The organism is Halobellus ordinarius (genome assembly GCF_031823395.1).
Classification (GTDB): Archaea; Halobacteriota; Halobacteria; order Halobacteriales; family Haloferacaceae; genus Haloquadratum; species Haloquadratum ordinarius.
Window position 1 is genome coordinate 329,963 of sequence record NZ_JAVQKJ010000005.1, and the last position, 57,359, is coordinate 387,321.

Sequence of the window (57,359 nt, forward strand, 5' to 3'; positions counted from 1 at the left end):
GCAGACCTACCGGCGGTGCTCTTTCGGCTTGGCGGCGACGTGGTCGCGTTCCTCATCGGCAGCGCCTTCGACATTCTCACGAGCCTGATTTCGGGGACGGTCCCACAAACCCCGGGGCCGATCTCGGGGCTGATTGCGACGCTCGTCGTGGTCGTGCTCTTGGTGGCTGTGGTCCGCATCGGCGGCCCGCTCCTGCTGGCCGGCCTCGAAGCAATCCCGGTCGTCGGCGGCCCGATCAGCACCATCCTCGGGAGGTTCCTATGACACTGAAAGACTGGATCAAACACCCGATCACCGTACTCACGGGATCGCTGGGCGTGATCGGTATCGGCATCGAGCCGGCACTGGTCAAAGGCCTGCTCGCGGCGCTGTGGGCGACGGCACCGACGCTGTTCACTGCCTCGTCGATCACGGCGTTCTCGCTGATTCCGAACCTGCCGACACTCCAGCCGCTGCGGCCGGTCGCGGTCACAGTCGCACTCGTCACGGGCGGAATCTACCTCGCTAAGCTCGGCGATCGCGCACTTGAGGAATTTCAAAAACGACTATGAGACGACACACTATCGACACGAACACGATTCGGACGTATAGACAGCGAACCACGGCGACGAGAGGGGGTCCGTGATGCCGTCGAAGTGGCTGCTGATCATCGGCGGTGTCGTGGCGCTGTTGCTCGCGTACTGGTTTATCGACGAGTACGTCCTGGGCGACACCGACGAGGTCAACGAGGCTGCCAGAAACGTCGGCGAGCGGGCCCGCGGCGCGACGGAGAACGCAGCACGCGGCGGCCGTGTCGCGGTGGTCGGCTTCGCCGGCCTCGGGGCATCGCTGGCGATGGAGCTGCTCCAGCTCGCCGGCGACCTGAACGCGGTCCTCGGCGGCGCTCCCGTCGTTATCGGCCACGTGATCTTCGGCGCGTTCACCCTTGCCGGGCTCCAGGGCGTGATCCCGTTCGACAAGCAGATCGCCGGGTTCTTCTTCATCTTCGTGACAGCGATCGCGTTGATCCTGCGGTACGGAGACGGGGGTGGGGGGTGATGCCCTCGATCCCGGATGGCGCGACCGAAGCCGTCGCGGGCGTCGGGATCGGCGGGACAGTCGAGGCCGCGACGGGCGGCCTGAGCACAGCAGCGGCGATGGTGGGCGATGTCGTCGCGGGCGTGGTCCCGGAGTTCATACAGCAGTTCATCCCGTTCCTCGGGACGGTGATGCTCTGATGCGTCGGAGCCGCGGCCGGATAGCCCGCGACGTGGGCTCGCACCACCGCGGCCTGTGCGGCCGCGGATACTCCCCCGCATCGGGAGTGATTCAGCGATGAAACGCGCACACGCTGCGGTCGGACTGGCGCTCCTGCTGGTTGTATCGGTTCTCGCGCCCTTCGCGGGCGCTGTAGCTGCGGCCCCGTCGGGGATGGTGAGGGTCCCCGACGGCCAGATCACAGAGGACGTGCCGGCTGGGGAGTCGGTGCCGATCAGCGCTGCCGACCTGGAAGGCTACGTCCTCGCGGATGATCACGCCGACACGCTCGAAGTGATCGTCACAACGCCGGCGCGTGCCGACGAGAAGTATCTCGACGACGACGCGAACGTGATTGGTGGCGGCGAGGTCGCCATCGTCCTACGCGACACGAAGAGTCACGACGGCCGCGACGTGGCGATCGACGCCGGGGTCCTTCGTGAAGCGCTCGGCTCGACGCCGGAAATGATCTACGGGACACACTCTTCGGGGGAAACCTGGACCTCTGAGGCGAGCTACGAGGACGGCTATCTGCGGTTCTACGTCGCGAAGTTCAGTTCCAACACGGTGACGTTCTCCGGGGAGTTCCGAACGACAGGGACCTTCTCGGACGGGTCCACCGTCTCCTACCAGCTGGATGACCTCGATTCCGCATCGAACGTCACGGTAAATCTGACCGGGGTATCTAACAGAGAAAATAGGTCAATATCGGGATCGGGATTAGAGACGGTGAATATAGCAGGCAACACCGAGCCGACTGGCTTTCAGTCTACAAATCCGAGTGTCTCAATAACTGGCAAAGAAGAACTTGCGGAGTTCAGTTTCAGCGGGTACGAAACCCGAAACGTCTCATTCGACTCTCGATTTGTCCAAAGTATAGATTTGTATGTGGTGGAAACTGGACCGAACACCGGATCTCAAGATATATTCTACCGGATCGGAGAGTCTGAAAATTGGACAACATTGGCCGATTTATACGTTAACAGCGGAGATACCTATACGATAAATGAGACAATAAACCGGACGCGAGACGGTAAGACCCTGCAAATTCGGAACGAAGGGAGTCCAGCGAGAGTTTATGTCGATGTTAGATCCGGCCCAGTTGGTACTGTAACCGGGAAAATAGACGGCTCGACCTTCATACAGACTGATTTAAGCGACGGAGAATCTACAGAAACCACACTCGATCTACAAACGGGCTCCCAAGCGGTCAATATATCATCAAATAAGGGACTCGCGAGTTGGAAAATTAACGTCTCAGAGAGGACAGAGACAGTCGACCCCACACTCCAACTTAACAGCAATTCGACGAGCTACACCGGCAGCCTGTCAGATGGCGAAACTATCACCCGGACGATCGACAAGGGCGCACTCCAGGAGGGCGAGAACACGATCAACGTCTCGCTGCCGGATCAGTCGGCCGACGCGCCGACGATGCAGGTTGAAGCCAACATCAGCCACGACGCGACCTCGAAACAGACCGTCGAGTACGACGGCGAGAAGTACAGCGAACGCTACGACATCTCGAAGACGTTCGCCAGCGATCGCCAAAGCGCGCAGGCGACGATCCCCTTCGAGGGCACGGTCACGTCGATCCGCGAGGTCCAGGTCCGCGAGAACGGCGGTTCCTGGACGACCGCCGACAGCTGGTCGCTCGACCAGACGACGCTGACTGTCGATGTCGGAAGCGTCACCGCAGGCGACACCGTCACTGTCCGGGCGTACGGCTCGAAGGTCGTCCCGAACAACGGCGAGATCCAGGTCACTGACCCGGCAATCCTCGGCCAGTCGGACGACCCGAAGATCGAGGTGACGAACCGATCGAGCGGTGACTTCGAGCTGCTGTACTCGGGGACGCCACAGAAGGAACGCGTCCACTACGCCTACAACGAAACGTGGACCGACGACACCGAGTATGCCTACTTCAGCGGGAACGACCAGCGCTTCGTCGCGCCGAACGTCGAGGCCGGCGACCGGATGCGGATCGGCACGATCCCAGTCAAGGTCGAACCCGCGACTAACGACGGAGACGTCGAGGTGATCGTCACCGACCCCGCACAGTCGGACCCACAGTACCGCGTGCGTGCTGGCAGCCAGTCGGGAGACACGATCAAGTACACCTACATCGACGCGAAGGACGACGCGGAGTACGAGCTATACTCGGAGACGCTCGGCGTGGTCCTCGACTCCGGGACGGCGAACTCGCCGCTGACGCTGACTGGAACCGACGACGCCGGCGTCGTCGAGTGGCTGCTGAACACCGGTAGCGGTGGGTCGACAGACAGCGACGACGACATCAGCGTGATCGGCCCGATACGCGACACCTCGTCGGGCCTGCTGAGCGGGCTCCCGATCGGCGCGATCGTCGCCGTACTCGGCGTCGGAGCCCTCGGCGTGTTCGGTATCGCGTACGTCCGCGGCGGCCGCGAGGGCGTCGCGTCGGTCGCCTCGATGGCGACGAGCGCCGGCGGGACCGTCGGCTCGACGCTGATGCGGACGGTAGGGTGGATGCGGCGGCATCCCTACGTGACCGCGACAGTCGGCGGGATCATCGGGGTGGCGCTGCTGGCTACGGGCGCGATCTCCGTTCCGGAGGGTACTGTCCCGGCGGTGTTCACCGTGGCCGTCCCGATCGGTGCCTACCTCGGGTTGTCCGCCCTCGACCGGTTCAGTTGGCCGATCTGGGGAGTTGTGACCGCGATCAGCCTGATCGTTGGGCTGGTGTGGTTCGGCGTCGATCTCACGGGCGCGTTCCTGAACCAGCAGGTGACCGTGATCCTCGCGGTCGGCGGGATGTACCTGCTCTACCAGCTGATCCAGGCGTACCGGTCGCCGGATTCGGTTCGGAACATCGTGTTCCGTGGGATGGTCAGTTCGGAGACGAACACCGAGACGAAAGACTCGAATCGGGGTGACTGACGATGGCGAACTACCGCTCGATCATCGCGGCGCTCATCGTAGCGACGCTGCTGCTGTCGGCGGGTGGACTCGCGGCTGCTCAGTCGGCCAATGAGACTGACACCAACACCGACGCGGAGTACACGATCGAGGAGCTCCGCCAGGACGGCAAACACTACTCGGTACCGTCCGCGCGGATCATCCCGGCGGAGGAGCGCATCTTCTGGCTGGAGCATACCCCGGCCAACCAGCCATGGCGGGATGTCACGAAGGCGAACAACGGGCCGAAGTTCGACACCGGGCAGACGCTGAAGACGAACACGCTGTATCTGCGAACGATCCGCGCCCAGACGGACCAGGAATCAGCGACGGTGACGATCGTCTCCTGGGACCGCGAGACGCGGCAGGTCACCCACGGGAACACCACGACCACCGAGGCGTACGCGGCGAACGTGACCGTCCAGGAACAACAGGTAACGCTCGGCTCCGGGTGGGCGATGGGTGAGGTCGATCTCCCGCGACACGACGAGACGAAGCGGGTCACGATGTGGGTCAACGGCCACGAGGATACGGCGCGCTGGACGTTCACCCACCGATCCGTGGCGTTCACGCAGCCGATCGACGTGGGGTCGTGGTCGGAGTTCGTGATGCTCTCGACCGGGTTCATCATCGTCCCGGCGGTGGCATTCGGGGCCTACGGCGGGCGGAAGGTCCGCTCGTGGATCGATCGCGCCGGTGCGCCGCCCGGCCACGGGCTCGGCTACTACCTCGGCGTCACGACCATGATCACGCTGGGGATCGTCTTCGGGGCGTACTACTACGCCGCGGAAGTGATCGTGACCGTTCCGTTCGTACTGGGCGCGTACGTGGGCGTCGTCTACATCGGGTATATGCTGGCGACCCACGAGGGCAGCACCGAGTCACAGCTGTTCTGGCAGCCGCACATCGACAGCGTCGAATCGTTCACGTCGACACGACTCCCCGCGGTCGGCTCCGACAGCGATCAGGACTCGATGTCGTTCAGCGAGGATATGCCGTTCGGGACGATGCAGAGCTACCGCGTCCTCGACGAGGGCCAGGCGGGCCTCTCGATCGTCCGCAACGGCTGGATGGCGTTCCTCGCCCGGCTGAAAGGTGGTCGCGCGAAGATCGAGAATGCCGACGAGTTGCGGACGCGGTTCTCGCTGTGGGAGTCGCCGTGGACCGAGGTGTTCATCATCGATCCCGACGCCGAGGAGCTGATCGAGTACGAACCGCCGGGACTTGCGCTGAAGACGCCGGAGATCGACTCCTGGAAGGACCTCGTCTGGCCAGCAGTCCTGTTATTCGGCGGCGTCGCACTGACGTGGCGCGCAGCGGCACTCTACGGGCCGACAGTCTACGCCGCACTGATCGTCGCCGTCCCGCTGGCGACGTGGCACTTCGCCGTCGAGGGCACTGACAGCCACGTTCACATCGAACCGGCGCCGGCGGCACTCCGACCGGTGCTGGCGTCGATGCTGGTGATGTCGATCGGGAACCGCGACGCCCACACGCTCGACGAAGCCGAAGAGTTCGCCTGGAAGGCACTCGCCGCCCAGGAGGACGTGAAAGTGGATCAGCTCCGCCGTGGGACCGAGACGACGGTCCATCAGGCGTTCGGTGCGTCCGCCGAGGACGGCGTCGACGACAGCGCCAGCGACGAGAGGGGCGCGACGGCGGCACCCACCGCCGACGGTGACGTCGTCGAAGACGTCGGCGACATCGACACCAACGGGACGATGACCAACAGCGCGCCGCCCCGCAGCGACGGCGAGGAGGGCGACGATGACGACGAGTGACGGCGACGCGCCGGAGGCGACGCACTACCGCCGACCGGCGGAGGCCCAACTGCCGCGAACGATCCGAACGCTCCGCAGACAGCTACTCGCGGGTTTCCACTCCCGAGATGCCGTCCTGCAGTGGCTGCAGGACCTCGCAGTGCGGACGCTCGGCGAGGTGCCGACCGCACAGTTCGCGACTTTCGCCTCGGAGTTCCGGCCGGACAGCGATCACAGCGAGGGCGTGATCCTCGCGGCGTTTCTCGATAGCGAGGCGCGAACGCGAGACATCGAGGACGGCGTCGCCGAGCGCGTCCGCCAGCAGTGGGCCGCGGAAGTGATCGCGCCGGTACAGGCCGACTCGTTCCGGTCGCTGCGAAAGGACGCGGGCGAGTACGTCGGCGAGACCGAACGGGATAGCGACGGCGACGCGGGCCACGACCCACAGGCGCAGTCGATCGCGATGCGCCCGGCCTTAGAGGAACTGCACACGTTTCAGGAGGTCGCACTGCATCGCCCGCTGAACGGCGGCCTCGACGACCGCGCGGAGATCCTCGACTGGGGTGACGATCTGATCGTCGCGACGCGTGGCGAGCCGCTCGGCGACGGGACGCCGCCGGGAGAGTTCATCCGCGATCTCCACAACGATCCCTGCGGCGACCTGCTGCTGTGCGATACGCGACCGCACTGGCGGCGCTGTCGACAGTGGTATATTTGCCGAATCATCCTGCCGGCGTTCAACCGGGCCGTTCGCGATCTGACGCGACGGACAGCCGAAGAACCGGCGAAAGGCGAGACAGAGGACCGCGGCCCGACGGGAGGCTAACGATGAGTCTATCAGAACCACAATTCACAGAGGAGAAACAGCGGTTCTTGAACCGATTCCTCGAACCGCGACACGACACGTACAACGTCGACAAAACGAAGAATTGGCCGGACAGTCGATCGATTCGATCCTACCACGGGGGAGACAAACCGGGGAAAGATCACGGCGGCGTCGGCGCGTTCAACCCCGACAAGTACGAGTACCCACAACTCTGGCCGGCGATCATCGACACGACGTGGGAGTCGACGAAGCACAAGATCGTCGGCGGCACCGACCTGCTGACAATCGGGAAGCCCGGATCGGGCAAATCGACGCTCGCGAACCACATCGCGCTGCGCTCGATCGAGGGGATCACGCCGACCTCGGCGTGGTCAACGAAGAAAAATTCGGTCGCGAAGGTGGTCTGGCGCGGGTCGTCCGCTCGCTCGGAGTGGCTGCCGCTGGCGCCGTGGACGACGCTGTGTCTCCCGGAAGGCGTCGACTACGATGCGAAGTTCGTGCCGCGAGTGCCGACCGAAGAGGGCTACACACTGACCCTCGACGAGCTGGAGCAACACGTCGTCCGCGACATCGTGCGCTACCGGAACCCGAAACACCTGAACAAAGAACTGCTGGACGTCGGGCAGTTCCACGTCGTCTATCCGGACCCGCGGATGCGCGGCATCCAGGGGATCTACGAGAACTCCGACGAGAAACAGTACGACGCCCCGCCCGAAGGCGATCTCTTCGACGAGCGGGACCCGTCGAATCACTGGTGGTTCGGCTGGGTACTCGCCCGCGTCGAGCACGGCCCGCACGACTGGACGACGCTGATACTCGACGAGATCGGCGACATCGCGCCGCAGGGCGCTGGAAAAGACGAGTTCGGGACGCTGCAGAAAATCAAGCTCCTGAAAGATAGCTGGGTCGACGCCCGGAAGATGGGACTGTCGATATTCGCGTTCGGCCACAGCGAGGAGGACATCCACTCGAAGATTCGGCGAAAGATGCGCTGGCGGATGTACCTCCACGGCACGGCGAACCCGACGTCGAAGGGCGAGGTCGTCGGGTTCAACCACGTCCCGATGGACCACGGACACCTCGCGTCGAAGTACGAGTACGCGGGCTTAGTTTTCAACGAACAAAATTTCGATTGGATCTCGTGGCCGGAATACTACACGCCGATCGACCACAAACTGAAGCTCGAACGGAGGGGAAAATGACCCGAGATCGGAGCTTCAGTTTCGCGAAGACGGCGGCACCGACCGCGAGTCGCCGCGCTGCGAGCCGGTTACGCGCGCGCAATTCCGAAAGGAACGTGGGGGTCCCCCCGCGGCCGCGATGGGAGGTGCGCTGCTGATGGCGCTGGGCGCACTCTTGGAAACGCTTGGCGTCGGCGGCTCGATCGCGACCGCGGTCTCGGCGGCCATCGCGCTGTATCACGGGCGCTCGGTCCTGGCGTTCGCCGCACGCCTCGGAACGTGGCTGCGGATCGCCGGGCTCGTCGGCTTCGTGCTCTTCTTGGCGCTGCTCGGCTTGATCCCGGGCGTCGACCTTGCCGTGCAGTTCGGCGTCCTGGCCGATCTCGTCGGCGGCCTCGTCGAAGCGGTGCCAGTACCGCCGCTGTCGGAGGTGCTGCCGTGAGCACGCTCGACGACACGCCACAGGTCGCCTGTGTCCGCTGTGCGGTCGCGGCAGCGCATCCACACGCGGAACTACCACGCGTCTGCCCGGCGTGTGGGCGAGATCGAAACGCGGGATGAATAGCGGCCGCGGCCGGGGAAGCCGCGGCCAGGGAGACGGGCAGGTTTCGGGTGGGGTACACGGGCTCACGCCCGCACTTCGAGCGAGGAACGGACGGAATAAAAATCGTCAGATGGCGTCAAACTACCGTGCGTCATCGGAACAGAGACGACGGCGTGCCCCTTCGATATGGGCTGAACAGTAGGTTTTCGTAATCCCGGCAGCTGCGAACGTGAAATACGCGGTCGCTGGGTCGTCACACTTCCGATGATCGCACGTTCCGAGTGACATACCTCGCAGTGAATGCGCTGAATAGCAAAAATCCGAGCCACGCAGAGCGAAAGTGAAACGCGAGGCTGCCGGTACAGCGGTGTCAGAGAAGATCCTTCGCACCCGGACAGGAACCGGTCAGTACAGATGTTGTAGCGGGCGGGGCAACCGATCGGGAAAAGCTAAACAGGTAGCTGTTAGCACGTGGTGTATGTCCCTGTCAAGAGATGTCCTCCTGTTCAGTATCGTGTTGATGCTATGGGCAGTTCAAATTGAAGCCAGCGGATACGGGACCTCGAATACGATCGTTCTCACATCTCTCGGGGTGGGAGTGTTTGGACTTATTGGGAGTTTCTTTTCGTCGGTGAACGCTGCGAATCAGAGTCCCGAATCGGACTCTTCTGAGTAATACGCAGGCTCTCTCTGACGGGTTACGCAGCAGACGCTCCGTAAAATAGGCATCGTAATAGGAGTTCGATAATACTCTGCCGGACAATTGCTATCGAGTCGATCAGTCCTCGGAGTTCGCCTCGGACTGCCGGGGAAGGGTCCGCCGCGCCGAGAAGTAATACAGGATCACCACAACGCCCACAGTGGGGACGACGACGCCGAGCCAGTACTGTTCGGGGTGTTTCAGATTCAGTCGCCGCGCGTCGAGGTACATCACGACGGCGAGCGGGTACTGGAGAAACAGCACCCCGATCAACAGCAGCACCACCGGATCGAACATTGAGTGCGCATTGCGCGTCTCGTGAAATGACTGTTCCGCCGAGGTATTCGAGACGGCCGTCAGACGAGCGGCTGAGGTGCCGAGAAGGGAGTCATAGGGGTATTCCCACGGTGATTTGTTTCACGATTCCACACCTGAATCAGCCGTGAGAGTCTGCCTGCGTGTTGAAATATTCACAAGTGTACATCAACCTGCGATCACGAGAAACAGCCGAGAGAGAATATCTACGAACCGTACTTTATATCTCCCTCAGAGCACTCTCATTACTCAAATACATCGATAATACTCCGGAGCAAATTCCCAAGCGCACCGAGTACCCCTTCGCCCGATTCTTCGCTCGGGGGTGTAGTCACCGTGCTCGTCTGTTCGTCGGTTGATGAGGGAGCTTCCGTGTTCGTAGTCGTTGTCTGTGCAACTGTTGCGTCGGCGTTATTGACGGCCTCGGTTATCGCCGCAGAGCTCCCCTCATCGTCGACAACGAGTAGTTCGATGTCGCGAGAGCCGGGGCCTTGTGCGTCGTAGGTTACCTGTTCGCCTGTCACTACAGTTCCGTTCTCAAAGGTCCAGACGTACTGGGTGATGGTCCCGTCGTCATCTTTAGACGCGCTCGCATCGAGCGTTACCGTCCCGGCCTGGCGGTCGACCGATGAAGTAAACGCCGCGGTCGGCGGTGTATTCGGGACAGAGATATTGATGTCCTTTTCACGCACGTCGGTATTCCCGTTGCTATCAGTTACAGTCAATCGGATGGTATAGATTCCGTCACTCGTGTAGGTGTGTGTCTGCGTTGGCCCGTTCGCAGTCGACCCGTCGCCGAATTCCCACCGATAGGAACTGATAGCCCCCTCGGCGTCGGTTGACGCACTGGCATCAAACGAGACGGATTCGCCCGTCTGCGAATCGAATGTGCTCGGGGCAAACGCGGCTTTCGGTGAGGTGTCTTCCACGGTCACTGTCCTCGTCGCTGTATCAGTGTTACCGTTCCCGTCTCGGACTGTCAGCTCGACCGTGTACGTCCCCGGGCTGGTGTAGGTGTGAGTTCGGCTCGTAGTCGAGAGCTGGCCAGTCGTGCTGCCGTCGCCGAACGACCACTCATAGGCTGTGATGCTGCCGAAGAGACTGTATGACTGTCGTGCCGTCAGTGTGATTGGATCGCCGACTTTGACAGTCGTTTCGCTCGGCTCGAAGCGCGAAGCGACGAGCTTGACATTTTGTATTTGGCGCAGGTCCTCTTCGAACCCGGGGTCGGTCAGGTTCGTGTTTGAGAGAATCAGTTCCGGTTCAGAGCTGCCGTCGTCGGTCGACTCAGTCGTTGACGTGTCGGTTGACCCGTTGAGAGATGTGTCCTCTAACGACGGTTCGGAGATGCTGGTAATCAGACTATCGTCCACGAGTTCAGTTGAGATGGTATCGCCAGCCCTGACATCAGTAAACTGGCTCGGGGCTTTTCCATCGGCGCTGATGAACACGTCGTATGAGCCCTCTACCCACCGCTCACCACTCCACGGCGTCACTCCGACAACCTCACCGTCGACGAAGACGGTCGCCCCCGGCTCTGTAGTGCGGACCGTTATCGGTTGTTCGATCTTCGTCAGTCGGGTATCAATGTCGCGTGGTTCGGCCATACGGCGCGTTTCGGGAAGGTATCCCCGCTCGGTCACAGTAACTCGAACCGAGCCGTCCCTCCCCACGTCTGTCGGGATCTCTCCTGTCCACGGCGTCGTCCCAACCTGCTCTCTGTCGATAGATACAACAGCCCCATCAACATTCGAGGTGACCGTCACTGTCTCTGTTTGATCCTGCTCGGGTGATTCGATTTTTAACGGCTCATCAGGGACAAAAATGTACGGCGCGGTTCCATACAGTGAGTCGAAAACCGCAGCGAAGCCTTGGTCGGGTATGTCTGTCGGCTGCAGACAGGCGTCAAAATCCTTACCTGTCAGTGATCCTCTTGATTCGGGGTCCCAACAAGCTTCTAAGTTGATGGATTCGATGGTCGTTCGCTCTTCACCAGGCCCAAGCAACCGCGAAACCCCGATGGCATGAGTCTCGTGTGTCCACGCTTTGCCCTCGCGTGCGGTCCCGACGTATAGCGGTGTCTCGTCAGCCATCTCGCCGGGTCCAAGGTACTTATCCTTTCCAATCGGCCGGTACGTCATAACTTCGCGGGTTCCGTCAGTGGTAGTCGCGGTCACCACTTGCCCGGGAGTAAAGAACTCGTCTGAGGCGTCTTTTGTAAAGAAATTGTGCAGCTTTTCGAATGGACCACCGATAAGAACCGAGAACAGTTTGGCCGTCGAGCGCCCAGCCTGACCGTTCTCTTTCGGATCTTTCGGGCGCGTGTCGCTGACTATCTTGAACTGCAATCCTGAGGCGTAGCCGTCACCGTCACGGTCGATACGCTCAACAACGACCAGTTCTTGCACTTCCCCCGAACCTCGTGTCTTAAATTCGACTTGCGCCGGTAGTGACGTCCCTCCGCCTGCATCTACAGAAGGTCTTACATCCAGTGACTCGCTGTGGTCAGTGGAAGCGAGAGCCGGTGCCGTCGCCCCGATCGCGGGTCCGGCAGCGAAAACGACCATTATCACCGATAGGATGGTTAGCGTGGTGTAGCGTATGTTTTCCATATTAATATCCAATTATTTTGTTTGGTTAAGGTGTCAATGGTATAGTTCTATGGGGTGACCAATAGCAGTGTTTTCCCTGTGGAACTCTTGACGGACTCTAAACCCGTCTACATCGTAACAGCCTTCGTTAATTCGAAGAACTTCTGACCAGATTCAGGTACGTTGAGACCAGTGTCGCTACTTCGTTCGTCTGTAGTCAGCGGTTCCTGTTTGGTGTAGGAAGCCCTCGATGACAACCTCTGAGGAGTGGTTCTATGAAGCCTTCGGACGGCCAGATAGAGTTATTTCCTCAGAGCGCCTCTATGACGTGATCAAAATGGAAAAGAACGTCGGCGGGAACGATCGCACCACTCGCCTCGTACTCGGGTCGGTACTCGGGACCGTCTCGCTGGCCGCGCTCGCTGGGATCCTCGGCCTCGCGGTCGGGCCGCTCTCGACGGGCGTCGTCGCCGCGGTGCTGGGTCTCATCGGCCTCGTGTTACTCGTCACCGGCCTCACCCGGCAGTGCGTCATCAACCGCGTGCTCGGGCTGAATACCTACACGAGTGAGCCCGCGGCCGACATCGAGACCGACACCGCGACAGACACCGAAGAGGCAGAGCCCGTTCAGTCGCGGAAGTCGGTCTGATCGCGACGCCTTCGGATTTTTCGACCCGTGGATTTCTGCCGCAGGACGACGACCGGCGGGCACCGAACGAGCATCGCATCGCCGACAGCAGCACCGGCCGGCTATTGACGGGGTGCAACGCTGTCGTAGTGGATGGCGGTTGCGTCGGACGCTCTCGGAAAGCCGGGGGTGCCGGGAGCGTTCGAACGGGGGCTTTCATAACAGCCTCTCAACCATTATGGGGGCATCTCACAGATGTCTATCGAGGGTTCACAGGCGGAATCTCTCTAACGAATACTTTTAATTGACAACACTTTGTGCGGGCTTGTATGAGTTCGTCCTCAGAAGGACTCTCTGATTTACTCGAACGTGTTCTTTCGCAGTATCCTGTAAATCAGATAGGAGATGGAATCACCGCACATACTACGCGTGAGGACGTCCAAGAAAGGATTCCTGGAATCATCAACGAAGTTCTCAACGATGACGACATAGTAATAAAATCATCTGTGGGTCAGGGGAGGTGGACATCGATACCGTGGATTGCTGTAATGGATCCACGTGAGACGACTGCGATACAAGAAGGGATATATGTCGTCTACCTCTTTGAGCCACAGGAAGGACGTGTCACTCTATCTCTCAACCAGGGAGTAACGACTCTCAAAGACGAATTAGGGACGCGGGAGGCTCGTCAGCAATTAAAATCAAACGCGAAAGAAATTCGTTCCAAAATTCACCCGGATGGATTCTCACAAGGGTCTCTGGAATTCCCTAACGCTTCCCAACGAAACAAACTGTACGGGCCTGGAACGATCTACTATCGACAGTACAAACAGGGGAATATTCCTTCTGATGAGGAACTCAAATCAGACTTACAGACACTCGTAGATTCCTATCAAACCTACATTTCTGCCGATGATGGTGCACCGACGATATACCAAGCACCAATTAAGCCAGGAGGCCCCATTCAGGCAAACTTTGAGCGGACCGTCATTGGTGGGATTCCTCGCGAGCGTCTGGAGGACATCTGTGATTTACCGATCAGTCACAGAGACATCCGAGTTTGGGGCAATCGAGAATCCAACCCGGCTAACGTAGGTGATTATCTTTTATTTGCCTCCCGTGATGGTCGACACGATGGAGAATACACGATATTAGCTCGGATCGCCAACGCGGCCGTACTCGACGAGAAGACAGCAGAAGAATTCACAAACGCTGTCGGATGGGATGAGCAGACCGACGCAATATTCCCTCACGTGATGTTCTTGGAGCCGTTGTACGAGGTTGATCTCGATCAAGACAAATTTTGGGAGCTACTCGGGTACAAAGGGTTCCCCAACGACACGTATAGTCCAATAAAATTCGACCGCCCCGATTCGACGTTCTTTGAGGAATACAGCACTGTTGAGGAATTCATCGACCAAATTAAAGGAAAGAAAATCTATCCCGAGAAAACAGTTCCAGAGTACGGTTCTATGGACGACGCGATTGCTGATATTCGCCGCAAGATCTCCCGATCTCCCGACAAAGCGAACTGGCTCAAAAGCCGGCTTGGAGAAGCGATAATCCGGAATTGGTCAGCAGGGCTTAGCGGGTTCAAACCTTCAGATGAAGTAACTTCAAGTACCGCAGCCAAGTTCGACCAACTCCGCTCAATCTTTGAATCTCTTGAAGGAGAACTCGAACCGAAGGCCCAAGACCTCGGTGTTGGCACCTTCGAAGATTTCTCTCCGGGGAAAATGCTCTTTCTCGGTTGGTTCCGGATAATCCAAGAGGAGTTAGATATCACAGGATCGTCTCTCAGCCAACCACGACTCAATAGTATCCTCAACGACACATACACGGATGAGTCATCATCTTCTTCCTCGATCTCAGGCTCCAATTCGATCTCGAACCATCTCGAAAACGGGGAAGCATCTATCTACAAATTCACCGCACCACCGGACTACTGGCTCAGTGCGTACGAATATGCTGCAATTGGATTTGAAGAAAGCGAGTCCGATGAGTGGGAGGCTATTCAGCAAGGGGACGTTATTTTCTTCCACTCTACGCAGTCTCCGGGGTGGGAAGTGCTCGACGATCAGGAGGCGGGGATCATCGGAGCCGGAATCGTACAAGCGACGACGGTCAAAGCGGACGGGGAGAGTTGGTGGTACGACGAGCAGGAAGATCGTCCGAAGAGCGATGAATTCCCCTATCTCGTCACGTTCGAGTCGTTGTACGCAACTGGGGATCTCGATGTGGTCGATTTCACGAAGGATATCTACGCGAAGACCCAGGAAACGGTGAACAGCGAAATCGACTCGCTCACCTCGAACTTACTTTCGTTCAGCGAGGTAGAGGACATAAGCCGTGAGGCCAGTGGTTCCGGTTTCCCCCGACAAAAGGTCGTTCGAGAACTCAATGACCGAAATAAAGCTATCGCGATCGCGAACGCGCTCTCTCCGAAACTCCGTGAGACACCGGCGATTGCTCTCGGAAAAGCTTTCCAGGGACGGCTCAACGCCGAAGAGCTTCTGAACGGATTGTACTTCCCCGGCCAGCAAGGTGAGGAAATCATCGCCCAAATCGAGGGGGCACTCCGTGCCGGAAAACACGTGATTCTCACAGGGCCTCCTGGAACGGGGAAGACCGAGATCGCGCGTCGTCTCGGTGAATACCTCGTGACAGAGTACCCCTACCTCTACTCCGGATCCCAGGTCACGACGGCGACTGCCGACTGGTCCACCTTCGATACGGTCGGCGGGTATATGCCCAACGAGAAAGAGACGGACGGGAACCACCTCGAATTCACTCCAGGCCTCGTTCTGAACCGTTTCAAATCGCGGACGAACAATTCCCAGCGCAACGAATCGCTCGTCATCGACGAGCTCAACCGCGCCGACATCGACAAGGCCTTCGGCCAGCTCTTCACGGTTCTCTCAGGACAATCCGTCCAGCTCCCCTACACTAAGGACGGGAGAGAAGTCGAACTGGCCCCGTTCGACGGTCGTACCTTCTGCGAACCACACGAGTATCGAGTCCCCGACTCCTGGAGCCTCATCGCGACGCTGAATACCTACGACAAGACGTCGCTGTACGAAATGAGCTACGCCTTTATGCGGCGGTTCTCGTTCATTCGCGTTCCGGCACCGAGGCTCGACGGCCTCGACGACGCAGAACTGCGATCCCTGTTGCTGGAGTATACCGATCAAGAGGTCTGGGACATCCAATCAGCGAGCTTCGGGGTCGACGGCGACGCTGAACCGCTACGTGACGTCGGACACGTGTGGCGAGCGTCGAATAGTGCGATCGAGGACAGAGCGATTGGACCGGCCGTAGTCAAGGATATGTTGGAGTATCTCTCCGAGGCGCACTCGATCCCGTGGGAGCGCCGATTGACTCAAGCAGTCATCTCCTACATCTTCCCACAGCTCGAAGGCGTTCCGAAGCGCGACCGTGTCGTCCGCGGGATCTCTGAGGTCGACCACCTCGATCAGAACCTCCTCGACGAGGCCGCTCGCGACATCCTGCAGGTCACGATTCAAGATAGCGATGAATAGAGAGGACCTCCTCGAAGAACTCACAAGCGACATCCTGGCGTACGTGATGCACGGGGCGTTCCCCGAACAGAAGTTCGCCTCAGCGATCAAACCCGACGAACTCGACGAGCGGTTCGTGGAGTACGAACTGCTGCTGGATCTGCACTTCATCCTTCTCCCGGAGGTTGTGGGATTCGTTGAGAAACTCCCGAGACGGGTCCGCAACCTCAAAACAGAGACCGAATCGGTCTCTCGGACGAGTCGTGGAACTGTCGACGGGAAGATCAACTGGGCCGCCACGATCAAACAGCGCTACTCTCGAAACCCGGGAGACCGATCGACGTTCGTCTGTGAGAACCGTACAGAGGACTACGACACCGCGGAGAACATCGTCTTCAAACGCGTCATCTCGATCATCCACCAGACATTACGTGAAGCCGAAGAGTACCTCAAGCAGGATTACGAGTGGGTGGGGGACCGGTGGAACGAACCGTTGATCGACAACCTACAGCGAATCATCGAGCAGAACGTCCACGTGCGTCGGATTCGCCGGCCGAAAGCGTACGAGCCGACAGACAGGATGCTCAACACGGCCACCGAATCGCGCCACAGGATCTATCGAGAGGCGGCACAGTTGCTCAAACTCCGCCGTGAACTCTACGACGGAGACCGAGATCAGCTCGAACGTCTTCTCTCCGAGACGGCCATAACACCGGACGACGACGAGACGCTCCTCGAACTGTTCGTGCTCTTCCGATTCATCGCGACGCTCGAAGAGTTCCATACGACTTCCGCGGAGTTCGAGACGATCAAGACCGATCGGCAGGAGATCGCGCGTCTCCAAGCCGAAGACGACTCCGAGATCGTGGTCTATCACGACAACTCGGCGCGGGATCGAGACGTCTCGTTCAACGCCTTGCCCGATCGCGGCAAGGGGCACCTCTCGCGAACGGAGAAGGTCCACACCACGGGCTTCGATGTCGCGAACGACTACTTCAAAGAGCGGGAATTCCAGTCCCATACCGGACGTCCGGATCTAATCGTCATCGAGATCAGACACGCCGACGGCGACTCGGATTACCTGATTACCGAGGTCAAGAACAGCAGGAACAGGAGCACGATTCGACAGGGAATCAAAGAGACGCTCGAATATCTCGCCTTCCTTCGCCAGGACGAAGAGTTCGTGTACGGGGACGAGGACGTCAACGAGGAGTACTTCGGGAACGGATGGAACGGCCTCCTCGTCGTTCAGGACCTACACGAGGAGACTGCGTCGCTCGACGAGCAGGACGGGGAGATCAAGATCCTTCAGGCCGGTGAACTCGAAGATGATCTGAGTGAGCTTCTCTCGGTATTCTTTGAGGACGATAGGACCGGAACGAGCGGTCAGTAGGTGCGAGCAGACGACGTTCGTCCTCGACGGCTCCCATCAGGTGCAGAATCTGCGGCGGATGACCGACGAGTACTTTGAGCTGGTGCTGGGGAAGTACGACGAGTTGGTTGACTGAAATATGAAACCGGAACTCGACACTGCAGACACGTGGTCGTTCCGCGGCGGCCGCCAGATCCTCGAAGAGAAGGGACTGCTGGACGAGCTGCCGGAGATCGCCGCCGCCTACGTCGAGCACGGTGGCGGGAACCAGAATCTGGCCGCCCGAGCGGAGCGACTTGACCCGCTGAACTGGGATCAATCCGCCTCGGCGACGTTCTCCGTGTCGGACGCGACGGACGGCCCGTCACGTCGGGCGGACTTCAACGCGTACAAAGACGGCGTGCTGGTCGAACACGAGCGAGGCGAGCAGATGCGGGCGAACTGGCATCTGCTGAAGATGGAGGCCGCCTATCGTGATCCGGACGGCTTCGACCGCGGCGAGGCGATCGAGGCCGGGGTGTTGCTGCTACCGTCGCACGTGAACTTCCCGACGCTTGATCGGACGAAAGACGACGTCCGGGCGGTGCTGGCCAACTCCTTCGACTTCTCGCTGCCGCTGTTCGTGTGGCAGTATCCGACTGAGGAACGTTAGAAGATTGAAAACGGATTATTACGACCCAGACAAAAATCTCCACAGAGCTAACAGAAAGGCAATAATTAGTGGGAGGGCGAACAGCCAAACCGATCCTCGCAACCCTTCAATAGCGAGCGCGGCAATCAGCATCACGATACTGGCGACAAGTAACCCATCAATCCCGCGACTTATGGCGTCGCCAATCCGCTTGTGCTGTGCGCTCATCTTCTTCCTGTTGAACCTTCGAAGGTAAACGTATTAGTTTTACTGTCCATACTCTTGAGGGGATTTAATAGGTAGAAGGCAACGGGTGATTGTAATGCTTGAACAGAGCATTCGTCGATTCGAACTCTACGATCTGTTTAGTGTGTTTGTTCCTGGTGTGGCCCTTCTTTTTGGATTAGCTCCTTTCTTGCCTGAATTCGTCCCGCTCACGTCGCTACAATTCTTGATTCCGCTCTTGGTTGGGGGATTTATCGCTGGGCGTGCCGTCCACGCAGCGGCAATCCGTATTGAGCGGTCTGCTGGTCGTACGAGTCACCGAGAGCAGTTCGTTAGTGAAGTGAGCAATCCAGAGCTATTACAGACGGAAGTGGTGCGCCGGTTCTGCAAGGAGTGTGCAGGGGTATTCGACGAGATTGGTCTCGACGATCTCGAAGACGATTTAGTACCTGAATCCAGCGGTGATGGACCCTCACTCGGCGAGACGGTATACATTCTCGTCCGCTCATATATTCATATGGACTCTCGTGGTCGGTCGCGCACTTTCCAGGCGATATACTCGTTTCATCGGAGTATGTGGATAGTTATGGGTTCCTTGGGGATATTGTATGCACTCTACGGAGTCGCTGACGCAACAGGGGCGTTAACCGGAGCGGCGACTTTTCAAACACATCTTGGAGCACTCGATTTTCAGCCCACTTTGGTTCTTATGGGAGCAGAAGTCATCTTTCTAATCGGCTATGAGATTTTCAGTAAGGCACGACCGGAATACCAGAAGTACTTCATACAGTACCTGATTGCCGATTTCCTCGTGTTGGAGACTGCCGACTACCCTGAGGCTGTTATTGCCGCAGAAAAGCTGGAAGATATCAACGTATGAAACCCGATTTTAACAAGCGTGACCCCGGTAAAGGCGGAACGGGTAACACGGTCACGTTCCACGATTGCGGGCTTGAGCGAGCAGTCGAAGTTCGTCCTCGACGACTTCCACCAATTGCAGAATCCGCGGCGGATGACCGACGAGTACTTCGAGTTGGTTCTGGAGAAGTATGATCAACTGGCTTGAGATAATCGTGGACGGTCTCGTGACCTTTGCTACGCCGTTGTCTGTTCTCTTCATAGCCTACCAGCTGGTTCTTCGGAAGAGACAATTTACAACCCAGTTCGAGGATGGCATCACAGAACAGTATCGAGAACTCATCGGCGAAATTCCGGTCGAAGCTTTCCTCGGTGAGAAAGAAGTAGAGGATTATACAGATAAAAGACAGTACTACTACGAATATATCGACCTCTCAAACGAGCAGGCATTCCTCAGACAAGAAGGACGTGTGAGTAAATCTACTTGGGAGAATTGGAGGGATGGAATAGAGTCAAATTTAGATCAGCCCAGTTTTGAACAGGCTTGGGAGGATTTCAAACAAAGCGCTCCAAATAGCTTTAAGGAGCTGAGAAAATTGGAAAATGAAGGTATGTCAGATGACCCGCGTGAATGGGAACATCCCTGGCGTGCGAAAATCGAGGCAATTTGGTACACGATTCGGTATTGATTTGCCTCCATCGAAATTCCGAGTATCACCATTGTTCACCAGCGTGCGGGAGTGGCTTCGCAAACTTCCGCGAAACCGCGACGAAAACGAACTCGCTGGTCGATCACTTGGAAGCGCTGACGCTCCCCGATCCCGACGACGTCGCCGACGGGCTGAGAGCAATTTCTAAACAACCGATGTCACTATATCTCTGGCAGATGAACACACTCAGAGTTAGACACGAATGAGGTTCAGTTTCCAGCAGAAGAAAACGGGAGGTGAAAAAGAGAGACTCCACAACCGCCTCGATATATTGGAGGAACGAGGACTTCCAGAAGAATCTGTTCAAGCATACCGGAGTGCAATTGGTGGTGACCACATCTCTGCATCCCAGCAGTTCTCCGAACTTGATTCTCTGAGCCTGCTTGGGGAGATGCACGACCTCGAATACTATCAGAACGAGGTTGCTGTGGAAGGGACAAATAACACTCCTGACCACTACTTCACCGACAGTAAGACAGCCTATGAAGTCATTCAAATAACCCCGAAAACAGACGAGCAGGAGCTAATCACCGGCTATATCCGTCGATTCATAACTTCGTATTCGAAATCCGGGTTCCACACCCAAGTAATAGCGACGCAGTCGGAAGAGGTCGCTATACAGTCAGAGTTTGATAGCGACTCCGTCGACTGGATTACTGAGATTGATTTTGTACCTCACAAAATCCTCGCACAGATCGGAACCCGAGTCACACGAAAAGCTCGTAAAAAAGGACGAGAGCTTCGAGGGCACCACGGAATCAATATCGCAGTCGTCGACGTTCGCTATGCCTATCTTCACTTAGGAGTTACTGTTAGAAAGGTACAGAGGGCGTTTGAGGCAGGTTTCTTCCCGTCTTTGGATGCTGTGCTATTGCTCGTAAATGGTTTTGTAGACGATGAAGCCAAACCAGCCCTTTGGCCGATTATCAATCCGTCTACTGACGAAATAACTGAAAAAGAGTTTGAGACGGTACAACCGGTGAACCCTATGTTAAAAAGAGGAATCTACATTCCGGCGTCCAAGCCGCTTGATGATGCTTCTCCCGACTTCGCCAAAGCGGGGACAAAGATAATCTTCGGAGACGTAACTATCACAAACCCATTACAAACAGAATTTATGTTAACTGGATTTATCGGGAACGAAGGGTTCTCAGATATCGAAATTAAAGAGACAAGTAGCTGATAGGCACAATTTGATTGGCGTGATGACGTACTGTAGACTAAACGATTCGGGGAAGCGGCGGCGATGGCTGCCTTCACGGTCGCGGTCGCGGCGATTATAGCAGACGAGTAACCGAAGATCAACTCGGCACCACCCTCACGGGTGGTTCGGACTCCGGTGTCGCTGAAACGAATACGTTGAGATCTCGGGTAAAAGGATTTAGGCGGCCGAATTAGACGAGTCTAATAAACAAACGCCCCTATCCGGGAGTTGAATATTACTTCCAGTGTCAATTAGACACGAGTGAGTTCTATAGAATTGGTGCCTGAGATGATGAGGAATTAGGTTTGTTTCCATCAAAAATCTCTGGCGAGATAGATTTCTTCATCTCGACAAGTTGCTGCCGGAGAGACCCGCTTGTTTCCCGGATTAATTGATCATCTGGCCACGTATGAATCTCAATTCCCCCAAGATCATCCGCTACCTCTTGAACTGTATTTATCTGCCTCAGGGCATATTCGACCCACTTATCACGATCTAACAGTTTCTCGAATTCATCTGCCGCACTCTCGAAGCCTGCTTCTCGAACCGCCTCAATACACATCTGGAAGTTTTCGCCTCGCGGATTAATTGGTTCGTGGAAAACGACCTCCGGATCAAGTGCTCTAAACCAGTTCAAAGCCTCTCGAATGTCTTCTCTGTCCATCGTTGGATACGTTGGGGAAAACGACACAAAGTGTGGAACACCTGTTTTGAACATCTCGTCCAGTGCTTCCCAACGTGCCATCGGTGCGGGAGCATTCGGTTCAATCGCATTAACTAACGAAGCATCAAAACTTGGGATGGAGGTCCCAATAGCGATCTTCTCACCTGCTTGTTTGAAAAGATCAATGTCACGGGTCAGATTCGGACTCCGACTGAGAACTCTGACCGGGATCTCGTGATTAACGAGTTCTTGAATACAACCTCGGGTAATCTGCGCTGCTCGGCGATCCTGATAACAATCCGTCCCGCTGGAAAGCATCACGATGCCACGACCTCGATCTGTCTTCCTCCACTCGCTGAAATCCTTCTCTTGAAGTCCCTCGTGGAGTCTTTCAGGGAGATCATCGCGATAGAGTAGGTAGTTTCCCCAGTCGAGTTGTGGATCATCGACATCGGCCTTCTCTGCCAACATTTCGTCTCGACTATCGACAGCGGGAGTCGATGGAACATAGCAGAACTTGCAGCCATGGCGACAGCCGGTGGCGACGTTAATTACATAGTCACAGAGGCTCTTTTTGTACAGCTTCGATTCGCTCAAAACCGTTTTTGTCGGATCCACATTAGTCCGGAGATTTCCACGCTGTTCACCAGCCTCGGATGACGCACACTCCCAGCAAAGGAGATGTCCATCCGGCGTTGCACTGAATCGATCTGTGATTTGATTCCCGCAGTCTGAGCAGACTAACCCCTGTTGCCAGAGATTGATCCGAGTTCCATATTCGTACTCTGCTTCTCGAAGTTCGTCGAGGGTCGGATTTTTTCCGAAGTCCTTGACCACTGTCCCGTCGTCGTCAACAAGCCGGACGAATCGATCGTACCACCCGCCCTCGGGATCCCTTTGTAGGTCAAGGTCCATTCAGGACACCTTGTTATACAGATATATCTCAAACCCCAAATACTCCAGCCGTATCCGGAGTGAAAGTAAAAGTCGAGAGAAACAGTGGAGTATTACGCTGAAACGGGGGGCCGCGGGTACTCTTCCGGAGTCTCCTTCTTTTCCATTTCTCGGCGGAAGTGGTCTTCCTTATCACCAGCGTACTTCACGAATTGCTTGTCTGGCCAAAGGTGGACTGGGACGTTCAGTTCGTCTCCAAGTTCTTCAACCGCCGTCAGTTGCTTTTTCGAGTACTCAATCCAGTGGTCTCGCGAACGGAGCTTATCCAGCTCCTCGGCGAGTTCTTCTTGTCCCGCTTCCCGGGCTGCCTCAACAGTCATCTCAAAATTCCCGCCGCGGGGATTAATTGGCTCGTGGAAAACGACGTCAGGATCAAGACGTTCCTTGAAGGTTTTCAGAAGGTTCCGTAGGTCGTCGCGGTCTTGGGTCGGATACGTCGGGGACATCGAGACGTAGACCGGGACACCTGCGTCACTGATCTCTTCGAGCGCACGAAGTCGAGCCGAAGGTGCTGGAGCGCCGGGTTCGATAGCTCGTACCTGTTCATCGTCCAAGCACGGAATTGAGGACCCAACGGTCACAAGTCCGTTTGCGGCTTTGAACACGTCGAGATCACGAACGACGGCGGGGCTGCGAGTGAGGATCCGAACAGGTCGACCGTGATTGACTAATTCGATAACACAGCCACGAGTGATCTGCGCTGCTCGGCGATCCTGGTAACAATCAGTCCCGCTCGAAAGCATCACTACGCCTCTGCCATCCTCAGTGTACTCCCACTTCTGTTTTCGATCGAGTTTGCGCCTTAGGCGTTCCGGCAGATCATCACGATAAAGCAAATAACTCCCCCATTCCTCTTGTCCGTTCTCTACATTGGCCTGTTCATTCAGCATATCACCTCGCATTTTGATATTCGGAGTGTTCGGAACGTAACAGAACTTACACCCGTGAGTACACCCAGTAGCGATATTGATAACATAATTACAGAGGTTTTTATGATGAAGAGCAGAATTGGATAGAACCGCTTTAGTTGGATCTGTGGTAAATGAGACGTTTCGTTCATCGTCTTCGGCTGAACTGGAGGTAGCACAGTCCCAGCATAACAAGTTCCCCGATCTATTCGCTCCAAATCGATCCTCAACTAATGAGTCACAGCGAGCACAGCATAAATCAATTTCAAATAAATCAAGTCTTTCAAGTGGTTCTCCTACGCTTTCGCTTTTTTTCCGAAGATTGCTAAGTGAAGGTGATGTGGAAAAGTTTCCTTGTATTTTACCAGTGCCATCAATAATTTGATAGTAAGGGTCTGAACTGGATTTAGCCTGAGATAATCTTATATCGATCATACACCGGTTAGTGATTTGATGTTAGAAACATATAAATCATATTGAATAAAAGAAACAAAAGTCAATTAACCGTTACGTTTACTTACCACTGCAACATCCATAATTTTTGAGATGGACAATCCGGTGAAGCCCGACGATGCTGACGAAAAATGGGAAGGTTATCCCAAACATACACGGGCAAAACACGACCTACTTAAATATTATATAGATATTTGGTGTAGAATACTCGGTGCAAGTGGTGATAAATTACGTATTTTTGATTGCTTTGCAGGTCGAGGCGAATATGATATAAACGAGGGTCAAGAGCCAATTTCGCTCACTAATATCACATCACCCGCTGATTGCCCTGGATCGCCACAACTCTTGTTAGACACAGTAGTTGGAAGAGTTGATAACATTTCGGAAGCCGAGTGTGTGTTTATTGAAAAAGAACGGAAGAACGCAGAATTATTAAAAGAAAATCTTCCAGATGAATCTTCACTTCCGGATGGAATTAAATATCGAGTGGAACAGGGTGAGTTTCAAACACAAACGCCAAAGTCAGTGAATCAAACTGGAGGTTGGTCACTCCCAAGTTTCTTTTTTATTGATCCATTTGGATACAGTCCATTAGATTACGACGTCGTAACCCGATTAGGAAGCCAATCGCGCTTTGAGATCTTTGTTAATCTTATGGCAAGCCAGGTAGTCAGATGGGAAGATGCAGACAAGCATCATAACGCGCTCACGAATCTATTTGGAACAAAAAACTGGCACTCAGAATTAGAAGAATTCGCTCCAGAGCACTGGAATGATAAAGAGGTCAGCTATTATTGCCATAGACTTGAAAAGAATGGACCTGAGTACACCCGTGCTTACTTAGTAACAGAAGAAGACACGAGAAGGATGAAATACTATCTTGTCTTTGGCACTAATAGTACAAAAGGTGTAGAAAAAATGCATTCATCTATGAAAAGATGTGGAATTGGTGAATTCGCATATGCACCGAATCGTACTGAACTTCACGAAGAGCAACGCGGCCTTGGTACTTTTACTGAAAAACAGAGAACCCAGAAAATAAAACAAGATCTCTTGGATGATTTCACTGGAATGTCTCTATCTTTCGACGACTTGTGCGAGAAGTTTGTGACTGAAAACGAATATCATTTTTCACAGCGAAAGGATATTAGAAAAGCTACAAAGCAACTTGAGAATGAGGAGAGAATATCTGTCACTCGGATCACTTCAAAAACAGAACGAGGGCTTGGAGGGGATGATATTGTCAGTTTCCCCGAATAATAGTCAGGCACGCCGACTGTTTTCCATTCATTCATAAGCCGATATCAAACGGAGTTATGTAAAATGGCAGTAGACTTCATTCCACTCTCAGCACACCAACCCGGTCTTACTGTGTAAGGCGTCCACAGAGCCGGTACCGGTCGCCATAGACGCGTCGAGACCCAACCATCCGCGGAGAGAAAGTCCACACGAACACTCAAAGACAAGCACACCACGCTGCTTGGCGAACTCACCCGCTTAACCAACACCCACCACCGAACACCGCCAGTGTTGGGTAACGACAGCAAACAGACACATATCGGAAAAACCACCGGACAGCGACGTTTCCGATCATTTCGGCCATTTTCCGATATTCGCCCGTACACACAACTCTCACACACCTGAACAGCCGAAAATCCCGGTTCAAGAACCGTTTCCGGTAACGACCCCACTGGCGATATATAACAGCCGAAAAAACGAGAGAGTGTGCCCGCGTTCAGTTCGCGACCGCGACCAACTGCCACGCCCCACCGCGCGGCTTCACCGCCCGGATCGTCAGCCCGGCCCGCGCAACGGCCCGCGAGACAGCGGGCGGAACGCCGGTCGCCGCCAGCGTCGCCTCGACGGTCCACGCGCCGACCGGCCCCTCCCGCGGCGTCAGGACGTCGACGCCGAGGACGGACTCACAGTCCGCCAGTGCGGCTTCGGCGTTCCGCACGCGCCGGCGTTGGATCGCCTGACACGTCATCGCTCTACCGCCCGAAGATCGCGCACGCACCGGGCGCACACGTCGCCGTCCGACGGCCCACGCGACATCAGCTCGCCGCACTGCACACACGCGACACCGTAGATCGGCGCGGCGAATCGAACGCTCATCGGTCGGCCTCCGGGCAGTCGTCGCGGTGGGTGAAGTGCTCGCGGTCGCTCCACAGCGTCTCTCGACCGCAGCTGGGACAGCGTGCGACGTGGTCGAAGCCGGTCAGCGTCTCGGCGACGTCGTGTTCGAGGGCGATACCTTCTTGGGTCGTGTCGTCAATAGTTGACGACGGGTTCGTCTTGGACATAGTGGATCCAGACACAACCCGACTCCCTCGGTGTCTTCAGCACCGGGGCGATTCCTGCGTGAAATCGCCCGACGAGAGCCGGGTGTGTCTATTTCCACAATGTATCCCCGACCACATAAGTTTTTTCTTACGGGAGAAAGAATCGGAGGTTAATGAGTTCGGAATCAGCGGAGAAGGTACAGAAGATGCATCCTGACGAAGTGCTTTCGTTCGTTCGAGAACACGAAGATCCGGGGGTGACGGCGGGAGAAGTTGCGGAAGCGTTCGGTGTTACTCGAAGGGCCGCACGATACCGACTCGATCAACTCGCAGACCGTGACGATGTATACGGCAAAACGGTGGGTGCCTCAGCAAAGATTTGGTTTCCAAAAGGGTGATTAGAACTCTTCATCCAGCAGTTTTCGGCCGTCTGTCGTCAACCAGAAGACGAGTCCAGAGGACCCTACTTTCTTCGATTCTAAGTACCCTTCTTCGACCAAGGATTTCAAGCGCTCTTGCGCTCCCCGCTGGGTCATCTCCATCTCTTCGTAAATGTCTGCGACAGAAACTACCGGCTCTGGATGAAGGGCTATAATCCGACAGATTTCAGCCGGCGATTGACGAGGCGGACGGCCCATATCCCAATATTATGGCGATATTGGATAAGTCCACCTGATGCATAATTCATTCTTCTGTAAGTAATTACCTACGGAAGAAATAAGTACCCCGCGTTCACTTGCCTGAGATAGACGACGCTCACCAGCGAACTCGGCGCGCCCACGAAAACGCGCCGGCCGGGGTAGAGGCCCGGACCGACGCTTGTGGGGTCGTCTACGAGGTACGACAATGAACTCTACCCACCGCCGAGGGCTTGAACCTTCGGACGCGACAGCCGAATCGCACAGACCCAACACCCGACTCCGCACCGACGGCGGCGAGACGAGCGCCGATTCGACCGACGACTTCCGCCACGACACGTGGTTCGACGCGTTCAAGGCGTCGACACGGCAGTTCGCCGCCGAAACCGAAGATTTAGAGGCCATCCTGGCGGGCGACGCCGGCTTTCACACCTTCTTCCACACCGAGGGCGTCGACGTCACCCGCGGCGTCCAGACGGCCATCTACCAGGGCCTCTACGACACGCTCGAAGAGCTGTACGTCGACGAGGAACTGGTCGAACAGAGACACGGCGAATGCACGCCCGAGGCAGTCGCCGACGAGGTCATCGAACAGATCACCCACGAGCACGGCGTCTCCCTGAGCGACCACGTCGAGGAGACGATTCGCGACCGCGTCACCGGGCGGGTCCGGGATAACATCGACAACCGCGGCGGTGAAGCGTAATGACCGACGACACGCTCACCCTCCGCGCGACCGGCCCGGCGGAAGCGTCGCTGGAAACCGACCACGACGGCGTCCCGATCGCGACGACGACGGAACGCCAGCTGGACGCCGAACTGGATTTCAACGCCGCGGCGTTCCAGAAACTCGGCGCGGCGAACACGCGCGGTGCGTTCCTTCGACCCGACGCGGTCGCCGACCTCGTCTGCGAGACGCGGTCGGGATCGGACGGCGACTTCGCGCCGCAGGAGGGCTGGACGCTCGAACTCTCCGGCTCGTTTGCGGCCTACGGGCAACTCGCCTACGAGATCGCCGACGACGTGCTGCGGACCGACGCGAGGGACAAGACGGCCAACGTGATGTGCCACGTCCTCGACGCCCTCGCCGAGTACGCCGTCGACGACCGCCCACGGCTCGTGATGCTGGACATCTGCGACAGCTACGACCCAGCGGACTACTCCAGGCAAAAACTCCTCAGCGCGCTCGCTGACGCGCCTGAGTCGATGCCGGACGCGACGCCGCCAGCGGAGGCGATGGCGGATGACTGAGACCGTCCGGGCCTGTCCCGATTGCGGCGAGGTCACGGACATCTTCCGGCGGATGCCGGGGAAGGGCGCCTCACACCACGACGAGCGAGCGCCCAACTGGCGCTGTTCGGCCTGCGGCGCGGAGTTCGACGAGCCCGACGAGCGCGAAAAGCGAGCCGAAGCGCCACCGATCACGGGCCCGGCAGCGGCGCTCGTGGAGGCCTCGGCCGAGGACGTGCCGGGAGGGGCCGACTGATGGCCGACGCCGACTGCTGGAGTCCGATCCGACTGCGGGCCGACGACGCCTACCACGACGTCGCACAGCTGCACCTCCACGAGTTCGCCCGGGCCGACGGAGGGCTCACACCGTGAGCGACCCGCCAGAGTTCACGCCGCGAGCGGCGGTCAAACGGTGGCTTGAACGCGAGCGACTCGACAAGGCCGAACAGACGGTAATCGGCTACCGAGGCCAGCTCAAACTGTTCGTCGAGTACTGCCAACGCGAGGACATCGATCGGCTCGGCGACGTGACTCCGTGGGACATCCAGGAGTTCGAAACGGTCCGACGTGGTGAGGACATCGCCACGGTCACGCTTCGAAACGAACTGCTGACGCTGCGGCAGTTTTTGCAACACTACGTCTCGCTCGGTGTCGTCGACGAGCACGTTCCGGAGTCGATCGAGCTTCCGAAAGTCCCGAGAGAAGAACAGACGTCCGACACGATTCTGGAAACCGAGGCGGCGCAGAATCTCCTGGAAGTGTTCCGTGAGGGGACGACCGAGCGGTTCGGCCGGGGCCACGCGTTCCTCGAACTGGCGTGGTATACCGGCGCGAGGATGGGCGCGATTCGCGGCCTCGACGTCGAGGATGTGGATTTCGGTGAGGGCTACGTCCAGTTCCGACACCGACCTGAAGAGGACACACCGCTGAAGAACGCCTACGACGGGGAGCGTGCCGTTGGCATCAGCGACGACGTGATAACGGCACTCCAGGACTACATCGTCGAGGAACGCCCCGACGTGACCGACGACTACGGCCGGAAACCACTGTTTGCGACGATCCACGGTCGGGCGAGTCTTACGACGCTACGGAAGGCGGCGTACAACGCGACGCTCCCGTGCCGGTACGGCGACTGTCCACACGGAAAGGACCGCGAGACCTGCGAGTGGACGGTGGCGAAGCGCTCCACGAAGTGCCCGTCGTCGCGATCTCCGCACCAGATCCGTTCGGGCTCAATCACGTGGCAACTGAACAGCGGTCTCCGGGCGGACGTCGTCTCGGAGCGTGTGAACGCATCGGAGGACATCATCACGATGCACTACGACAAGGCGGACCCTGTCGAGGAGTTCCGCCAGCGGCGGAAACGGCACCTGAACAAGCTCGAAATTTCGGAGTCAGAAGAATGAAAACTACACGACAGCAGCGGGGCAAGAAGACGAAGGCCGCCCCAACCCATACGCGGTCCGAACCGTTGCGATATTCTCATATTCTTCGGTCTCAGCCCAGCGGCGTCTCGATGGCCACCTGGGCGTCGTCGATGGCGCGGCTGATGCGGGGGACGAGCGCGGCCACTGAACTGTCGGTGTAGCCGTCCTGGCCGTCACTCCGAAGGATTTCCTGAGCGCGCTGGAGGTCGTCGACAGCCGCACGGAGTCTGTCGTTCGACCGCTCGGCCGTGCCCTCCTCGGCGGCGGCGACCGCGTCCTCGACGGCCCGCTGGGCGCTCGATAGCAGTTCGAGCACCTGTCCCCTCGCGCCATCTCCCTCCGCCAGGTCACCCGCGAGGTCGCGCAGGTCCCCCAGGAACGCCGCCAGCGAGCGGGCCAGCGACGCCTTGCCCGTTTCCACGGTCTCCCTGACGGTGTCGTCGGCATCACCGAAATCGGACGGGGTGACGCGGTAGGCGCCACGTCGCCCGTCCCCGTCGACCACCTCGACCGTGTAGGTCCCCGCGCGGTGGACCGGAATCTTGTACCGATCCGGTTCGACCGGGCGGCTATCGTACACCGTGCCGGCGTAGTCCTCGATGACTCGCACGCGCTCGATACCGTTCGCGGCGCGGCCGTCGCCCCGAATCGTCGCGGCGTCCTCGCTGGCGACGACGGTGAGTTCCCCGCCGGCGCCGGCACGGACCAGTCCGCCGTCGTGGTCGAACCGCTCGGCGATCGGCGCGTAACCGGGCCCGTTGACCACCAGCAGGTGGTCGCCCCGCTCGACACGCAACAGGCCGAAGACGCCGCCGCGGGTGACCGTCGCGACCGGGTCCGGACTGGCCAGCCTGACGGCGGCCTCGACCGGGACCCCGAACAGCGAGACGGGAATCTGGTCTGCCAGGGCCGACTGGGCGTCGTCGCTCACATGCTCTACAGTCCCTTCGGCGCCTGCCCGGAGCTGTCGAACTCTGCCGACGACACGGTCGGCGAGCCCACCGGGCACGTCGCCAGCGATACTGCGGCGGTGTTCCGGGTCGGTCACATCCGCCAGTGGGTCCGCAAAGCGGGGCTGCTCCCACGGGATGCCGACAGACGTGATATGGCTGGCGAGTCGGTCCTCGGCAAAGCCCGGCACGGCGAACTCGAAGCTCAGCTGTGGACCCACGAAATCGTCGATGGCCTCGCGGACTCGCGCCATCGGTTCGAGCGCGTATGTGACGTCGCCGTCGGTCCGGCTCTCGGGGCTGGTCAGCACGATCCCCGGCTCCCGGACCGGGATATCCGTGGGCGGCCGCGGGAGACCGTTCCACGAGCCGACGGTGACCCGCTCGTCGATGAAGTCCTCGCGGTTGACCGACAGGTCCGGATGCTCGTCCAGCGGCTGGCCGTCCAGTTCCGGCATCACGAACGGCAGCCGCGCTCCCTCGTCGCGTGGCAGGCCGTAGGCGAACGGGGCACGGACCCGCGCGGAGATATCGACGGCATCGTTCGTGATGTCGGAGTCCCAGTCAGAGGACGGGACCCGTTCGAACGTCGGGACGACGGCGTTGGTCTCGCAGGTGCTGGAGTGGGAGCCGACCTCCGCCAGCACCCCGGGCCGACGTTCCTCCGCGGTGGGCGGGTCGGCATATTCGTTGTTGGGCACCTTCCGGGAGTGGGCGCTGGCCGACAGCAGCAGGGGTGTCCCCGTCTCACGGTCGACGAACACCTGGAGTAGTTCCCAGTCGTGCCAATGGAAGTTCACCGTGAACTGGTCGAACGCCGAGTACATCCAGTACTGGATGACGTCGATACCTGGACTGCCGGCGTCCGCGACCACGTTGTAGAAGACCGTCGGCCACGGCGGCGACTCGGGGTCGGTGAAGGCCGCGGCGTAGCTATCGAGGGCGTCGAAGCCATCCAGGACGCGATCGCCGGCGCCGAGTAACTCCGTGGGGTCGGTCGGGTACCACTCTTCGAGCCGGCCGAAGTACAGGTCCGGCGCATACCGCTGCACGATGGCTGGGGCGGTCGGCTCCGGCGTGGCGGTGACGGTGGGCTCTGGAGTCGGTTCGGGTGTCGGTTCCGGGTCGGCCGGTTGCTCGACCGGGCGTGTCTGGAACCACGCCGTCGCGGCGCCTCCGCCGGTCAACACGCCCGCGGCGAAGGCGCCAAGGACGCGCCGTCGACTCGACTCACCGGATCGCTTTCGTTCCTCATCCCCAGTCATAGCGCGCCTATTTCCGGCCAGAGGGGATATACTTTGACTCGGCGCTGGTCGGGGTGGGGTCCGATGGTCTCCGAACGGCATTGTACCCGAACAGAGTCCATCCCTTCGCCTCCCCTGACAGAAGCCTGAGACGGCCCTCACTCCGTGTGATCATCACTACGTGCAGCGGGCACCAGCCGTTGTCGATCCAAAAATCGACCCGCGAAACTTCGCCGTGAACCGCTCTCCCGCCTATTCGAGGTCGAAGCGGTCGTGGGTCATCACTTTGTGCCAGGCGTCGACGAAGTCCTCAACGAACTCCTCCTCGCCGTCGGCGGACCCGTAGACTTCAGCGATGGCGCGGAGCCGGGAGTTCGATCCGAAGATGAGGTCAGCGCGGGTCGCTTCCCACTGAACGTCGCCCGTGTCGCGGTCGCGAAGTTCGTAGCGGGTTTCGGACTCGTCGGCCACCTCCCACTCCAGATTGTTGTTGAGCAGGGTCTCGAAGAATTCGTTAGTCAACGCGTCGGTATCGTCGGTGAAGACGCCGAGGGCCGATCCCTCGTAGGTCGCACCCAGCGTCCGCATCCCGCCGACCAGCACCGTCATCTCGGCGGGCGTGAGGTCCAGCAGATCGGCCTTGTCGACGAGTAGCTCCTCGGCCTCCTGCTCGGCGTCGTCGCTGAGGTAGTTCCGGAAGCCGTCCGCATCCGGTTCGAGCACCTCGAACGACTCGACGTCTGTCTGCTCCTGCGTGGCGTCGGTGCGTCCCGGCTCGAACGGGATGGTGACGTCGTAGCCGCCGTTCGCCGCGGCCTGTTCGACGGCCGCGTACCCGCCCAGCACGATCAGATCGGCGAGGGAGACTCTCGTATCGTCCGACTGGGCGTCGTTGAAGTCCGCCTGGATCGCCTCGTACGTCGCAAGCACCGATTCAAGCTGCTCCGGCTCGTTGGCCTCCCAGCTCCGCTGGGGTTCGAGGCGGATGCGGGCGCCGTTTGCGCCGCCGCGCTTGTCGCTGTCGCGGTACGTCGACGCCGCCGCCCACGCGGTCTTGACGAGCTGCGAGATGGACAGCTCCGAGTCGAGCAGCTCGGATTTGAGTTCGGCGGCGTCCGCCTCGTCGATCAGGTCGTAATCGGCGTCAGGCAGGGGATCCTGCCAGAGCATCGTCTGCTCGGGGACCTCCGGTCCGAGGAACCGTTCCGGCGGGCCCATATCGCGGTGAATGAGCTTGTACCACGCTTTCGCGAAGGCGTCCTGGAACTCCATCGGGTCCTCGCGGAACTCTTCGAGGACCTCCCGGTAGTCCGGATCCTTCTTCAGCGCGATGTCCGTCGTCAGCATCATCACGTCTTCCTTCTCGGCGGGATCCTCGACGCCGGGAGCGGCGTTGTCGAGTTCGCCGTCTTCCGTGGTCCACTGCCACGCCCCCCCGGGACCTTTCTCCGGCTCCCACTCGTGGTCGAGTAGGTTGTTGATGTAGCTCATATCCCACTGGGTCGGCGTCGTGTTCCACGGGCCCTCGATCCCGCTCGTGATCGCGTCGGGACCTTTGCCCTCGCCGAAGTCGCTCTCCCAGCCGAGTCCCTCCTGCTCGATGGGGGCCGCGGCGGGTTCGGGCCCGACGTGTTCCTCGGGATCGTCGGCGCCGTGGACCTTCCCGAAGGTGTGGCCGCCGGCGATGAGCGCGACCGTCTCCTTGTCGTTCATCGCCATCCGGCCGAACGACTCCCGGATGTTCTTCGCCGAGCCTTCGACGTCCGGCTCGCCGTTCGGCCCCTCCGGATTCACGTAGATGAGGCCCATCACGGTGTTGCCAAGCTTCCCCGCGAGGCTCCCGTCCTCTTCGAAGCGGTCGGGCGACGTCGTCTCCCACTCGCTTTCGGGACCCCAGTCGACGGCTTCGTCGGGCGTGAAGTCGTCCTCGCGGCCGCCGGCGAAGCCGAACGTCTCGAAGCCCATCGACTCCAGGGCGACGTTACCGGCGAGGACGATGAGGTCGGCCCACGAGATCTGTTGGCCGTACTTCTGCTTGACCGGCCAGAGCAGTCGTCGGGCCTTGTCGAGGTTCACGTTGTCCGGCCAACTGTCGATCGGCGGAAGCCGCTGTCGGCCGCCTGCTGCCCCGCCACGCCCGTCAGTGGTGCGGTACGTGCCGGCGCTGTGCCACGCCATCCGAATGAAGAGCGGACCGTAGGTGCCGTAGTCGGCCGGCCACCAGTCCTGAGAGGTCGTCATTACCTCCTCGAGGTCTTCTTTCAGCGCTTCGTAGTCGAGTTCCTCGAACTCCTCCGCGTAATCGAACTCCTCGCCCAGCGGACTCACGTCCTGTGTGTTCTGGTCGAGGATTTTCAGGTTCAGCTGATTCGGCCACCAATCCTGGTCGGACCTGTTCATCGTTTACTGATTATCGCTTCGGCATATAATATTGACTAATCTGGAAAGCGATCCTTCGCTGCCGCAAAGCGATTTATCGAATACGTGAAACTCTATCCGCGATGAGCTACTCTTTCGGAGTTACCACGGCGTTTTCGAAGAATCGTTTTTCACAGAGTCGCAATGACCACTCATATACTGGTTCGCGTCGGGGCTGTCGCGACAATGGTGGAATCGGCACCGAACGAACAGACTAAACTGACCATCTAAACGGACGGCTGAAACAGAAAGGTCGCCACGGATGGACTCCGCGACGGGAGGTCCCGACGAATCCGACCTTCTCGGATTCAGCTCCCGGCTCGTCGTCTGCCGGCCCAGACGAGGATAGCCACCGCAAGGGCTCCGACGGCAGGCCAGACGTCCGTGCTGGCATAGAGGTTGCCAGCCGGCGGCAGCCACCCGGTGAGCGGGAAGAGATACGGCGGTGCGATTCCGTCGACCCGAATCACGAACAGATCCAAGAACAAGTGGGTTGTGCCGCCGCCGACGAGCGACAGGAATGCGACGCCGCGGTCGGAATCGCGGATCGTCAGCGCACCGATCCCTCCGAGGACGACGGCTCCACCGAGCGTGTGGACCGCCCAGAAGGAGTAGGGAATTCCCGAAATGCTGCCGACCGAAATATCCAACAGGACGGTCGCCTTCATCACGTCCGGCATCACGGCCCCGACCATCACGACCGGGAGATATCGATCTGGGAGGGACGTCAGCCGGACGGCAAGGACGCCCAGAGCGTACGCGAGCAGCACGTGAGTGAGCAGATCTGGCATCAGGTCCCCTCCCGCGGGACGAACTGCCATTCGTCGGTGTCGATCCGCCATCGTCGGAGAAAGGCCCCCGCAGCGAGGAGGCTGCCGAGCACCGAGACGCCGTACATATACGTCCGATCAGCCGGCGACTGCGCGTGATACGCGGTCGTCTCGAACTGCCGGTCGGGGGCCAGAGTACCGTATATCTGGACCTGATCTCCGACCGCGACCGTCCCTGGTTTGGGCGCGGTCACCCTGAGCCGTAGCCCCTCGAATCCTATCACAACGGACCCGTCCTCGATTCCCACAACCTCGCCCCACAGATGAGCCTTTTCGCCCACGTGTGTGGAATATTCTTCGCCGATCGCCTCGGAATCCGGGTAGGCGTCGGACCCGTTGAACTGAAAACCGAACCCGACGACCAGTCCGGCGAGGATGACGACCAGGGCGATGAAAGCCGGAAGACGACGCACACGAACAACGGGACACCTCCGTGTATTTACCGTTTCGCTCTCGCATCGCCTCATACTGGTTACTCTCACTTTTTACCGCCGAGCGCCACCCCTGTCGACGGCGCTCGGCGGGAAGAGACGAGAGTAATCAATATCAGTGCATCTGTCCGTACAACGAGTACAGCACGAACAGCATCCCGACCGCGACGATCGCGGTCTGGATAGTACCAGCCAGAAAGATCGAGAGGCCGAAGACGTCGAAGAGGATGCCTTCGATGACAGCGCCGATGCTGATGAACAGGAACCCGATGGCGACGTATAGCATCGGCTCGCTGCCGTAGACTCTGTATCCACGGTACGCCTGATACGTTATCAAGAGGCCCAGTCCGACTGTGATCAGTTTCGCGATGACGAGTTCGATGTGCATAGTTAGGTGTCCCGGATGTCGTTCCAGATGCGCGAGAACCGCTGTGCGGCGTCCTCTCGAACGTGGATGTTGATATCGATGGCCCCGTCCTCGATATCGACGGCCAGCCGATCGACGTTCGCCTCGTAGACGCTGTGGTGGCTCCCGTCGGCCTCGATCTCCGTCCCTTCGACGAGGAGGTCGCTGTCGACCATCTCTTCGACGCGGCGGTAGATCGTCGAGAGGGCGACGTCACACTCCTCGCTCAGTTCTTTCGCCGAGAGCGACTCGCGACTCGTGGCGGCCATAATCTGGCGGACGCGTTTCTCGCCGAGGAGTTCCAGCAGTTCGTCGGCGCGATCATCCTCGGACACGGCTGTTCCTCGCAATAGCAGGAAATCAGGCCAGAGTGCTTAAATAACGGTGAGTTTTGCGTCGCGTGCAAAACAGCGACTCTGTCTTTGTAGCCCCGTCTCCTCGGTTCAACTGAGAGGTGACCGATGATGCCAACCAATAAACTGTGCACGCGTCGACGAGTGCTGGGAGTAGCCGGCAGCGCTGCGGTCGCCGGCCTTGCTGGCTGTACGGGCTCGGGAGTGGGCGGTGCCGCCGAGGATGCTGAGTCCACTGCGACTGCCGAGGAAGACCACCAGGATGGTGGGACGGCGACGGAACACCACGACGACGAAGGCGGTCACAACGAAGAAGGCGGCCACGACGAAACCGAAACGGAATCTGGGCACCACGACGAAGAGGACGGTCACGGACACGACGAGACGGTCGGGGAGCCGACCGAGACCGCGGAGGTCGCGATGCTCTCGACCGACGACGGCGAACACTTCGAGCCGCACGTCGTCCGCGTCACCGTCGGCGGGACGGTCACGTTCGTCAACGAGAGCGGCAGCCACTCGACGGCGGCGTATCACCCGGACAACGACCAGCCGCAGCTCGTCCCCGACGGGGCGGCGTCGTGGGACAGCGGTCTCCTGTCGGAGTCGGGGGCGACGTTCGAGCACACCTTCGAGACCGAGGGCGTCTACCACTACTACTGTGCGCCCCACGAGACGATGGGTATGATCGGGAGCGTCATCGTCGGCGAGCCGGACGCACACGATCAACCGGCGCTGGAAGACCCGCCGGAAAGCAAGCCAGAAGCCGTCCGCACCAAGATCGCGGAACTCAACGAGATGTGCAACGAGGCGCTGGGCCACACTCATTAGATCGGTTCTAACCCTTTCGTAGTCGATCGCCATCCCTCCATCTTCCATTCTTTTGGTCGCGGTGGGGTGTGTCTCCCTCACGACGCTATCACAGAGACGGCCACCATCGCGTTCGACTGATAAAAGTCTATTACCGGGACCCGTGGAGTCACCCACGATGGGTGGCCAGCGATCGTCGCGCCGGTGGGTGTACGTAGCGCTGGGCGCGGCCGTGATGGGCGCGGCCGGAACATACCAGTTCGTCTGGTCGTCGCTCAGTGCCGCGGTCGGGGCCCGAATTCCCGCCTCACAGACCGCGCTCGGGACCGTCTTCACGCTTTTCGTGGTGACGCAGACACTCGTGCAACTGCCGGCGGGGAGCATCCGGGATCGCTACGGCCCACGGAAACTCCTCGCCGTCTCGGGGATCCTGATGTTCGCGGGATACGTGGGACTCGCCGTCGCCCCGATCCTCCCTGTGGCGTTCGCGTCGTACGCGATCGGCGGTCTCGGGGCCGGGATCGCCTACACCGTCGCGATCAACACGCCGGTCAAGTGGTTCGACGAGTACCGCGGCCTGGCGACCGGGATCGTCTCGATGGCCTACGGCGGCCTGAGTTTCGTGCTGATCCCGCTGGTGCGAGGGGCGATCGACGCTGCCTTCACCCGGACGCTTCTCGTGATGGCGGTGGCCGTCGGGGTCGTCGGACTGCTTGCGGCGGGCGTGCTCCGCGATCCCCGCCGTGAGACCGGCGAATCCACGTCGAGCGCGTCGACGGAGCAGAGACCCGATTCCAGTTCGGATCCCGATTCCGATACCCGGGCGGATACTGACGACGCGCCCGCGACGTCGACGGAGGCAGTCGGGTGGCGGACCGCGGCACGAACGTGGCAGTTCTGGGTGTTCTACGGCGTGATGGTCGTCGTCAACGGCGTGGGACTGATGCTGATCGGCCAGTCGGTCGGGTTCACGACCGGACTCGGACTCTCGCCGGCGACAGCAACGACCGTGGCCTCGGTCATCGCGCTGGCCGACGGCGGCGGGATCCTGGTACTCGGTGGGCTGTCGGATCGGTTCGGGGGCGAGCGGACCGCCGGCACCTCGCTCGTGTTGTGTGGATTCTCACTCGCCGCGGCAGTCGCGAGCGGGGTTCGTGGGTACGGGACGCTGTTCGTCGTGTTCGTTGGCGCAGCAGCGTTCTTTCGAAGCCCGGTGTTCGCGATCTTTCCGAGTCTCGTCGGCCACTACTACGGCGAGGCGCGCTCCTCCGAGAACTACGCGGCGATCTACACCGCGAAAGTCCCCGGCGGCGTGTTCGGCGGCACCGTCACCGGCGCGATGATCGCCCTCCTTGGCTGGTCGACTGCCTTCTACATCGGCGCCGTCCTAGTGGTGGCTGCAGGCCTCGGGGCGTTCGCCCTTCGTCCGGTGCAGGGACCAAACGATTAACCCCGTGGACAGGGTATAGTATTCTATGGAATACACAACACAGACCACAACCGATGGTGAGTTCGACGACGTGGTCGACGCCACGATTGCTGCACTCAACGATGAGGGGTTCGGTGTCCTCTGTGATATCGATATCCAGGCGACACTTGAAGAGAAACTCGGCGAAGAGTTCCGCCAGTATCGGATCCTCGGTGCGTGTAATCCCTCGCTGGCGTACGAAGGATTGAACGAGGAGATCGAACTCGGTGCGCTCTTACCCTGCAACGTCATCGTCTACGAGCGCGACGATGGCGCTGTCGTCGTGAGTGCAGTCGACCCGGGACAGTTGATCGGGATCACGGACAACGACGCGCTTGATTCGATCGCAACCGAGGTCTCCGAGCGATTCGACCGTGTCCTGACCGCCGTTACGGACGAGTTCGATCCCGCATCGGAGGCCTGAGTTGGGATGTCTTCCTCCGATCGACTGGATCCGACGACGATACTGCTCCTGATCCTCGGAGCGTTCATCCTCCTCCCCTTGCTGATGATGGGGTTAGGGTTCGGCGGGATGATGGGGTACGGAGGAATGATGGGCCAATACGGGGGGACAGGTGGCTGGTGGCCGTTCGTCGGGATGCTCTTCCCGCTCGTTTTGCTCCTCGTGCTCGTCGGCGGTGGTTACCTCGTCTTCCGGCGCATAAGCGAAACGCAGGCGGATCAGGATTCCGCGATGGAGGAACTCCGTATGGCGTACGCTCGTGGCGACCTCACCGACGAAGAGTTCGAATCCCGACGCGAGACGCTCGAACGATCGGAGTGATTACTACCTGATCCGCTTGGAATCTGCTCGAACGACTCAGTATCAAGTAGAAAGTCTCGAAGCGAGCGGCAATACCGTGTGGTCGCAGAAGCCTGCCGACGCGACAGTCTCGGGTTAGTCGAAATCTGGCAGGTCGTCGGGTGCCTCGTACTCGGTTTCCCACGTGATGTACTCGTCTTTCAGCACGTCACAGACGGTCTGTCCCAGTTCGGTCAGGCCAGCGTTGATCGCCGACACCGACCCCCACGAGTCGAGGTCGGGGTGGTAGTTCCGCTCTTTCCAGTCTTCCGGGATCCCCGGGGCGTGGTAGCCGACCCGTTCGGCGAAGGAGTCCCAGAAGAAGTCGAACTCACGGAGCAGTGCGAGGTCGGTGACGATCGCGAAGTCCTCCTCGTCGAGGTCTGTCCGCGCGGCCCAGTCGGTGAACGCCTCCTCCCAGGCGCCGTCTCGAAGTAGCTGTTCGATCTCTTCGCGCTTGTAGTCGGTGTCGCCCACCACCTCGGCGTCCTCGTAGTCGTTCGGATCCATCTCCTCGAGTTCGGGCGGCGCCGGAACGTCGACGTTCAGAGACATACCGGCTCTTCGGCGTCGACGCCCATATACTGTCGGACGTGACACCTGCACAGTTCGTCACGGCTCGGATCGCGAACTGATCGACAGAGCGCAACCGACCCATTCTGTCTCAGTCACCCGCGTCGTTCCCGGCGATGGCGCCGCATCCGCATACTGGGACCCAGGACCGATTGTTCCGGGAGTATTACTAAATGAGCACCGTCCCATTGTCCGCCGTATGTCAGAGGAGACACTCTACGAATCGGAGGAGACGCGAAGCCGGAACGGGATCGCCACCTACCTGCGACGGCTGGCGCGCGCCCTCGGACGCGGCGAACCCCTCCCGGCGGACGAGGAACAGACAGTCACGGTCGACCCGCCGATGGAGCCCGAACTGGCGGTCGAAGTCGAGCGCACCGGCGACAAACTCACCCTCGATGTCGAAATGGAGTGGGTGGAGGAGGATGGCGACCTCGACATCGACGCCGGCGGCAGTAAAGCGACCTTCGAGCTCTACGAGGACACCGCGGGACAGCGCCGCTGGCGACTCGTCCACGACAACGGCAACATCATCGCCGACAGCGGCGAGGGGTACGCCTCGACCCAAAAGGCCAAACAGGGACTCGAAAGCGTCAGAACCAACGCCCCGGGCGCGGCCGTCGTCGACCAGTCGAAAGACGACGAGTCCGAGAACGTAGAGAGCGGCAGCGACGCGACCTTCGAGCTGTTCGAGGACAAGGGCGGCAAGTGGCGCTGGCGGCTCGTTCACGACAACGGTCAGATCATCGCCGACGGCGGCCAGGGGTACGCCTCGAAACAGAAGGCCAAGCAGGGACTCGACAGCGTCAAGGAGAATATCCGCGGTGCCGCCGTCGAACTGCAGGACTAGCCGCCCGGGCGACCGCCGCCACCCTGACCCCTTCTTGTTGCGTCACTCCGGGCCGACAGCCACCTCGGCGGCGTCATTCGAGCCAACAGCCACCTTGGCGGCGTCATTCGAGCCAACAGCCACCTTGGCGGCGTCATTCGAGCCAACAGCCACCTTGGCGGCGTCATTCGAGCCAACAGCCACCTTGGTGGCGTCATTCGAGCCAACAGCCACCCTGGTGGCGTCATTCGAGCCAACAGCCACCCTGGTGGCGTCATCCTGAGCCGCCAGCCGCTCGCGGCGGTTCCACGGATTTCATATACGTTCGTCGGTTCTCCACTCGTATGGACGAAGTCGACGACCAGTACACGCCCGCGGACGTCGAGGCCGCGGTGGAGACGTACTGGGACGATGCCGACGCCTACGAGGCGACGAAGGAGGCACACGCCGACGACCCCGCCTTCTTCTTCGTCGACGGGCCGCCGTACACCTCCGGGCAGATGCACCTCGGGACGGCGTGGAACAAGACACTGAAGGACGCCGTCATCCGGTACAAGCGGATGACGGGCCACCGGGTGACGGACCGGCCGGGGTACGACATGCACGGCCTCCCGATCGAGGTGAAAGTCGAGGAGGAACTCGGCTTCGAGACCAAACGCGACATCGAGGAGTACGGCATCGAGGCGTTCATCGAGGAGTGCAAGTCCTTCGCCGAGCGCAACCGGAAGGCGATGGACGAGGACTTCCAGTCGATCGGCGTCTGGATGGACTGGGACGACCCCTACGAGACGATCACGCCCGAGTATATGGAGGCCGCGTGGTGGGCCTTCCAGCAGGTCGCAGAGCGCGACCTCGTCGAGCAGGGCAAACGCTCGGTCAACTACTGCCCGCGGTGTCAGACAGCAATCGCCGCAAACGAGGTCGAGTACGACGAGATCACCTCCCCCTCGATCTACGTGAAGTTCCCGCTCTCCGATCGAGAGGGCAGCCTCGTCATCTGGACCACGACGCCGTGGACCATCCCGGCGAACACCTTCGTCGCCGTCGACGAGGAGATGACCTACCAGGCCGTCCAAGCCGAGAAAGACGGCGAGACCGAGACGCTCTACATCGCGGAACCCTGCGTCGAGGACGTCCTGAAGAAAGGACGATACGAGGATTACGAGGTCATCGAGGATTTCACCGGCGAGGACCTGGTCGGGTGGACGTACGACCACCCGCTCGCCGCGCACCTGAACGAGCACGCCGACTTCGAGGGCGCAGGCGAGGTGTACACCGCCGACTACGTCGAAGCCGACCGAACGGGGCTGGTCCACTCCGCACCGGGGCACGGGCAGGAGGACTTCGCCCGCGGGCAGGAACTCGGACTCGACACCTTCGTCCCCGTCGACGGCCGCGGCGAGTTCACCGAGGAAGGGGGCGACTACGCCGGCACCTTCGTCCGCGACGCCAACGACCCGATCATCGAGGATCTCGACGAGGCCGGGCACTTGCTCGCGTCCGGGACGCACGACCACCGGTACGGCCACTGCTGGCGGTGCGACACGGACATCATCTTCCTGGCGACCGACCAGTGGTTCATCACGGTCACCGACATCAAAGACGAACTCCTCGACAACATCCAGGAGACCGAGTGGTATCCGCAGTGGGCCCGCGACAACCGCTTCCACGACTTCGTCGCCGACGCGCCGGACTGGAACATCTCCCGCCAGCGCTACTGGGGGATCCCGCTGCCGATCTGGCAATCAGAGGACGGCGAGTGGATCGTCGTCGGCACGCGCGAGGAACTCGCAGAGCGCGTCGATCAGGACATCGACCCCGACGAGATCGACCTGCACCGGCCCTCGGTCGATCCGCTGACGATCACCGAGGACGGCAAAACCTACGAGCGCGTCCCGGACGTCTTCGACGTCTGGATCGACTCCTCGGTCGCGACGTGGGGGACGATCGACTACCCGAGCAAGACCGAGGCCTACGAGGAACTGTGGCCCGCCGACTGGATCGTCGAGGCCCACGACCAGACTCGCGGGTGGTTCTGGTCGCAACTCGGAATGGGGACGGCCGCAGTCGGACGAGCCCCCTACGAGGAGGTGATGATGCACGGCTTCGTCAACGACGAAGACGGGAGAAAGATGTCGAAGTCGCTCGGGAACATCGTCACCCCGGAGGAGGCCATCGAGCGGGCCGGCCGCGACCCGCTGCGGGCGTACCTGCTCAGCCACGATCAGCAGGGCGTCGATCTCTCCTTCGAGTGGGACGGCCTCGGCGAGATGCAGTCGACGCTCAACATCTTCTGGAACGTCTTCCGCTTCCCGCTGCCGTATATGGATCTCGACGATTACGACCCCGCCGACGCCGACCTCGACGAGGGTGAACTCACGGTCGTCGACGAGTGGGTGCTCTCGCGGCTCCAGACCGTCGAGGCCGAGGCGGCCGAGGCCTGGGAGAACTACGAGGTCAGCACCGCCGTCAACGCCGTGCTCGACTTCCTCACGGAGGACGTCTCCCGGTTCTACGTGAAAGCGATCCGCGAGCGGATGTGGGAGGAGGAGGATTCGGCCTCCAAACGCGGCGCGTACGCCACGCTCGCGACGGTGCTCGACGAGACGATCAGGCTGCTGGCACCGATCACGCCCTACCTCGCAGAGCGGATGTACCAGCACTTCGACGGGAGCGAGACGACCGTTCACGCGCTGTCGTACCCGAGCGCCGACGAGACGCTGCGCGACGAGGAACTCGAACGGCAGATGGCCGTGCTCAGAGACGTCGAGGAGGCGGCCGCGAACGCGCGCCAGCAGGGCGGCCGGAAGCTCCGCTGGCCCGTCTCGCGCGTGATCGTCGCCAGTGAGGACGACGACGTCAGAGCCGCGGTCGAGTCGCTCTCGGATCTCCTTTCCGAGCGCGTCAACGCCCGCTCGATCGACGTCGTCGCCGAGTTCGACGAACTCGTCGAGCGCGCCAGCCCTGAGATGGGCGTGATCGGCCCCGAGTTCGGCGCCGACGCCCAGAAGGTGATGGAGGCAGTCCAGGGACTGACGCGCGATGAAGTCGAGGCCGGCGTCGAAGTCGACGGCGAGACCTACGAACTCGAAGATGAGATGGTGAGTTACGAGGCCGAACCGCCAGAGTACATCTCGGCGGCAGACTTCGACGGCGGGACGGTGTACGTCGACACCGAACTCACAGACGAGATCGAGGCCGAGGGGTACGCCCGCGACGTCGTCCGCCGGATCCAGGAGATGCGAAAGCGGCTGGAACTGGACGTCGACAGCGAGATCGACACCTACGTCGACGTCGCCGACGACCGCGTCGCCGACTTCGTCGACCGTCACCGCGACGTCGTCGCCGAGGAGACCCGAACCCGGGAGTTCGTCGACGGTCCCGATCTGGCGACCGACGGCGAGTCGGCACTCGTCGAAGAGTGGGACGTCGAGGGCGTGACGGTCACGATCGGCGTCGAACCGATCGACGCCGGGTAGCGGGCGCCGTAACGGTCAAATTCAGCAGAGCGCGCCCTCAAACGACGAAGATCAGCACAGCGCGGCTTCGAGCACTTCGAGCGGGTGTTTGATCTCGTAGCCCGTCCCGTGTTCCATCTGCATCGCGCAGGTCGGACACTCTGTCATCCCGGTGTCCCCCTCTGCGCCGTGCATGTGCTCGAACATCTCCTCGGCGATCTCCATCGAGTTGTCGTACTTCTCGTCTTTCCAGCCGTACGTCCCCGAGATCCCCGAACAGGAGTCGCCGACGTCCTCGATCTTCACGCCGTCGAGGTCGCGGAACAGTTCGATCGCCTGCCGGTCGACACCCTGACTGCGGGCGTGACACGGCGCGTGATAGGCGAAGGCGCCTTCGTCGGCGCTTGCCTCGGCGAGTTCGGCCTCCAGATCCTCGTGGATCCGGAGGTACTCGAGCGACTCGGAGGTGTTCTCCGCGAGGTCCTCGATGCCGTCGATGTCGAACAGTTCCGGGTACTCCTGTCTGAGCGCCATCGAACAGGAGGTACAGGAGGCGACCGCGTCGTACCCCTCCGCGATCAGGTCGGAAAAGGAGGAGACGTTGACCTCCGCGGCGCGCTCGGCGTCGTCGAGCATCCCGTTTGCGAACATCGGCGTGCCCGAACACCGCTGTTCCGGGGCGACGATCTCGTAGCCGAACGACTCGTAGACGCGGACGAGCGCCTTGCCGACCTCCGGGGTGTTGAAGTTGGAGTAACAGCCGTGGAAGTACGCCACTTTCTTGTCGGCGTCGACGGGCTCGCCACGGCGTACTCGCGCCGCGCGGGCGTTCTGTCGTGAGGCGTCCGCGCCGCCGCGCTTGCGCCACCACTCCTGGAAGGTCTCGGTGGCGAAGGCGGGGAACTCGCGTTCGGCCGTCACGCCCAGCGTCTTCTCCATCACCCACCGGGCGGGCCCGAAGTTCATCACGGCGTTCGCGACGCGCGGGAGTTTGCTCGCGAACCACGCCGACGTCCGGTAGTTCGCGAGGATCCGGTTGCGGATGTACTTGAGAGAGAGTTTGCTCATCTGCTCGTCGACGTACGCCCCGCGGGCGGTGTTGTGCATCTGCGACAGTGGGACCTCCGACGGACAGGCGTCGTCACACCGCATACAGTTCGAGCAGGACATAATCGAGTCGTCGATGTCGATGTCCTCCTTCCGCTTGAGGCGCCACTGCTCGGGACCCTGGAACTTCGGCCCCGGGAAGTCGTCGTCGACCTCGGCGACCGGACAGGAGGTATCACAGACGGAGCACTTGTAGCAGTTGTCCGCGCCCGGCCGCAGGTCCATCGCGCCGTCGTCGTCGCCGAAAACGGAGACCGGTTCGAAGTCGGCGTCGTCCTGTGCGATCGGTTCCATCGGCTCCGTGGGGTTCTCTGCGTCGCTCATCTGATGATAGTCTCCCGTATACTCATTGTGTCACCTCCTCGCCCGCGCGTCGCCCGGCGTACGCGCCCGTCGCGAGCGAGACGCCCGCGGCGGACTTCTCGCGGGCCACGTCGGCGCCGCCGAGGACGCCGCCGGCAGCCCGGAGGTTCGCGAAGTGTTCGTCGCCCGATTCGTCCCTCGGCCGCAGGTCGTCGTCCGGGTCGACGCCGAAGCGCGCGAAGGCGTGGTCGCCGAACGCCGCCGCCTCGGACCACTCGTAGCGGTCGTCGGGATGCGGCACGTGACAGCCGAACAGCGGCTCCGTGACCGACTCCCGGTCGGACTCGATCCCCTTGCCGACGAGGCCGCCCGTCGCCAGGACGAACTCGTCGGCGTAGTACGGCACCTCGGTTCCGCGCCGGTCGACGAGCACGGATTCGATCCGGCCGTCGTCGGCCTCGTAGCCGACCGCCGGGTTGCCGGATGCCATCCGGACACCGGCGGCGTCGAGCGCGGAGATCAGCCGGTCCTCCAGTTGCATCCCGAGCAGGCTCGGCGGGCCAGTCGGGATGTCGAAAACCGCCGCGCCGAGGCGGTCTTCGAGTTCCGAACGCACCGCGTCGCCGTGGTCGTCGCCGAGCATCGCCGGGAACCCGACGCGCTCGTGGCCGTCGAGTTCGGCGGCGACGGCGTCGGCGAGGCGCTCCCGGGCGTCCTCCTCGTCGTCGTCGAGTGCCTTCGCCAGCCGCGTCGTCCGCGCGTCGTCGCGGAACGTGATCGGGAACTCGACCGTCGCGCCGTCGACCTCGAAGGGGACGCCGGTCGCCGCGAGATGGTCTGCGGCGGCCGGCGCGTCGAAGTCCGTCAATCCCCCGAATCCGACGAGCAGCGTATCCTCGGGCACGCTCGCCAGCCCCGGCTCGACCGACGCCGGATACCGCGCTGTCGGCTTGATCGTCCCGCCGTGGGTGAGCACGAGGGCGTTGCGGTCGGTGTGGCCGCCCACGTAGGCGTCGCCGACGGCCGAATCGAAGAGCCCGAGCCCATCCCGAATCGCGTCGACGCCGACGATGCGGTACGGGTGGGTCTCTGGCAGACGGTCGATCATCTCGAAGGGCTCGGCGATCGGACTCGCGCCGTCGGCTGCGCCGAGGACGTCCACGAGACCGCTGGCCTGCCGGAGCGTGCTCTTCTTGTGTGACAGCAGGCGGACCTGCACCCCCGACTCCGCGGCCGCCAGTGCCGCCGTCATCCCGGCGATGCCGCCGCCGACGACGAGGACGTCGTCACGGATCGGCATCGGTCCCTCCGGGGTCGCGGTCGGCAGTGGGATTCTCGTTCGGCGTCCCGCCGTCGGTGACGCCGACGTGGCCGTCCTCCCCCGATCTCTCGGCGGCGTTCGCACTCCCGTCGCTGGATTCCCTGCTCGCCCCTGTATCGAACGCCCCGAAGTCGACCGGGTCGTCCGATGCGGCCGGATCGCCGTCGCGGTTCATCGTCGTCGCGTGGAGGAGATGCTTCAGCATCGCCTGTGAGAGTTGCTCGCCCCACAGCGCGTGGCGTTCGCCCTTCCAGCGTTCCTGATAGAGGTCATCGAGCGCGGCACGGGCGGTCGGTTCGTCGTATTCCGGATAGAGTTCGTTCGCCATCCGGTGACAGCAGAACGCGCCCTGACAGTTCCCCATCGACGCCCGGGTCCGGATGCGGACGGCGTTGAGTTCCGAGCCGGCGCCGTCGATCGCGTCGTGAATTTCCGCGCGCGTGACGGCCTCGCACTCACAGACGGTCGGGTTGGGGCCGTCCCACTCGCCGAGCACCTCGTCGACCCGCGACCCGAGCCGCTGGCCGCTCCGCCGGCCGATGGGCGAGCGGAGCCCGAACTCGTCCATCCAGTCGCGGAGGATCGAGAAGTCCGCAGAGCCCGGCAGCGGCTCCTCGGCGGTCCGACAGTCGGCGTCGACGCCGAGTTTCCCACAGACGTGATCGGAAATCTCCTCGGCCATCAGCCGGTAGGTCGTGAGCTTGCCGCCGACGATAGAGGTCATTCCCCCCAGGTCGTCGCGCTCCTCGTGGTCCAGGAGGAAGAACTGCCGCGTGATGTCGGTCGGGTCCTCGCTGCCGACATCCGGCGGCTCGTACAGCGGCCGCACGCCCCAGAAGGAGCGGATCGTTCGGGCCTCCGCGAGGATCGGCACCAACTCAGAGAGGGTGTCGATCATCATATCCACTTCCCATCCCTCCTCGGGGTAGTCCTCGGGGTCGTCGACCTCCTCGTCGGTCGTCCCGAGGATACAGGTGGTCTCGTGGGGGACGACGATGTCCGCGTCGCCCTTCGGCCGGCAGCGGTTGATGACGGTGTCGACCTGCCGGACGTTCATAATCGTCATCACGCCCTTCGAGGGCCGGACGGCGATGTCGACGCCGGCCATCTCGCCGATCTGTCCGGCCCACGCCCCCGTGGCGTTGACGACGTAGTCGGCGTACAGTTCCTCCGTTTCCCTCCTCTCTCCGTGCTCGTACGTCCCGGTCCCGGCGTCGTGTTCGACCTCGACGCCGACGACTTCGCCCTCCTCGACGAGCACGTCGGTGACCTCGCTGTGGGTCTCGACGCGCGCGCCGTGCTGGACGGCGTCGGCGGCGTTGGCGACGCAGAGGCGGAAGGGATCGACGGCGCCGTCGGGGACGCGGATCGCGCGGTCGATGTCCTCGGCGAGGTACGGTTCCAACGCCTTCGCTTCGTCGGCGGAGAGCACTTCGGCGGGGATTCCACAGTCGTGGCAGCCCTCGAGCTTCCGCTCGAAGTAGTCGTCGTCGTCCTCGGGGCGCTGGACGAACAGCCCGCCGGTCATCTCGACGCAGTGACCGGCGATCCGGCGGAGCACGCGGTTCTCCCGGATACATTCCTCGGCGGATGCCTGGTCGGAAACCGCATAGCGGCCGCCGCTGTGGAGGAGCCCGTGCATCCGCCCGGTCGTCCCGTGGGTCAGGTTGCCCTTCTCGACGAGGGTGACCTCGAGGCCGCGCATCGCGAGGTCCCGCGCGATGCCGCAGCCGGTCGATCCCCCGCCGATGACGAGGACGCTCGGTTCTTTACTCATTTCCCAGTTTTATCTTTGCCAGCACGCACTTTAGAGTAGCGTCTGTCGGGACAGCGAGGGGCGGCGGGCACCGTCCGTCGGGACGGCGCGGGCGGACCATCGGCGCCGTCGTCGAGTCCCGCAACGGTGGACATTTCAGCCACCGGCGCCAAGCCGGAGCGATGACTGCCGACACACCGCCGCTCGTCCTCGACATCGATGGAACACTCACTGACGGCTCGGGCCGCCTCGACCCGCGCACGTTCGAGTACCTACCGACCTGGGACGCGCCCGTCGTCCTCGCGACGGGGAAGGCGTTTCCGTACCCGGTGAGCCTCTGTCACTACTTCGACCTCGAAAACAACGTGATCGCCGAGAACGGCGGCGTCGTGCTCGCTAAGGGGACCGTCTCGTATCAGGGCGATCGCGACCGCGCGCAGGCCGTTGCCGACGAATTCGTCGCGCGCGGGGGCGATCTCGGCTGGCCCGGCTTCGCTGCACTCAACGAGTGGCGCGAGACCGAGGTCGCTGTCAACACCGCAGCCGACCTGGACCTCCTGCGGACGGTCGCCGCCGAATACGACCTGGAAGTGTTCGATACCGGCTACGCCTACCACGTCAAGACGCCGGGCGTCGAGAAAGGCACCGGCCTCGAAACCGTCGCCGACGTGCTCGACCGCGAACCGACGGACTTCGTCGCGATCGGCGACAGCGTGAACGACGTCTCGCTGTTCCGGGCCGCGGGCCGGTCGTTCGCCGTCGCCAACGCGGACACCGACGCGCGCGAGGCCGCCGGCACTGTCGTGGAGAAATCGTACTTCGACGGGACGAGTTCGGTACTGGACTCGCTCAGGTCGGCGTAACCGGTCGCGAGAAGGGTTCGCTCAGGTCGAGGTGACCGGTCGCGAGAAGGGTTCGCTCAGGTCGAGGTGACCGGTCGCGAGAAGGGTTCGCTCAGGTCGAGGTGACCGGTCGCGAGAAGGGTTCGCTCAGGTCGAGGTGACCGAGTCGAAGGATAAAATTCGTTCGGCGGTGTCGCTACGCTTCGGCGGCGTCGCTCTTGTCGTCGAACGGGACGAACGTGCCGTTGATGTCCCACTCGTGGATACAGTAGGGGCTTCCCACAGTGTGGGGTTCACCCTCGTCGTTCACGGCGAGTTGCCATCTACCGGCGTCGTCGTCCCACACTTCGATCCGTCCGCAGCGTTCGCAGATCCGTTCGCTCGGTGTGCGGAGTCCCGGTGTCATTACTGGAGATGGCACGCCCGAGTGATTTAACAGTGACTCCTTCGGCAGCGGCCGCAAGTCAGGTCGAACAGCCTTTTGCCCGCGCCACTCGTTCGCAGCGTATGGGATTCCACACGTTCGACCACGAGCGGGCCGCCGACCTCGAGGACCCCGGTCGCTACCGGTTCTGTTCGCGCGAGGAGCTTTTGGCCGCCCTGGACCTCGCTCCGAAAGACGTCGTCGCCGACATCGGGAGCGGGACGGGCTTTTACACCGACGAGATCGCGCCACACGCAGACCGAGTCTATGCGATCGACGTGCAGCCCGAGATGCACGACCTGTACCGGGAGAACGGTGCCCCGGACAACGTCGAGTTCGTGACGACCGACGCCGCGTCGCTTCCCTTCGCTGACGACGAACTCGACGCCGTCTTCTCGACGATGACCTACCACGAGTTCGCCGCCGACGAGGCGTTCGCGGAACTGGCGCGGGTGATCCGCCCCGGCGGCCGTGTCGTCACCGTCGACTGGTCGAAGACTGGCGCGGGGGCAGACGGTCCGCCGATGGACGAACGCTTCGGGCTCGCAGACGCCGTCGAGGCGTTCGAGGAGGCCGGATTCACGACGCTCGAAGCGGCCTCACGCCGAGAGACGTTCGTCCACGTCGCGTCCAGATAGGTTCAAAAGCGGCTAATAATCGCCCTAATATTAAGAGATTATAGGTATCTATATCCATTTCTGCCATATTAACGGAACCCTTTTGCGTCCTTGTGGACTGCTACCATATATGGTGATATACAACCGAGACATCGATCCATACCACCCGGAAGAGAGCCGGTACGAATGTTGTGTCTGCGGCGCACGCGCAGACTCCGGCGGCGTCTGCGACGCCTGTGGCAGCGAATCGTTACAGAACATCGCGGTCCCACGGGAGTGATCTGGCTGGGGAACGCGAAACCGCCGGCGACGCCGGACGGGCGATGCCACGCGGGATGCAGTCCCGTCGGTCGGGTGGCATCTACTCCCGTCGGCCGCCGGCACGACAGTAGCGTTTGCCCGTCTTCGCTCACCCGATCGCACGGCGGCGTGCGACCGGGTGAGTAATCAGTTGCAAACGCTACTACAACTGGCCACACGATTCGACCGTGCGGATCTCCCGAGTTCGCCGGATCGCTCGGGGCGTCGCCGTCGGCTCTGCCGGCGGCTCCCCGACCGCCGACACGGTCGAATCCGGTAGTCCGTGCCACTGTGTGCACGATTGTCGACGACGAACGCTGCTGGAACCGCTCGGACTACCTCTGCCTCTACTCCGCCGCGCGTTCGATCCGGCATCGGATTCCGTTTCGCCGTTGCTCGCTGGGCGGGACTGTCCATCGGCTTTGCGCCTCAATACGTCGGCTCCGCGTACTCGAATGCGCGCTGATAATGATTACTCTCACTTGTTACCGCCGAGCGCTACCCCTGTTGGCGGCGTTCGGCGGGAAGAGACGAGAGTAATCAGTATGAGGATCAGTCAGGTCGCGTCTCTCCGTCGATCTCGGCGATCCCAGTATATCGATCGAGGAGGACGACGAGGAGCGCTCCGACGACCGCGGCCGCCGAGAACGCCGCGACCGCAGTCGGCGTCCAGGTCCGTCCCAGTTCCGCGAGCTGCGTCCCCGTCCGGGCGACCGGTGCGCGAAGTGCGCCGACGATCAGCGCGACGAGGAACGCGAGGGTCGCTGCCCGGGCACGTGCGAGCGCCCAGCGGACCGCGTGGGCGACCGTGAACAGGCCCACGACCGCACCGAGCAGGAACGCGACCACGACGGCGCCGTGTTCCCGGAGCGGCGCGATCGGCCCGCCCGTTACGAGCGCGAGCAGGGCGTCGACGAACGACGAGAGCGTCCCGGTCATATACTCGTACTGGCCGAGGATGATGAGCAGCAACGACCCGGAGACGCCGGGCAGAATCATCGCACTCACAGCGACCGCACCCGCGACGACGGTCACAGGTAGCCCGGTGCCCAGCGTCGCCGCCGCGCGCCCCGACACGACGAAGGCGAAGACGAATCCCGCGATGGCGGCACCGACACGCGCCGGCGTATCCACGGCGACCTCCGAGAACAGTACCCACGCCGAGGCCGCGATGAGTCCGAAGAAGAACCCGAACGTGACGACCGGGACCGTCTGAATTCCGATGTGGACTACGCGAGTGATCGTGACGATAGCGGTTGCGATCCCCGCACCGAGGACGACGAGGAATCCCGCGTCGACCGCGCGGAGCGCCTCGATCGCGTCCGCGCGGCGGTCCGGGAGTATCCCGGTCAGGACCGCGTAGATGCGGGCGGGCGAGACGGCGGTGATCGCGACGATCAGCCGCTCGTAGATCCCGGTCACGAGTGCGATCGTCCCGCCAGAAACCCCGGGTACGGCGTCTGCTGCCCCCATACAGACGCCTTTCAGGTAGACGACGAGCCACGATGTCGCCGTCGGATCGAGCGTCGCCGCTGCGCTCTCGCTGGTCGTCTCCCCGGCGGTTCGCGACCCGTCCCGCTCTTTCGACATACGACCCCTTTCGAGAGCCCCCTACTCCGGGCTTTCGTTTCGTGGCGTGGACAGCGGACGAGGGAATCCGCCGAAAGAAACAGTAGTTTGCATTGAGATATGTTCCCATATGCCAATGGTAACCGTCGATGTCGATCGGGATCTCAAACAGCGGATGGACGAGCAGCCGGACGCCGACTGGGACGAAGTCGTCCAGCAGGCGATCAGAGAGCGGCTGGAGAAACTCGAACTGCTCGAGGAACTCACCGAGGAGACGGAGCTCACCGAGGCGGATGCCGAGGAACTGGCGTCGAAGATGGACGAAATCGCCCGGGAGCGTATCGAGGCGGAGTCGCCGTAGTCAGTAGCAAAAGACTGGGCAAATCGCCCCGTCGGTGGCGGCGGGACGGAAACCTACTTCCCGCCGTCGATTCTCCTTCCGGTATGCTCTCGCTTGCGCTCGCGGGCAAGCCCAACGCGGGCAAGTCTACCTTCTATCGGGCCGCGACGATGGCCGACGTCGACGTCGGCAACTACCCGTTCACCACGATCGATCCCAACCGCGGGGTGACCCACGCCCGAACGCGCTGTCCGTGTCTCGACCGCGAGGAACGCTGCGGCAACTGCGAGGACGGCGTCCGATACGTGCCGGTCGAACTCCTCGACGTCGCCGGACTCGTCCCCGGCGCCCACGAGGGACGCGGGCTTGGCAACCAATTCCTCGACGCGCTCACCGACGCGGACGCCATCCTCACCGTCCTCGACGCCGCCGGCGGCACCGACGCCGAAGGAGAGCCGGTCGAAGTGGGCACGTACGACCCCCTCGAGGAGGCCGACTTCGTCGAGGCGGAACTCGAACAGTGGCTCGCGGGGATCATCGAGCGGAACTGGGAGACGGTCGTCCGGAAGTCCCGCTCGCCCGACTTCGACATCGACGCGGCGCTCACGGAGATGCTGACGGGCTTCGGCGCCTCCGAGTACGACGTGGCGGCGTCGCTGCGAGCCGTCGAGTACCCCGAGGACCCACAGCAGTGGAGCGACGAGGACCGCGAACGGCTGGCACGCGACGTCCGCGAACGGACGAAGCCCATCGTGCTCGTCGCCAACAAGGCCGACATCGCGTCGTCGGAGAACCTCGATCGGCTGCGCGAGGTCGACAAACCGGTCGTTCCCGCCACGGCCGACGGCGAGCGGGCGCTGCGGACGGCCGCTGAAGCCGCCGTCGTGGAGTATCTTCCAGGCGACGAGGACTTCGACCTCGTCGGCGATGTCTCCGACGCCCAGCGGAAGGGCCTGGAGACGATCCGCGAGGTGATGAAAAAGCACGGGGGAACCGGCGTCCAGACCGCGATCGACACCGCGGTCTACGACGTCCTCGATATGGTGACCGCCTATCCCGTCGAAAACGAGACGAGATGGACCGACGGAACCGGCGAGATGCTCCCCGACGCCTTTCTGTTGCCCCGCGGATCGACGCCGCGAGATCTGGCGTACGCGGTCCACTCGGATATCGGAGAAGGGTACCTTCACGCCGTCGACGCCCGGTCGAACCGCCGGATCGCCGAGGACTACGAACTCGAAGAGGGCGACGTGGTGAAGATCGTCAGCACGGCGAATTAGCAGGTGCAGGGTCCGCCCGGGCACGTCGGGCGGAGACAGCGATCAGACGACTGCGTTGTACGCATCTTCCATTATCTCCAGCGCCTCGCGCAGCGATTCCTCGTCTGTCGCATAGGAGAGCCGCGCGTAGCCCCGACCACTCTCGCCGAAGGCCTCTCCCGGGACGACGACGACACCCCGATCTAGACACTCGTCGACGAAGCCCTCGGGTACCTCCGGCATACAGTAGAACGCGCCACCGGGGGTGGGAACGTCCAGTCCGATGTCGGTGAGGCCGTCGACGACGATGTCGCGTCGGCGCCGGAATGACTCGGTCATCTCCCCGACGAGATCTTGCGGGCCGGTGAGCGCCGCCTCGGCGGCGAACTGCGAGGGTGCGGCGGCACAGGCCTGTGCGTACTGGTGGACGCGGAGCATCCGCTCGATTCGGGGGGTGGCGGCCGTGACCCACCCGAGCCGCCAGCCAGTCATCGAGTACAGTTTCGAGGCGGAGTTGACGACGACGACGTTGTCGCTGTCGGCGAACTCCATCGGGGAGCGGAACTCGCCGTCGAAGACGGTGTACTCGTAGACCTCGTCCGAGATGCACAGGACGTCGTGTTCGTCCGCGATACGGGCGAACTCGCGGATGTCCTCCGGCGGCGAGACGGCGCCGGTCGGGTTCCCGGGACTGTTGACGACGAACGCCACGGTGTCGTCGGTGATTGCGTCCTCGACCGCCGCCGGATCGAGCGTCAGATCGTCACGGAGCGGAACTGGGACGGGCGTTCCCCCGGTGAGTCGCGTGAGCGCGTCGTAGGAGACGAAGCCCGGATCGGGGATCAGCACCTCGTCGCCGGCGTCGACGTGGGCCTCCAGGGCGATGTGGAGCGCCTCCGACCCGCCTGCGGTGGCAATTACGTTGCCGGGATCCACGTCGACGCTTTGATCGCGGGCGTGTTTATCGGCGATCGCTTCGCGGAGCGACTGCATCCCCTTGTTCTCGGTGTAGCCGTCGGCGAGTCCCTCGCGGATGGCCTCAGCGGCCGCCTCGCGGGCGTGGGCCGGCGCCGAGAAGTCCGGCTGTCCCAGTCCGAGGTTGATTGCGTCCTCGCCCGCGGCCTCGAAGACCTCGCGGATCCCGCTGATCGACACCTGCTCGACTCGGTCCGAAAAGTGCGCCATACTCTCTCCGGTGTCGGCCACCGGGTTAGGTTTTGCTTCCTCGGTCGAGCGGCCCGATGCGGAACGCCCTTTGGCGCCCGCGCCTTGGACCCGGGCGATGACCGAGAACCGCCCGGAGCCGGAACTGTACGATTCGCTGGAGGGACAGGTCGCGCTCGTCACGGGCGCCAACCGCGGGATCGGCCGACAGATCGCCGCGAACCTGCACGACTTCGGGGCGACCGTGTTCGCCGCCACGCGGTCGATACAGCACGACGTCCCCGACGAGTGGGAACACCTGCTCGTGGACGTCACTCAGGAGGGCGAGATCTCCGGCGCGGCCGACGAAATCTTCCAGTCCGCGGGGAGGTTGGACATCGTCGTCAACAACGCCGGGATCGCGGAGTTCGATTCCGACATCGTCTCCGAACCCGTCGAGACGATCGACCGGACGCTCGCGACGAACCTGCGCGGGCCGATGCTCGTCTGCAAGCACACGGTGCCGCTGCTGCTCCAGACCGACGGCGGGCGCGTGGTCAACCTCTCTTCGGGGATGGGTGCACTCGCGGAGGAACAGACCGGCGGCTCCCCCGCCTACCGCGTCTCGAAGACCGGCGTGAACGGCCTCACGGCGTACCTCCACGGGGAGTACGCCGACGAGGGCCTGCTCGCCAACTCGGTCTCCCCTGGGTGGGTTCGCACCGAGATGGGTGGCGAGGAGGCCGACCGGTCGATCGAGGAGGGCGCGGCGACGCCGACGTGGCTCTGTCGGTTCCGGCCGGGATCGCCGGCCGGTCACTTCTGGCGCGATCGCGAGATCATCGAGTGGTGAGCGACGGCGCGGTGGTCCCGGCCGGCGGCGCTCCGACCTTCGGGAGCGAGGCCAGTGGGACAACGCTTTGATCCCGGGCCGCGTTTCGCCGGGTATGACCGAAGACGCCGGACTCCGCGAACTCCCGGGGGCGATCGCTGACTACGCCGCGGGCGTCGGCGACGTCGTCGCCCGCGGGCTGATCGTCGCCGCCGTTCCGCTGTTGCTCGTCGGCCTGCTCGCGCTCGTGATCGTCGGCGGTGGTGTCGCGCTCGTCCTCCTTGCACTCCTCGCACCCGCCGTCGCGGCACTGATCGCCCTCGAAGTCCCCTCGCGGGTGCGGGAGTACCTCGGGTAGGCCGTTCCGCCCTGCCACCCGAGCACCACGGCCGAGCGGGTGCCGGAAGTCACAGCAGTCAGGCACGGATATATACCGCTGTGTCTCGTCTCAGGGACACGATGACCGCAATCTCGGCGTCTTCGCTCCTCGATGCCTTCGGGGACCTGTTTTTCGTCTTCGACGGCCACGGGAGGCTAACCGAGTGGAACCAAGCCACTGCGAGGGCTACGGGCCTCACGGACGACGAACTGTCGGGTGCGTCACCGTCTGAGCTCGTCGGTGAGCCGGACGCGGCATCAGTCGAATCGGCGGTCGAGACGGCGTTGAAGACGGGGGACGCCGCGATCGAGGTGCATCTGCCATCTGACGGTGAAACGCCGGTTCCGTACGAGATCGAGCTCCACCGCCTGCCCGACAACGAGGATCAACCGTCCAGGTTCGTCGGCATCGGACGCGAGGTCTCGGAACGGGAGTACTACCGGGAGCGGGCCAGCCATCGCCAGGAGGTGCTCCAGCGGATCTACCAGATCATCTCGGATTCCGCCCGTTCCTTCGAGATGCAGGTAACCGATCTGCTCGAACTCGGTCGGGCGGAACTGGACGTCGCCTACGGGACGCTCTCGGAGATCCACGGAACCGAGTACCACTTCGAGGTTGTCGCCGCCCCCGACGACAGCATTCAGTCCGGTGACGTCGTCCCGTTGTCGGCGACGAACTGTGAGCTCGCCGCCAGCGAGCGCGAGACGCTCGTCGCCGGCAACGTCGAACGCGACGCACCGGATCAGACACATAGGGCGGGGTTCACCGACTGGGGGATCTCCTGTTACGTCGGTGCGCCCGTCTAC

General features: G+C 61.4%; 55 protein-coding genes and 1 pseudogene (2 of these 56 running past the window's edge). 37 read left to right on the forward strand and 19 right to left on the reverse strand.

From position 1 onward, the window contains the following. The 9 genes from RJT48_RS08330 to RJT48_RS08370 form a co-directional block, all read left to right on the forward strand. A protein-coding gene (locus tag RJT48_RS08330; RefSeq protein WP_311171803.1) for a hypothetical protein crosses the window boundary here: on the forward strand, positions 1–264 show its 3' portion. Its footprint begins 225 nt before the window's first position; only the last 264 of its 489 coding nucleotides appear in the window; its start codon lies off the left edge, out of view; its stop codon occupies positions 262–264. After that, positions 261–551, forward strand: coding sequence for a hypothetical protein (locus RJT48_RS08335; RefSeq protein WP_311171804.1), 291 nt, complete (start codon positions 261–263; stop codon positions 549–551). The genes RJT48_RS08330 and RJT48_RS08335 overlap by 4 nt, the downstream gene beginning before the upstream one ends. A 73-nt stretch (positions 552–624) precedes the next feature. After that, positions 625–1,038, forward strand: a complete 414-nt coding sequence (locus RJT48_RS08340) for a hypothetical protein (RefSeq protein ID WP_311171805.1) — start codon at positions 625–627, stop codon at positions 1,036–1,038. Next, positions 1,038–1,217 (forward strand): hypothetical protein, encoded by a 180-nt coding sequence (locus RJT48_RS08345; RefSeq protein ID WP_311171806.1) that lies wholly within the window; start codon positions 1,038–1,040, stop codon positions 1,215–1,217. Before RJT48_RS08340 ends, RJT48_RS08345 begins: the two co-directional genes overlap by 1 nt. A gap of 97 nt (positions 1,218–1,314) precedes the next feature. Next, the gene (locus RJT48_RS08350; RefSeq protein WP_311171807.1) at positions 1,315–4,155 is read left to right on the forward strand and encodes an MFS transporter; all 2,841 of its coding nucleotides are present in this window, start codon (positions 1,315–1,317) and stop codon (positions 4,153–4,155) included. Positions 4,156–4,157: 2 nt separating this feature from the next. Next, positions 4,158–5,954: a hypothetical protein gene (locus RJT48_RS08355; protein WP_311171808.1), complete on the forward strand. Its 1,797-nt coding sequence runs from the start codon at positions 4,158–4,160 to the stop codon at positions 5,952–5,954. Next, positions 5,941–6,759 carry a hypothetical protein gene (locus RJT48_RS08360; protein ID WP_311171809.1) on the forward strand — a complete coding sequence of 273 codons (819 nt, stop codon included), beginning with the start codon at positions 5,941–5,943 and terminating at the stop codon, positions 6,757–6,759. The genes RJT48_RS08355 and RJT48_RS08360 overlap by 14 nt, the downstream gene beginning before the upstream one ends. A 2-nt stretch (positions 6,760–6,761) precedes the next feature. Continuing rightward, positions 6,762–7,961, forward strand: coding sequence for an ATP-binding protein (locus RJT48_RS08365; RefSeq protein WP_311171810.1), 1,200 nt, complete (start codon positions 6,762–6,764; stop codon positions 7,959–7,961). A 136-nt stretch (positions 7,962–8,097) separates the two neighbouring features. Further along, complete coding sequence (locus RJT48_RS08370) at positions 8,098–8,382, forward strand: hypothetical protein (RefSeq protein WP_311171811.1); 285 nt, start codon at positions 8,098–8,100, stop codon at positions 8,380–8,382. A gap of 880 nt (positions 8,383–9,262) precedes the next feature. Here the strand turns inward: RJT48_RS08370 and RJT48_RS08375 are convergent. Both RJT48_RS08375 and RJT48_RS08380 read right to left on the reverse strand, forming a co-directional pair. Further along, the gene (locus RJT48_RS08375; protein WP_311171812.1) at positions 9,263–9,481 is read right to left on the reverse strand and encodes a hypothetical protein; all 219 of its coding nucleotides are present in this window, start codon (positions 9,479–9,481) and stop codon (positions 9,263–9,265) included. A gap of 263 nt (positions 9,482–9,744) precedes the next feature. Then, the gene (locus tag RJT48_RS08380; RefSeq protein WP_311171813.1) at positions 9,745–11,907 is read right to left on the reverse strand and encodes a PKD domain-containing protein; all 2,163 of its coding nucleotides are present in this window, start codon (positions 11,905–11,907) and stop codon (positions 9,745–9,747) included. A 520-nt stretch (positions 11,908–12,427) separates the two neighbouring features. On the opposite strand from RJT48_RS08380, the gene RJT48_RS08385 reads away from it, so the two are divergent. The 8 genes and pseudogenes from RJT48_RS08385 to RJT48_RS08415 all read left to right on the forward strand — a co-directional run bounded on the left by RJT48_RS08385 (position 12,428) and on the right by RJT48_RS08415 (position 21,215). Beyond that, complete coding sequence (locus RJT48_RS08385) at positions 12,428–12,739, forward strand: YgaP family membrane protein (RefSeq protein WP_311171814.1); 312 nt, start codon at positions 12,428–12,430, stop codon at positions 12,737–12,739. Between the two features lie 308 nt (positions 12,740–13,047). After that, positions 13,048–16,257: an MrcB family domain-containing protein gene (locus RJT48_RS08390; protein WP_311171815.1), complete on the forward strand. Its 3,210-nt coding sequence runs from the start codon at positions 13,048–13,050 to the stop codon at positions 16,255–16,257. Continuing rightward, positions 16,250–17,629, forward strand: coding sequence for a hypothetical protein (locus RJT48_RS08395; RefSeq protein WP_311171816.1), 1,380 nt, complete (start codon positions 16,250–16,252; stop codon positions 17,627–17,629). The genes RJT48_RS08390 and RJT48_RS08395 overlap by 8 nt, the downstream gene beginning before the upstream one ends. Before the next feature lie 118 nt (positions 17,630–17,747). After that, positions 17,748–18,260, forward strand: coding sequence for a hypothetical protein (locus RJT48_RS08400; protein ID WP_311171817.1), 513 nt, complete (start codon positions 17,748–17,750; stop codon positions 18,258–18,260). Positions 18,261–18,561: 301 nt separating this feature from the next. Further along, positions 18,562–19,344, forward strand: coding sequence for a hypothetical protein (locus RJT48_RS08405; RefSeq protein WP_311171818.1), 783 nt, complete (start codon positions 18,562–18,564; stop codon positions 19,342–19,344). Positions 19,345–19,513: 169 nt separating this feature from the next. Then, positions 19,514–20,011 carry a hypothetical protein gene (locus tag RJT48_RS08410; RefSeq protein WP_311171819.1) on the forward strand — a complete coding sequence of 166 codons (498 nt, stop codon included), beginning with the start codon at positions 19,514–19,516 and terminating at the stop codon, positions 20,009–20,011. 53 nt (positions 20,012–20,064) lie between these two features. Continuing rightward, a pseudogene (locus RJT48_RS20770) lies at positions 20,065–20,166 on the forward strand (restriction endonuclease); the annotation flags it as partial. A 68-nt stretch (positions 20,167–20,234) separates the two neighbouring features. Continuing rightward, positions 20,235–21,215: a hypothetical protein gene (locus tag RJT48_RS08415; protein ID WP_311171820.1), complete on the forward strand. Its 981-nt coding sequence runs from the start codon at positions 20,235–20,237 to the stop codon at positions 21,213–21,215. 289 nt (positions 21,216–21,504) lie between these two features. On the opposite strand, the gene RJT48_RS08420 is transcribed toward RJT48_RS08415, so the two are convergent. Together RJT48_RS08420 and RJT48_RS08425 are read right to left on the reverse strand one after the other, a co-directional pair. Continuing rightward, positions 21,505–22,815 (reverse strand): SPL family radical SAM protein, encoded by a 1,311-nt coding sequence (locus RJT48_RS08420; RefSeq protein ID WP_311171821.1) that lies wholly within the window; start codon positions 22,813–22,815, stop codon positions 21,505–21,507. A gap of 92 nt (positions 22,816–22,907) precedes the next feature. Continuing rightward, the gene (locus RJT48_RS08425; RefSeq protein ID WP_345784744.1) at positions 22,908–23,957 is read right to left on the reverse strand and encodes an SPL family radical SAM protein; all 1,050 of its coding nucleotides are present in this window, start codon (positions 23,955–23,957) and stop codon (positions 22,908–22,910) included. 351 nt (positions 23,958–24,308) lie between these two features. On the opposite strand from RJT48_RS08425, the gene tcmP reads away from it, so the two are divergent. Continuing rightward, positions 24,309–25,475 carry a three-Cys-motif partner protein TcmP gene (tcmP, locus tag RJT48_RS08430; protein WP_311171823.1) on the forward strand — a complete coding sequence of 389 codons (1,167 nt, stop codon included), beginning with the start codon at positions 24,309–24,311 and terminating at the stop codon, positions 25,473–25,475. A 475-nt stretch (positions 25,476–25,950) separates the two neighbouring features. On the opposite strand, the gene RJT48_RS08435 is transcribed toward tcmP, so the two are convergent. Then, a complete protein-coding gene (locus RJT48_RS08435; protein WP_311171824.1) occupies positions 25,951–26,202 on the reverse strand; it encodes a hypothetical protein in 252 nt (83 codons plus the stop codon). 124 nt (positions 26,203–26,326) lie between these two features. Continuing rightward, on the reverse strand, positions 26,327–26,533 hold the full coding sequence (locus RJT48_RS08440; RefSeq protein ID WP_311171825.1) for a hypothetical protein: 207 nt from the start codon (positions 26,531–26,533) through the stop codon (positions 26,327–26,329). Between the two features lie 137 nt (positions 26,534–26,670). Between RJT48_RS08440 and RJT48_RS08445 the strand changes: the two genes are divergently transcribed. From RJT48_RS08445 to RJT48_RS08465, 5 genes are all read left to right on the forward strand, one after another. Then, entirely contained in the window at positions 26,671–26,895 is a 225-nt protein-coding gene (locus RJT48_RS08445) for a FaeA/PapI family transcriptional regulator (RefSeq protein ID WP_311171826.1), read from the forward strand. Positions 26,896–27,343: 448 nt separating this feature from the next. Continuing rightward, positions 27,344–27,841, forward strand: a complete 498-nt coding sequence (locus RJT48_RS08450) for a hypothetical protein (protein WP_311171827.1) — start codon at positions 27,344–27,346, stop codon at positions 27,839–27,841. Further along, complete coding sequence (locus RJT48_RS08455; protein WP_311171828.1) at positions 27,841–28,386, forward strand: hypothetical protein; 546 nt, start codon at positions 27,841–27,843, stop codon at positions 28,384–28,386. Before RJT48_RS08450 ends, RJT48_RS08455 begins: the two co-directional genes overlap by 1 nt. Then, positions 28,379–28,621: a hypothetical protein gene (locus RJT48_RS08460; RefSeq protein ID WP_311171829.1), complete on the forward strand. Its 243-nt coding sequence runs from the start codon at positions 28,379–28,381 to the stop codon at positions 28,619–28,621. The genes RJT48_RS08455 and RJT48_RS08460 overlap by 8 nt, the downstream gene beginning before the upstream one ends. Before the next feature lie 112 nt (positions 28,622–28,733). Next, the gene (locus RJT48_RS08465; RefSeq protein ID WP_311171830.1) at positions 28,734–29,771 is read left to right on the forward strand and encodes a tyrosine-type recombinase/integrase; all 1,038 of its coding nucleotides are present in this window, start codon (positions 28,734–28,736) and stop codon (positions 29,769–29,771) included. Between the two features lie 91 nt (positions 29,772–29,862). Here the strand turns inward: RJT48_RS08465 and RJT48_RS08470 are convergent, their stop codons facing one another. The 6 genes from RJT48_RS08470 to RJT48_RS08495 all read right to left on the reverse strand — a co-directional run bounded on the left by RJT48_RS08470 (position 29,863) and on the right by RJT48_RS08495 (position 36,406). After that, positions 29,863–32,007 (reverse strand): hypothetical protein, encoded by a 2,145-nt coding sequence (locus tag RJT48_RS08470; protein WP_311171831.1) that lies wholly within the window; start codon positions 32,005–32,007, stop codon positions 29,863–29,865. Positions 32,008–32,238: 231 nt separating this feature from the next. Further along, on the reverse strand, positions 32,239–34,386 hold the full coding sequence (gene katG, locus RJT48_RS08475; RefSeq protein ID WP_311171832.1) for a catalase/peroxidase HPI: 2,148 nt from the start codon (positions 34,384–34,386) through the stop codon (positions 32,239–32,241). Positions 34,387–34,712: 326 nt separating this feature from the next. Further along, positions 34,713–35,195 (reverse strand): metal-dependent hydrolase, encoded by a 483-nt coding sequence (locus RJT48_RS08480; RefSeq protein WP_311171833.1) that lies wholly within the window; start codon positions 35,193–35,195, stop codon positions 34,713–34,715. Next, positions 35,195–35,647, reverse strand: coding sequence for an OB-like fold-containing membrane protein (locus RJT48_RS08485; protein ID WP_311171834.1), 453 nt, complete (start codon positions 35,645–35,647; stop codon positions 35,195–35,197). The genes RJT48_RS08480 and RJT48_RS08485 overlap by 1 nt, the downstream gene beginning before the upstream one ends. Positions 35,648–35,780: 133 nt before the next feature. Beyond that, positions 35,781–36,053: a DUF7521 family protein gene (locus RJT48_RS08490; RefSeq protein ID WP_311171835.1), complete on the reverse strand. Its 273-nt coding sequence runs from the start codon at positions 36,051–36,053 to the stop codon at positions 35,781–35,783. A 2-nt stretch (positions 36,054–36,055) separates the two neighbouring features. Next, positions 36,056–36,406 carry an ArsR/SmtB family transcription factor gene (locus RJT48_RS08495; protein WP_311171836.1) on the reverse strand — a complete coding sequence of 117 codons (351 nt, stop codon included), beginning with the start codon at positions 36,404–36,406 and terminating at the stop codon, positions 36,056–36,058. A 129-nt stretch (positions 36,407–36,535) separates the two neighbouring features. Between RJT48_RS08495 and RJT48_RS08500 the strand changes: the two genes are divergently transcribed. From RJT48_RS08500 to RJT48_RS08515, 4 genes are all read left to right on the forward strand, one after another. Continuing rightward, positions 36,536–37,252, forward strand: coding sequence for a plastocyanin/azurin family copper-binding protein (locus RJT48_RS08500; protein ID WP_311171837.1), 717 nt, complete (start codon positions 36,536–36,538; stop codon positions 37,250–37,252). A 157-nt stretch (positions 37,253–37,409) separates the two neighbouring features. After that, positions 37,410–38,681, forward strand: coding sequence for an MFS transporter (locus tag RJT48_RS08505; RefSeq protein WP_311171838.1), 1,272 nt, complete (start codon positions 37,410–37,412; stop codon positions 38,679–38,681). 25 nt (positions 38,682–38,706) lie between these two features. Then, a complete protein-coding gene (locus tag RJT48_RS08510) occupies positions 38,707–39,123 on the forward strand; it encodes a DUF302 domain-containing protein (protein ID WP_311171839.1) in 417 nt (138 codons plus the stop codon). 6 nt (positions 39,124–39,129) lie between these two features. Next, positions 39,130–39,483, forward strand: a complete 354-nt coding sequence (locus RJT48_RS08515) for an SHOCT domain-containing protein (protein WP_311171840.1) — start codon at positions 39,130–39,132, stop codon at positions 39,481–39,483. A 114-nt stretch (positions 39,484–39,597) separates the two neighbouring features. Here RJT48_RS08515 and RJT48_RS08520 read toward each other — a convergent pair whose 3' ends face one another. Beyond that, the gene (locus tag RJT48_RS08520) at positions 39,598–40,056 is read right to left on the reverse strand and encodes a DUF7992 family protein (RefSeq protein WP_311171841.1); all 459 of its coding nucleotides are present in this window, start codon (positions 40,054–40,056) and stop codon (positions 39,598–39,600) included. Positions 40,057–40,273: 217 nt separating this feature from the next. Between RJT48_RS08520 and RJT48_RS08525 the strand changes: the two genes are divergently transcribed. Then, positions 40,274–40,924: an HVO_2922 family protein gene (locus RJT48_RS08525; RefSeq protein WP_311171842.1), complete on the forward strand. Its 651-nt coding sequence runs from the start codon at positions 40,274–40,276 to the stop codon at positions 40,922–40,924. Positions 40,925–41,247: 323 nt separating this feature from the next. Continuing rightward, positions 41,248–44,382, forward strand: a complete 3,135-nt coding sequence (ileS, locus tag RJT48_RS08530) for an isoleucine--tRNA ligase (RefSeq protein WP_311171843.1) — start codon at positions 41,248–41,250, stop codon at positions 44,380–44,382. A gap of 51 nt (positions 44,383–44,433) precedes the next feature. Here ileS and RJT48_RS08535 read toward each other — a convergent pair whose 3' ends face one another. The 3 genes from RJT48_RS08535 to glpA are packed head-to-tail and all read right to left on the reverse strand — an operon-like array spanning position 44,434 to position 48,869. Then, a complete protein-coding gene (locus RJT48_RS08535) occupies positions 44,434–45,792 on the reverse strand; it encodes an anaerobic glycerol-3-phosphate dehydrogenase subunit C (RefSeq protein WP_311171844.1) in 1,359 nt (452 codons plus the stop codon). A 22-nt stretch (positions 45,793–45,814) separates the two neighbouring features. After that, a complete protein-coding gene (glpB, locus tag RJT48_RS08540; RefSeq protein WP_311171845.1) occupies positions 45,815–47,071 on the reverse strand; it encodes a glycerol-3-phosphate dehydrogenase subunit GlpB in 1,257 nt (418 codons plus the stop codon). Then, the gene (glpA, locus tag RJT48_RS08545) at positions 47,058–48,869 is read right to left on the reverse strand and encodes an anaerobic glycerol-3-phosphate dehydrogenase subunit GlpA (RefSeq protein WP_311171846.1); all 1,812 of its coding nucleotides are present in this window, start codon (positions 48,867–48,869) and stop codon (positions 47,058–47,060) included. The genes glpB and glpA overlap by 14 nt, the downstream gene beginning before the upstream one ends. Before the next feature lie 161 nt (positions 48,870–49,030). Here glpA and RJT48_RS08550 point away from each other — a divergent pair, with 161 nt between their 5' ends. Continuing rightward, positions 49,031–49,711, forward strand: coding sequence for an HAD hydrolase family protein (locus RJT48_RS08550; protein ID WP_311171847.1), 681 nt, complete (start codon positions 49,031–49,033; stop codon positions 49,709–49,711). A 175-nt stretch (positions 49,712–49,886) separates the two neighbouring features. On the opposite strand, the gene RJT48_RS08555 is transcribed toward RJT48_RS08550, so the two are convergent. After that, positions 49,887–50,096, reverse strand: a complete 210-nt coding sequence (locus RJT48_RS08555) for an HEWD family protein (RefSeq protein ID WP_311171848.1) — start codon at positions 50,094–50,096, stop codon at positions 49,887–49,889. A gap of 101 nt (positions 50,097–50,197) precedes the next feature. On the opposite strand from RJT48_RS08555, the gene RJT48_RS08560 reads away from it, so the two are divergent. After that, the gene (locus RJT48_RS08560) at positions 50,198–50,752 is read left to right on the forward strand and encodes a class I SAM-dependent methyltransferase (RefSeq protein WP_311171849.1); all 555 of its coding nucleotides are present in this window, start codon (positions 50,198–50,200) and stop codon (positions 50,750–50,752) included. 109 nt (positions 50,753–50,861) lie between these two features. Further along, positions 50,862–51,011, forward strand: a complete 150-nt coding sequence (locus RJT48_RS08565) for a rubrerythrin-like domain-containing protein (RefSeq protein ID WP_311171850.1) — start codon at positions 50,862–50,864, stop codon at positions 51,009–51,011. A gap of 572 nt (positions 51,012–51,583) precedes the next feature. On the opposite strand, the gene RJT48_RS08570 is transcribed toward RJT48_RS08565, so the two are convergent. Continuing rightward, complete coding sequence (locus tag RJT48_RS08570; protein WP_311171976.1) at positions 51,584–52,504, reverse strand: DUF368 domain-containing protein; 921 nt, start codon at positions 52,502–52,504, stop codon at positions 51,584–51,586. Positions 52,505–52,736: 232 nt separating this feature from the next. Here RJT48_RS08570 and RJT48_RS08575 point away from each other — a divergent pair, with 232 nt between their 5' ends. Both RJT48_RS08575 and RJT48_RS08580 read left to right on the forward strand, forming a co-directional pair. Further along, positions 52,737–52,961, forward strand: coding sequence for a hypothetical protein (locus RJT48_RS08575; protein WP_311171851.1), 225 nt, complete (start codon positions 52,737–52,739; stop codon positions 52,959–52,961). Between the two features lie 83 nt (positions 52,962–53,044). Further along, on the forward strand, positions 53,045–54,220 hold the full coding sequence (locus tag RJT48_RS08580) for a redox-regulated ATPase YchF (RefSeq protein WP_311171852.1): 1,176 nt from the start codon (positions 53,045–53,047) through the stop codon (positions 54,218–54,220). 42 nt (positions 54,221–54,262) lie between these two features. Here the strand turns inward: RJT48_RS08580 and RJT48_RS08585 are convergent, their stop codons facing one another. Further along, positions 54,263–55,384, reverse strand: a complete 1,122-nt coding sequence (locus RJT48_RS08585; protein WP_311171853.1) for a pyridoxal phosphate-dependent aminotransferase — start codon at positions 55,382–55,384, stop codon at positions 54,263–54,265. A 97-nt stretch (positions 55,385–55,481) separates the two neighbouring features. Here RJT48_RS08585 and RJT48_RS08590 point away from each other — a divergent pair, with 97 nt between their 5' ends. The 3 genes from RJT48_RS08590 to RJT48_RS08600 form a co-directional block, all read left to right on the forward strand. Continuing rightward, positions 55,482–56,195 carry an SDR family NAD(P)-dependent oxidoreductase gene (locus RJT48_RS08590; protein WP_311171854.1) on the forward strand — a complete coding sequence of 238 codons (714 nt, stop codon included), beginning with the start codon at positions 55,482–55,484 and terminating at the stop codon, positions 56,193–56,195. Between the two features lie 94 nt (positions 56,196–56,289). Next, positions 56,290–56,532, forward strand: a complete 243-nt coding sequence (locus RJT48_RS08595; protein WP_311171855.1) for a hypothetical protein — start codon at positions 56,290–56,292, stop codon at positions 56,530–56,532. A 101-nt stretch (positions 56,533–56,633) separates the two neighbouring features. Next, positions 56,634–57,359 carry the 5' end (the start) of a PAS domain-containing sensor histidine kinase gene (locus RJT48_RS08600; RefSeq protein WP_311171856.1) on the forward strand. Its footprint extends 882 nt past the window's final position, so 726 of the gene's 1,608 nt are visible here — the first part of the coding sequence; it begins with the start codon at positions 56,634–56,636; its stop codon lies beyond the right edge, outside the window.

Coding starts and splice junctions, on each gene's coding strand:
- RJT48_RS08335 (WP_311171804.1), top strand. CDS start 261: ATGACACTGAAAGACTGGATCAAACACCCGATCACCGTACTCACGGGA.
- RJT48_RS08340 (WP_311171805.1), top strand. CDS start 625: ATGCCGTCGAAGTGGCTGCTGATCATCGGCGGTGTCGTGGCGCTGTTG.
- RJT48_RS08345 (WP_311171806.1), top strand. CDS start 1,038: ATGCCCTCGATCCCGGATGGCGCGACCGAAGCCGTCGCGGGCGTCGGG.
- RJT48_RS08350 (WP_311171807.1), top strand. CDS start 1,315: ATGAAACGCGCACACGCTGCGGTCGGACTGGCGCTCCTGCTGGTTGTA.
- RJT48_RS08355 (WP_311171808.1), top strand. CDS start 4,158: ATGGCGAACTACCGCTCGATCATCGCGGCGCTCATCGTAGCGACGCTG.
- RJT48_RS08360 (WP_311171809.1), top strand. CDS start 5,941: ATGACGACGAGTGACGGCGACGCGCCGGAGGCGACGCACTACCGCCGA.
- RJT48_RS08365 (WP_311171810.1), top strand. CDS start 6,762: ATGAGTCTATCAGAACCACAATTCACAGAGGAGAAACAGCGGTTCTTG.
- RJT48_RS08370 (WP_311171811.1), top strand. CDS start 8,098: ATGGCGCTGGGCGCACTCTTGGAAACGCTTGGCGTCGGCGGCTCGATC.
- RJT48_RS08375 (WP_311171812.1), bottom strand. CDS start 9,481: ATGTTCGATCCGGTGGTGCTGCTGTTGATCGGGGTGCTGTTTCTCCAG.
- RJT48_RS08385 (WP_311171814.1), top strand. CDS start 12,428: ATGGAAAAGAACGTCGGCGGGAACGATCGCACCACTCGCCTCGTACTC.
- RJT48_RS08390 (WP_311171815.1), top strand. CDS start 13,048: ATGAGTTCGTCCTCAGAAGGACTCTCTGATTTACTCGAACGTGTTCTT.
- RJT48_RS08395 (WP_311171816.1), top strand. CDS start 16,250: ATGAATAGAGAGGACCTCCTCGAAGAACTCACAAGCGACATCCTGGCG.
- RJT48_RS08400 (WP_311171817.1), top strand. CDS start 17,748: ATGAAACCGGAACTCGACACTGCAGACACGTGGTCGTTCCGCGGCGGC.
- RJT48_RS08405 (WP_311171818.1), top strand. CDS start 18,562: ATGCTTGAACAGAGCATTCGTCGATTCGAACTCTACGATCTGTTTAGT.
- RJT48_RS08410 (WP_311171819.1), top strand. CDS start 19,514: ATGATCAACTGGCTTGAGATAATCGTGGACGGTCTCGTGACCTTTGCT.
- RJT48_RS08415 (WP_311171820.1), top strand. CDS start 20,235: ATGAGGTTCAGTTTCCAGCAGAAGAAAACGGGAGGTGAAAAAGAGAGA.
- RJT48_RS08420 (WP_311171821.1), bottom strand. CDS start 22,815: ATGGACCTTGACCTACAAAGGGATCCCGAGGGCGGGTGGTACGATCGA.
- tcmP (WP_311171823.1), top strand. CDS start 24,309: ATGGACAATCCGGTGAAGCCCGACGATGCTGACGAAAAATGGGAAGGT.
- RJT48_RS08435 (WP_311171824.1), bottom strand. CDS start 26,202: ATGACGTGTCAGGCGATCCAACGCCGGCGCGTGCGGAACGCCGAAGCC.
- RJT48_RS08445 (WP_311171826.1), top strand. CDS start 26,671: ATGAGTTCGGAATCAGCGGAGAAGGTACAGAAGATGCATCCTGACGAA.
- RJT48_RS08450 (WP_311171827.1), top strand. CDS start 27,344: ATGAACTCTACCCACCGCCGAGGGCTTGAACCTTCGGACGCGACAGCC.
- RJT48_RS08455 (WP_311171828.1), top strand. CDS start 27,841: ATGACCGACGACACGCTCACCCTCCGCGCGACCGGCCCGGCGGAAGCG.
- RJT48_RS08460 (WP_311171829.1), top strand. CDS start 28,379: ATGACTGAGACCGTCCGGGCCTGTCCCGATTGCGGCGAGGTCACGGAC.
- RJT48_RS08470 (WP_311171831.1), bottom strand. CDS start 32,007: ATGACTGGGGATGAGGAACGAAAGCGATCCGGTGAGTCGAGTCGACGG.
- katG (WP_311171832.1), bottom strand. CDS start 34,386: ATGAACAGGTCCGACCAGGATTGGTGGCCGAATCAGCTGAACCTGAAA.
- RJT48_RS08480 (WP_311171833.1), bottom strand. CDS start 35,195: ATGCCAGATCTGCTCACTCACGTGCTGCTCGCGTACGCTCTGGGCGTC.
- RJT48_RS08490 (WP_311171835.1), bottom strand. CDS start 36,053: ATGCACATCGAACTCGTCATCGCGAAACTGATCACAGTCGGACTGGGC.
- RJT48_RS08500 (WP_311171837.1), top strand. CDS start 36,536: ATGCCAACCAATAAACTGTGCACGCGTCGACGAGTGCTGGGAGTAGCC.
- RJT48_RS08505 (WP_311171838.1), top strand. CDS start 37,410: ATGGGTGGCCAGCGATCGTCGCGCCGGTGGGTGTACGTAGCGCTGGGC.
- RJT48_RS08510 (WP_311171839.1), top strand. CDS start 38,707: ATGGAATACACAACACAGACCACAACCGATGGTGAGTTCGACGACGTG.
- RJT48_RS08515 (WP_311171840.1), top strand. CDS start 39,130: ATGTCTTCCTCCGATCGACTGGATCCGACGACGATACTGCTCCTGATC.
- RJT48_RS08520 (WP_311171841.1), bottom strand. CDS start 40,056: ATGTCTCTGAACGTCGACGTTCCGGCGCCGCCCGAACTCGAGGAGATG.
- RJT48_RS08525 (WP_311171842.1), top strand. CDS start 40,274: ATGTCAGAGGAGACACTCTACGAATCGGAGGAGACGCGAAGCCGGAAC.
- ileS (WP_311171843.1), top strand. CDS start 41,248: ATGGACGAAGTCGACGACCAGTACACGCCCGCGGACGTCGAGGCCGCG.
- RJT48_RS08535 (WP_311171844.1), bottom strand. CDS start 45,792: ATGAGCGACGCAGAGAACCCCACGGAGCCGATGGAACCGATCGCACAG.
- glpB (WP_311171845.1), bottom strand. CDS start 47,071: ATGCCGATCCGTGACGACGTCCTCGTCGTCGGCGGCGGCATCGCCGGG.
- glpA (WP_311171846.1), bottom strand. CDS start 48,869: ATGAGTAAAGAACCGAGCGTCCTCGTCATCGGCGGGGGATCGACCGGC.
- RJT48_RS08550 (WP_311171847.1), top strand. CDS start 49,031: ATGACTGCCGACACACCGCCGCTCGTCCTCGACATCGATGGAACACTC.
- RJT48_RS08555 (WP_311171848.1), bottom strand. CDS start 50,096: ATGACACCGGGACTCCGCACACCGAGCGAACGGATCTGCGAACGCTGC.
- RJT48_RS08560 (WP_311171849.1), top strand. CDS start 50,198: ATGGGATTCCACACGTTCGACCACGAGCGGGCCGCCGACCTCGAGGAC.
- RJT48_RS08565 (WP_311171850.1), top strand. CDS start 50,862: ATGGTGATATACAACCGAGACATCGATCCATACCACCCGGAAGAGAGC.
- RJT48_RS08570 (WP_311171976.1), bottom strand. CDS start 52,504: ATGGGGGCAGCAGACGCCGTACCCGGGGTTTCTGGCGGGACGATCGCA.
- RJT48_RS08575 (WP_311171851.1), top strand. CDS start 52,737: ATGGTAACCGTCGATGTCGATCGGGATCTCAAACAGCGGATGGACGAG.
- RJT48_RS08580 (WP_311171852.1), top strand. CDS start 53,045: ATGCTCTCGCTTGCGCTCGCGGGCAAGCCCAACGCGGGCAAGTCTACC.
- RJT48_RS08585 (WP_311171853.1), bottom strand. CDS start 55,384: ATGGCGCACTTTTCGGACCGAGTCGAGCAGGTGTCGATCAGCGGGATC.
- RJT48_RS08590 (WP_311171854.1), top strand. CDS start 55,482: ATGACCGAGAACCGCCCGGAGCCGGAACTGTACGATTCGCTGGAGGGA.
- RJT48_RS08595 (WP_311171855.1), top strand. CDS start 56,290: ATGACCGAAGACGCCGGACTCCGCGAACTCCCGGGGGCGATCGCTGAC.